We start from the raw sequence: 56183 nt of genomic DNA on the forward strand, positions 1-56183 counted from the left end.
CGAGGACCAGCACCGAGAAGTCCAGGCGGTGGACCGCGGCGACATCGCGCCACATCGATTCCCCTCCGCGCACCGGATCCCTCCGCCCGCGACGGCGCGTGTCCGCGCTGTGCCCGTCAGACCAACTGCTCCCCCGCGTCGCGGAGGGAGGTCCCGCAGCGTACCGGGCCATCGCTACCCGGCCCGAGGTGGTGCGGCTCGCTGACGGCTCGGCCCGGTCCGATCCGGAACGCCGGCGTCGGTCCACTGTGGGCGGCGCCCGCGTTGCGGGATCAGCGGAACCGCTTGCGGTGGCTCACGCAGCAGGTTCCGCTAACCACACCGGAATGCAGGGCACCCTTCGGCGCACGACCCAGCGGTGGGTCGGCGGCGGTCTCGCACGACATCAGCACCGGGTTATGGTGTGCTGGTCCCCTTCCACACAACGGGATTCTGGTACGGAAAGGTGGGCCCGGATGGACAAACCGTTCAAGGCGCCCCCGCCGTACGCTGTCGCCAGCGTCGACAACGCCCTGCGGATCGCGGCGATGTTGCAGCTCGAAGGACCGCTGACGGTCACCGAGGTCGCCGAACGGATCGGCGTCGCGGCCTCGACCGCGCACCGGCTGCTCGCGATGCTCGTGTACCGCGATTTCGCGGTACAGGACGCCAACCGGGCCTACCGGGTCGGCCCGGTGCTGGAGCTGGCCGCCCATTCGCAGTCCGCCGCGTCGCGGCTGCGCGCGGCCGCGCTGCCGCATCTGCGCCGGCTGGTCGACCTGCTCGACGAGTCCGCGAACCTGACCGTCCGCACCGGGGCCAAGGCGCGCTTCATCGCGAGCGTGGAGTGTGCGCAGGCGTTGCGCGTGGGCTCTCGCGAAGGGATGGTTTTCCCGGTCCACGAGACCACGGGTGGCCTGCTGCTGCTCGCCGAACTGCCACCCGAACAGGTGGAGGAACTGTACGCGGTGAACGAGCCCGCCGACCGGCCGGACCTGGCCGCGCTGCGGGCGGACCTGGCACGTGTCCGCCGCAGCGGCTTCGCGCTCAACCAGGGCCGGTCCGAACGGGGAGTGGTCGCCGTCGGAGTCCCGGTGCACGGGGCGGACGGCGCGGTCGTCGCGGGACTGTCGGTGTCGATGCCGAGTGTGCGGTACCGCAAGGACCAGCTGCCGTTGCTGGTGGCGACGCTGCGTGCCACTGCGGACGCGCTGGAGGCGGACCTGCGCGGCTAGCGCGCGGCGATGACGCGCTCGGCGATGGCGACCATGGCTTCGGTGAGCAATGCCATCTGGTCGCGCATGGAACGTCCGGGCTCCGCCTGCCAGGCGACGAAGGCGCCGTCGAACCCGGCGATGCCGAAGTAGTCCAGCGCCTCGCCCACCGCGTCGGCGACCTCCGGTCCCAGGCAGGCCCACGACTGGCGGATCATCCGCCGCATGTGCCGGCGGCCGTCGGTGCGGACGCGCTGGATGATGTCCTTCACCTCGATGTCCTCGACCGCTTCGGCGCTCATCAGCAGGATCAGGTGCAGCCGCAGGAAGTCGGGCTTCGCGACGAAGACCTCACCGGTGCGCTGGAGGAACCACCCGAGCAGTTCGGCCGGCGGCAGGTCGGCGGGCGGATCGGCCTGCGCCTCACGCAGGTGCCGGAAGAACTCGTACGCCCCGCGCTCCATGACGGCCGACAACAGGCCGCCCTTGGACCGGAAGTGGTGGTAGATCGCGCTCTTCGGCAGGCCGGTTTCGGTGCTCAGCACCGACATCGTCGTGGCGGAGTAACCGCGTTCGGCCATGATCCGCGACGCCGCGTCGAGGATCTCCTCCCGGGAACGCCGTCCCCGCCGGTTCCCGGCCCGCGCTGTGTCCACAGCGAGCAGCATAAGGCCACGCATTTTCTGCGCACCGGAATCTCCGGCTCGGCCCTTGACGGATCCCGGGGTGAATGTGATGGTAACCACTAATGAACCGAACGACCGGTACAAAAGTGTGCGGAGCCTGCGATGACTGAGCACTACGACGCCGACGTCGCTCTCGTCGGCTACGGCCCCACGGGCCTGACCGCGGCGCTGACCCTGGCCGGCAAGGGCGCGCGGGTCGTCGCGTTCGAGCGGGACCCGGACATCTATCCCCGGGCGCGGGCGGTGACGATCAACGACTGGACGATGCGGATCCTCCAGGACCTCGGCGTGGACGACCGCGTCGAGCGCGTGGTCGAGCCGCAGCGAGCACTGCGCTGGGTGACCTACGACGGCCACGAGGTGATGCGGGTCGAGCATCCACCGAGCACGCTCGGCACCCGCGGGAGCAAACCGCGGTTCTACAACATCTACCAGCCGGCTCTGGAGGCCGAGCTGCGCCGCTGCGCCGACGAGCGGGACAACCTCACCGTGCGCTTCGGGGCCGAGGTCGTCGCCGTCGAGCAGGACGCCGACGGCGTGACCGTCACCGCGCGCGATCGCGTCACCGGGGAGGAGACCACCGTCCGCACCCGGTACGCGATCGCGGCCGACGGCGGCTCGTCCCCGGTGCGCAAGCTGTGCGGGATCCCGATGCACGGCGACACGGGCGACACGCTGTGGATCGTCATCGACTGCCGGGTCAAGCGCTGGTGGCCGGATCGCGATTTCCTCACGTTCTGGACCGACCGCGAACGCCCGGTCGTCGACATCGCGTTGTCGGCGGGCAACCACCGCTGGGAAATCCCACTCAAACCCACCGAAACCGAGGCGGACTTCCCGACGGACGCCGAGGTGTGGCCGCTGCTGCGCGCGCTGGGCGTGACCGCGGACGACGTCGAGATCCATCAGTACGCGTTCTACCGGCACCACGTGCGGATGGCCGGAACCTACCGCCAGGGCCGGATCTTCCTCGCCGGCGACGCGGCCCACCTGATGCCGCCGTGGGCGGGCGCCGGCATGCAGACCGGGATGCGTGACGCGTACGACCTCGGCTGGAAGATCGCCGGGGTCGTCCGCGGCCAGCTCGGCGAGGACTGGCTCGACACCTACGAACCGGAGCGCCGTCCCTCGGCCGAGTTCTACACCCGGATCGCGGTCGCGCTGGGCCGGGTGATCAAGCAGGAGGCGACCCCGGCGGAGATCGAAGCGATGAACGCTGTGCCGCCGAACCTGGTCACGCCCTGGGAACCGCCGTTGAACGCCCCGCCGACGCTCGCCGACGGATGGCTGCGCGGCGAGCCCGGGGACGCCTCCGTCGTCGGCCGGTACCTCCCGCAGCCGCTCGCCTGCGACGCCGTCGGCCGGATGGAGCGGCTGGATGCGTTGCTGCCCGGCGGTTTCGTCCTCCTCGGCAACGACGTCGACCCGGCAACCCTGCTGACCCCCGGGGAAAAGGCGGGCTGGGACGCGCTCGGCGCGTCCTACATCGCGGTCCGGCCGCGGACCGCCTACACCCGCGCAGCCACCGACCTCGTCGACCTCGAGGACTCGTTGCTGCCGTGGCTCGACCGGTACGGCGTCCAGGCGATCGCCGTGCGTCCCGACAAGTTCGTCGCGGCGGCCGACAAGACCGGCCTCGCCGCGCCGGACCGCCCATCCGCCACCGCATCCGACCGAGCGGCCGCGCCGCACCGAAAGGAAGAAATCCGATGACCGGAGTGAAGGAACTCGCCTACGTCGTCTACGAGGTCCGCGACCTCGCCGAATGGGAACGCTTCGCGGTGTCCCTGCTCGGCATGCAGCTGGGCGGGAAGACCGCCGACGGCTTCACCTTGCGCACCGACGACAAGGCGCACCGCTGGATCCTCACCGAAGGGCCCGCCGACGACCTGGTCCGCAGCGGCTACGAGGTGGCGTCGGCCGCGGAGCTCGACGCCCTGGTCGCGCGGCTGCGTGACGCCGGGGTCGAGACCGTGGAAGGCGACGCCGAGCTGGCCGCGGCGCGGAAGGTCGAGCGGATCGTGCTCGTGACCGACCCGCTGGGCAACGAACTCGAACTGGTCACCGGCCTGGCCGACGCCGCGACACCGTTCCACAGCGAGGTGCTGCTCGGCGGTTTCGTCACCGGAGCCGGCGGCGCGGGACACCAGGTGCTGCTGTCCAAAGGTGTCCCGCGCGAAACTTACCTGGCCTTCTACGAGGGGTTGCTCGGCTTCAAGCTCAGCGACATCATCGTCGAGGAGCTCGCGCCCGGCATCGTCGCCGATCTGGCGTTCCTGCACTGCAATCCGCGCCACCACACGGTCGCGTTCGGGGACATGCCGCACCCGAAGCGGACACACCACTTCATGATCGAGGTCACCGACATCCGCGACGTCGGCCTGGCCTACGACCGGTGCCTCGACGCGAAGCAGCCGTTCGAGATGACCCTCGGGATGCACCCGAACGACCACATGTTCAGCTTCTACGTCCGCACGCCGTCCGGCTTCTCCGTCGAGTACGGCTGGGGCGGTCTGCTGATCGACGACGAGACCTGGGAGGTGCGCACGCTCGACCAGCTGCACTGGTGGGGCCACCGCGCCCCGGAGGTGGTTTCGGAGCTGCTCGGCGCGGCCGTCGTCGCCGGAGGTGAGCGCTGATGGCTTCCCGGTACGTGCGGACGCGGGACTGGAAGATCCACTACCACGAAGCCGGCGAGGGGCACCCGCTCGTCCTGCTGCACGGCGGCGGCCCCGGCGCGACCGGCTGGAGCAACTACGCGCCGAACATCGGCGAGCTGTCGCGGCGGTTCCGGGTGATCGCCCCGGACATGCCGGGCTGGGGCGACTCCGACGCAGCGGACTTCAGCACGCTCGATCACGTCGAAGCCGCGTGCCAGTTCCTGGACGCACTCGGCATCGAGCAGGCCGCGTTCGTCGGCAACTCGATGGGCGGGCACACCTCGTTGCGGCTTGCCGTCGAGCGTCCCGAGCGCGTCTCGCACCTCATCACGATGGGGCCGCCGATCCAGATGAAGCCGTTCCTGTTCGGCGCGGGCGGCGGGCCGACCGAGGGCCTGAAGATCATGTTGGAGACGTACTCCGACGCGTCGCCGGAGGGCATGCGCCGACTGGTCGAAATCATGGTCTACGACAAGGCCCGGTTCGCGACGCCCGAGCTGTGCCAGGAGCGTTCGGACGCGGCACTCGCGCGGCCCGAGCACCTGCGCGCCGTCGCCGCCGCCGCGCCGAAGGCGCCGATCCCGATCTGGCTCGATCTCGCGGCGGTTTCCCGGATCACCGCGCCGTCGCTGCTGATCCACGGCCGCGACGACCGCGTGGTGTCGTTCGAATCGACGCTGTTCCTGGCGGCGAACATCCCGGACTCGCGGGCGGTCCTGATCAACCGGTGCGGGCACTGGGCCCAGCTGGAACACGCGGACGAGTTCAACCGCCTGGTGGCGGATTTCGTCCTGCACCACTGAAACCACCGCGCCCGGCTGGGCCGGCCGCTTTCGATCGTGGAGGATCACATGTGCATGTCGGGTCACGCCGGCGAGGACGCGGGTGAACGCGGCACACTCGGCCGGCGCGGGCTGCTGACGGCGCTGGGCGGCGCGGGCCTCGCCCTGGGGCTGGCGGCCGCGAGCGGCGGACCGCTCGCGGCCGCCGCGCCGTCGGGTCCGGCCCCGCGAAAAGGGCACCTCGAGGTGGTGCTGCTCGGAACCCAGGCCGGACCCCCGCCGAAACCGGACCGCGCCGGCATTTCCACCGCCTTGCTGGTGGACGGCAGCATCTACCTGATCGACTGCGGGCGCTCCTCGCTGACCCAGTTCATGCGGGCCGGTCTCGACCTCACCGCGATCCGGTCGATCTTCCTGACCCACCTGCACATCGACCACATCGCCGACTACTACAACTACGTCGCGCTGGGCGGCGCGCCGGTCAGTGGCGGACTCGGCAGCACCGGTCCGGTCGGCGTGTACGGGCCCGGTTCCGCGGGCGGGCTGCCGCCCAAGTTCGGCGGCGGTACCGCGCCGGTGGTGTCGCCGCCGGATCCGGTCCCCGGCACCCGCGCGCTGACCCAGCAGTGGACGAACGCCGTCGCCTACTCCAGCAACCTGTTCATCCGTGACTCCGGTATCACCGATCCGACCACCCTGCTCGACGTCCACGAGATCGCGCTGCCCGACGTGGGCGCGAGCTTCACCAACACCGCCCCGGCGATGCGGCCGTTCCCGGTGATGAGCGACGACAAGGTGACAGTCACCGCCGTCCTGGTGCCACACGGGCCGGTGTTCCCCTCGTTCGCGTTCCGCTTCGACACCGCCTACGGATCGGTCACGTTCTCCGGCGACACCACCCGCAGCCCCAACCTCCTCGCCCTCGCCGGGAACACCGACCTGCTCGTGCACGAAGCGATCAACCTGGAAGGCGCCCAGCTCCCGCCCGCGCTGCGCAACCACATGCTGGAGTCGCACGTCGAGGTCCAGTCGGTGGGCTCGATCGCCGAGGCGGCGCACGCCAACCGGCTCGTCCTCAGCCACCTGGTCGACTTCGCGCACGATTCGATCGACGTGCCCCGGTGGCGGCGCTGGGCGCAGAACGGCTACACCGGCCCGGTCGTGGTCGGCACCGACCTGCAGCGGATCGGCGTCGCGTGACCCGGCGCCGCCGGCGGGTTCCTGCCGGCAGGGCTCGGTGACACCGTCCACCTGGGACAGGGTCCCGGGCCGGGCTGCTGACGGGTCCAGCCCGGGGCCTCACCTCTCGTCGCGGTACACCGGCAGCAGGCCGCGTTCGCCGAACACCTTCTTCGCCACGAAGGTCGCGTTCACCGCCTTCGGGAAACCGCAGTACACCGATGAGTGCAGCAGCGCCTCCACGATCTCCACCGGCGTCAACCCCACGTTCAGCGAAGCGTTGATGTGCACGTCCAACTGCGCCTCACAGCCGCCCAGCGCGGTCAGCATGCCCAGCGTGACCAGCTGGCGGTCCCGCGGCGACAGGTTCTGTCGCGAATAGACTTCCCCGAATCCCCACGCCACCACCTGGTGACCCAGCTCCGGCGAGATCTCGGCGAGCGAGTCGATAACCCGCCGGCCTGCCTGGCCATCCACCTCGTTCAGCACCTTCATGCCGCGCTCGAATCGGTCCTGCCGGGTCTCTGCATTCGTCATGCCGCGGACGCTAGGAGCTGGAGCGCGCTCCAGCGCAACACCGGGAGTCGTGTCCGTTCCCCCACAGGCCGACCTCGTCCGAGGCCGGTGCGGCGAAGGTTCACCCGTGGCCGTCTTCGGTGAGCTCGTGCCGCAGCACCGTGCAGCGGCATTGCCGCCCGCTACCGGTAAGCCCGCACCCGCATGCGGATCCGGGGTGAGGGGGCCATGGTGTGCGCGCGCAGTTGCTCGACGGGCCCGCGGTGTTCGACCAGCTGGAGGTCGAGACGGCGGAGGACCCGGGCGAGGATCTCCCGGACCTCGAGCTGGCCGAGTTGCGCGCCCGGGCAGTGGCGGGTTCCGCCGCCGAACGGGAAGAACTGGGTGATGGGCCTGCGGTACGCCGTGCCGTCGCGGTCGAGGAAGCGGTCCGGGTTGAAGCGGCGTGGGTTTTCGAACGTGGCCGGTGAGCGGTGTGCGATGTAGATCTGCGGCATGACGACCGTGCCCGCGCGGAACCGGCGGTCACCCAGGTCGCAGTCCGTGGCGAGTTTACGGGTGCCGGCGGCCGGAACGGGCGGTGTCAAGCGCAGGGTCTCGGACACGACGGCGTCCAGCAGCGGACTGCCGTCGTGGCCGGGCTCGTCAGCGCGGGTACGGTCGAGTTCGGCTCGTACCCTGTCGCCGATCTCGGGATGGCGGTGCAGCCAGTAAAGGGCCCACGCGGCGGTCGAGGCGGTGGTTTCGTGGCCCGCGAACAACAGGGTCACCACCTGGTCGCGCAACTCGTCATCGTCCATGCCCGCGACCGGGCTGTCGTGTGCGAGCAGGTGCGCGGACAGGGTGCGGGGGTCGCGCCGTGCGGCGCGGGCCTGTTCCACGAGCAAGCGGTCGAGCTCAGGTCCTGCGGTGGGGAGACCGCCCCGGAGGTGTCGGTAGGCGAGGGTGCGCGGGCGTGAGCCAATGGCGCGGGTCATCCAGCGGGCGAACGGCCGGAGGAAACTGGTGTCGTCCATGCCGAAGACGAACGCCCCCATCACGCGGAGCGCCAGCGCCCGGGTCCAGTCCGCGAGGGAGAACTTGGTGCCGGGGGTCAGGTCGTCGATGAAGGAGTCGACGATGCCGGCGATCATGCCCCGGTAAGTGTGCAACTGCCGGACCAGCGGGACACTGAGCGCCGCGCGGTAGTCGCGGTGCCGCTGCCCGTCCGCCCAGATCAGCGAGTGCTCGCCCAGGACGGGGCGGAACGTGCGACTGCCCGGGTGGGCCAGTGTCCGATCGGCATGCCAGATCCCGCCGATCACCTCCGGATTCCAGACCAGAACCCGAGGTTCCGACGTGTTGCCGAGCTCGAGCAGTCCGTCGCGGGTGCCGGCAGCGTGGCTGTTGAAGAACTGCAGGGGCCGCAGCAACAGGGCGAGTTCCGCTGGCGTCATCACATCTCCCTCACACCGCTACGGATTGGCTCGCGGACACGCGGTTGCGGCGTGCCCATTCGCGCAGTTCGGCGACCTCGGGACGCCGGAAGGCCCTGGCGAGCCGGATGAGCGGCCGGTCCTCGGCGATCTGGGCCTTCAGGGAAAGCGGCTCCGCCGCGATGTCCGGCATGTCGTCGTACATCTCGATACCCCCAGGGGTGATCTTCACCAAGATCGTTGCTTTGTGTGGTGTGACCTCGGTGGCGTGCGCAAGCAGCTGACGTACTCGTTTGGCGCGTTGCGCGGGCGAGTCCGCCCGGCAGACGTCGTCGAAGGCGTCGAGTGCCGACGCGAGCTCCGCCGCTTTGACCAGTGCCTCGGTCTTCGCGCGGGACCGCCCGCCGGCCGCGGCCCGTGCCCGTTCCGCGATGCCGGGGTGCACGTAGGGCGCCAAGCCGATCCGGACGTCCTGGATCTCCCCGGTGATCCAGGTGCGCTGGACAGCGCGATCGTCGTCGTCGCAGTGGAGGAGGAGCTCGGCGGGCAGTGCGTCGTGCAGGGGGGCCATCGCTCGGACGGACCACCATGCCCATCCGAGCAGGAGCCGCTCCATCACCGCGGGCGTCCACATCAGCCAGGTCGCCCCGAGGACCATGGGCGCGAAGGTGGCCGCCGAGAGGATCTCGCTGATCGTGTTGTCCAGCACGGTCCCGCCGTGCCGATCGCCCCACGCCCGCGCGATCTGCCACGCGGACAGGACGAGGGCGAACACGCCTCCGGTGATCTCCAGCCAGATGCTGGTCGCGACTCGCCGCGGCGGATTCTCCCGGCGGAGGTACCTGCTGCAGATGACGAGGAACTCGGCGGCGCCGACGGCGATGTAGAGGGTGTAGATGGTCTGGATCCACACAACGCGCGGCTCTCCGCCGTAGTCCGGGAAGACGGGGACGCCGGGCGGGGTGTGCAGGCCGATCGCCAACACGATCATGGCGATCGTGCCGCCCAGAAGCGTCAGCGCACGTCGGACCGTGGGCCGGCGCCCGCTGGTGGCTTTCTCGTCCAGTGTGCTGGACAGCATCGACAGCACGGAGAAGGTAGCGATGGTGGGCAGGAGGCAGCCCAGGAGGTACGCGACCTTCGGCGGCAGCCCGGCTTGCACGATCGCATGGTTGGTGACCGGGTCGTAGAAGAGCGCGCCAAGGCCGCCGGTGATGAAGACCGCGCACAAGAAGCTGAACCCGGGATCGCCGGATCGCAATCCGCGTGCCAGCAGGGCGACAACTGCCAGCACCGCTGCCACGGCGGCGCCCGTGCCGTACCAACTGCCGATCCGCACGCCCAGTACCAGCACCGCGGCGACCGCCAGCGCGGATACGACGGCTACCCCGCTACGACACCAGCTCCGCACGTCATCCTCGCCGACCGCGCCGGCTGGTGCTCCCGAACAGCGACTCCGCCGCGGTGCGGGGTTTCCACCGCCTCATCGCGTGAGCCACGTCGGTCGTGTAGTGCTCCAGCAGCCGCGCCGACGCTTCGACCTGCTGTTCGGTTGCCGTGTCGTAGACGTCCCGGCCCAGGATGGCGAACGGTTCTCTGCCACGCACGATGCCGAGGAGTTCCTCGTCGTCGTCCACCAGGCCAGGCGCCACCCGATGCCAGAACTCGCGCCGCTCCGCGTCGGCCTCCTCCTCGATGCGCGCGGCCCGGTCATCCCGGTCCCCCTCATCCGGGTTCGGGGTTGCGACTGGGCCGGCGGCACCACCGGCGCCGAGTTCCCGGTAGTGGAAGTACTCGTGCCACCAGACCCGTCGGCCGACGGCACGACCTCCGCGTTCGGGGACCCGGTCGCAGACCACCACCAAGTCGCACTCGTCGTACTGCACGGTGAGGCCGCAGGTCACGCTGCCGATCGGGCCTCGAGCGAAGTAGATGGTGCGGGCCCGGCGCTGCGACTCGAGCCAGAACAGGTCCTGGGGCCGCAGGGGGCCGTCAAAGCGCTGCTCATGCAGCTCGATGACAGACATGGCCGCCGCCTTGGCGGCCTCGAGCACCGCGGGTTTCACCCGGCGGAGGAAAGGGTCCGAGGACACCAACCGATCGCTGCCCGCGGGTTCGACGGTAGCGGACACGTTTCAGTCACCCCCCTGGTAACGCGGCGCGAGGAACTGCGGTCCGGCCGGCGACGAGGGCGATGACGCACCTCGCGCCCGCTCCAGCTCCACGACCACTTGAATGAGACCCGCGAGGTCCAGGTGCTCGGCTTGCCTGGCTGCCACCGGCAGACCGTCGAGGCGCCAGCGCAGCTCCAGGAAGTGGCCAACCTCGGCCTCGTCGAACTCGGTCTCGCGACGGAACAACTTGAGCGTCGCGTGGAAGAACTGCGCGATGGCGTCGAACGCCTCCGCGCTGATCAGGCGGAGCGGGTGCCGTCTTCCGCCAAGGAAGTTCTCCACGTCGGAGACGGTCCACTGTTCGCCGGTCTTGTGGCTGAGGTGGGCGGCCAGCTCCGGCACGGTGTAACCACCGCCGCCGGGCCGGGACCGGCCGGCGAACATCCGGACGACGAAGTTGAGGCGGCTGACCAGCTCGTCGAAGCCCGCGGGATCATTGATCTCCAGCGTGAGCTCGACGATCCGCGTGACCACCTCGTCTCCAGGCCATGGACGCAGCTGGTTGAGCAGGTGATCACCGATGCCGAAGTACAGGGCCATGGCGCCGATGCCCCTGCTCCCGGGGTTGTCGATCTCCCCTTTGAGCAGCTTGCTGACCTGGGCCTCGGTCCACTGGCCGGCGTGCTGCTGAACGAACTCCGCGCAGTTGCGCTGGTTGAACGCCTTCCCGTCGATCGGCCGCGTCCGTCCGCGGTACCGGGCGAAGAAGAACTTCGCCCGTTCCGCGGTCGAGAGAGTTGGGTGATCCTCTGACAATCGACACCCCACTCCGCGGCCCTACCCCGCGACACGATCATCCCGAGGTTGCAGCCTGGTTGAGTTCGCTGACCGGAACCAGTGTTGAGCTTAACCCTAACACAATTCAAGAGGAAGTAGGCCAGTACGCGCGTCCCGTGCTCGTGAGGACGAACCGGCCAGAGGGAGTCGAGCTGGGGCCACGATATGGACACGCGCCGTCGCGGACAGGGGATCCGGTGCGCCGAGGGGAACCGATGTGGCGCGATGTCGCCGCGGTCCGCGCCCTGGGCACGGATGCGCGGCATGCCGACCAGGGTGGTCTGACGGCAGCGACGCGGCGGTCCGGACATGCCGCGTGGTGGAGCGTGGGAGAGATCGGCGCGGGGCTCGCCGTGGCGGTCGCGGTGACGCACCGCCGTGGCCTGCGTTCCTCATACTGGCCGGACTCGCCGCAGCCCCGGTCCTCGGACCTTAACTGAACAACAAGTAGTGACGTCAACTCGAGGTTGACGTCACGATCGACGTCGATCTCCGACCGGTGAATACTTGCGTTTCGGTTGACTTTGCCGGGAGTCACTGTATAGAACTTAACTACAGCACAAGTTGGAGCCCACGATCTGCGCTCCGGCACGACAACACCGGAGGGGCCCCGCGGATAAGCAACCGCGGCCTTCGTCGCCCAATTCGCGCACATCAGCGCAGTGACGAAGCACGGCATACCGGGAAAACCGACATGTGACCCCCGAACGGGTAAAGCGATGGCGAGAACGAGCATGGTGCGGAAGGTGTTTCCCAACGCGCCAGCGGTCGCGGCCGCGATGACCGGTGGCGCTGCGTCGGTGCCTCACTTATCGGATGGCCAGAGGTCGCCGGAACGATGGCCGGTACAGGCACCGGCGAGGGAGCCGTGCCCGGAGGTCGTGTCTGATTCCGGCCAGGCGAAGGTGATGCTGATCGAGCTGAACCGTGAGTTCAACATGATCGAGAAGGTCCTCCAAGCCAGGTGGCCGGAATCTTGCGCACGCGCTTGACCAATGCACCCCGGCCTTGATGGCAGCGCTCGCAGACCGGGCCGGCAGCGGCAGACACCTTGGTTGTAACTGGCATGACACCACGTGAAGGGCGACAGTCGTGGTCCTTGATCTCCCGGCGAACCCGCTCTCGATTGAGCTGACATTGAGCCACCGACGGTTCTGGTGGCAGATTGACGACGAAGACGAGCAACCGGAGCAGTGGGATGCCTCCGCCGACGTCTCCTACCTCGAGCTCTGCCCCGATGACCTCCAGCATGTCGGAGACATCTCATTCGTGATCGCGGACCTCGCCCGGAAACGGAATCTACTGGACGCCGTCGTGCTGGGCGAGTGGGCGTTGGATTTCATCGCCGAAGCTGTCGTCGACCCGGACCAGGGCAAGCTGCACGCCGAGCTGGACGACATCATCAGCAAAGGCGCCCCGCGCATGCTCATCGTCCGCTCGATCGGTGTCGAGAAGCCCTGGCGCGGCCACGGGCTCGGCGCGGCGCTGACCGCGAGCGCGTTACGCATCATGGCTCCGAACGCCCGGCTGGCGGTGTGCCGGGTGTCCCCACTGGACTTTCGCGGTGCCGGCACGGATGCCGCCGAAACCGCCGCCTTTCGTGCCGGCGCGATGCTGGAGCGAATCGGGTTCCACCGCTGGCGCGGCGTGCACATCATCGACCTTCGCAACCCCAGCCTTGTGGAGGTGCGTATGGACATGCTCGACCAGTGGTGGCCCGAGCACTGCGCCGACGAAGGAGAGGATTCGCCGTGCAATCACACGGCGACCTGAGGGAGAGGAACGGCGGACCAGAGCCGGCGCAGGCGAACGACCCAATTTCCCGCACCGTGAATCTCGTTGGTGGCGAAGCCGGCCTCCGCGGACAGGGGTCGCACTGACGTGGGATCGCGCCGCCCGACCTGGCCCTCCTCGACCGGTGACCATGAACGGGTCAGCCCGCCTCAAGCTTCCCGGAGAAGCGCCTGGGACCACTTCGGACGAGGGCGACTCATTCAAATGGCTGGTCCGGTACGCAAACGGCAAACTGCGTATGGAGTGGGCGCCCACGCCACTGACCACGGAAACCTATACCGGCGTCGAGACCATCTGAACGAATTTCGTCGCGACATGTCTCCTCGATCTGCCTCACGGACCTGGCCGAAGGGCATCACCAGAGAGGCGATCATCTCCGCCGCCATGGAGCTCACGAGCGACAAGGGCCTGGAAGCGTGGACAGTACGAGACCTCGCGAAAGCCCTCGGCGTCTACCCCGCAGTCATCCACCACCACATGGGCAACCGCGAAACGGTTGTCACCGCCGTCCTCGACCGCGTCCTCGCGAAGTACCAGCTCCCCGGCGAAAACCTGCCGTGGCAGGACTGGTGGCGGAGACTTCTCACCAACATGCGCGAAGTCTTCATCCAGTTCCCCGGATCAGCCCGGCGCATCGCAATCAACGGCCCTTCTCGGGGGCCCGATGACCTGATGGTGGACCGTGCGATGAGAACGCTTTGGGACGCAGGATTCGAACGGGACGAGGCGGCGGTCGTGTGCCGAATACTCGTCATCCAAGCCTGTCTGTTCATCTCGCTCGAAGACGACCGGCGCTGCACGGGCAAGACCAAGGACCACGTCTCGGACGCCGAAGGCGGGTGGTCGCCGACGCCGGTTCCCCCGGCCGGAGTGAATCCGGCCGAGACCGCGAAGGACCATGTCGAAGATCCAGAGAAGAATCCCGACCACTCCGGCGACCTGTTCGACTACGCCATTGGCCGCATGCTCGACGGCGTCGAGATGCGCCTCAAGGAGATCCGCCGGGGGTCCTGACCGCCGCCCACGTCGTGGTCTCGGTGGGCTGTGGCGAGTCCTGCCCGATCCTGCCCGGACGCCGCTTCGACGACTGGCCATCGACGACCCCGCCGGCCGGCCCGGCGAACGAGTCCGCGCGATCCGCGACAAGATCGGCAGGCGGGCGCGCAAGCTGATCGCGGAACTCCTCCCCCGAGTGCCCGACTAGATCGCGGGTGACCGGCGCTCGAGGAGTACGGTGTCGTGCCACACGCCGTCGCGCTGGGCGATGCGCTCGCGGATGCCGACCGTGCGGTAACCCGCCTGGTGATGCAGGGCGAGGCCGGCCCGGTTCTCGGTGAAGATGGCCGTTTGCAACATCCACAACCCGGCCGCGTCGGCGGCCGTCACCTGCTGGCGCAGCAACGCCTTGCCCACCCCCCGACCGCGGTGTCCGTCGCCGACGTAGACGGACGTTTCCGCGACCCCGGCGTAACAGTCCCGAGTGGACACCGGCGTGGCAGCCGTCCACCCGACCACTTGCCCGTCCAGTTCGGCCACCCAGCGATGCCCGGGCAGCCATTTCGCGTCCAGCGCCGCCTTGCTGGGCACCGTGGTCTCGAACGTGGCGATCCCGGTCGCGATGCCCTCGCCGTAGACGCGCCGCACCGCCGGCCAATCCGCGGCTTCCAGCTCGCGAACCGTCACCTCGGCCGGCACGTCATCCGGGCAGCAGGGGCGCGGCGCGAGCAGGCCCATCACCGCATCGGCAGCGTGCGGCAGCCCGACACAACACGCCTGGTTGACCGTGACGATCGTGGCCGTACCTTCCTTGCGCAGCAGCACGAACCCGACGTCGGCCAGCTTGCGCACGTGGTGCGAGCAGGTCGACTGGCTGACTCCCACGATCTCGGCGAGCGACCCGATCGTGATCCCGGGCGGGCTGGTCGCGACCGCGTGCAGCAGCCGTACCCGCACCGGCTCGGCCAGACACGCGAACCACTCCGCGTAGGTCGCCGCCTCGCTCGCGGGCAACACCTGGGCTTGGGCCAATGGGATCACCATGCCCCCACTATATCGACGCGCATCGATGGTTGCGTTCATCGACTCCGATCGATACAGTGCCCTTTCATCGAAAACCATCGATGAAAGGGCATCTATGACCGACACCGACCTGCGCGAAACCGTCCGCGCTCGCTACGCCGCCGCCGCGACCGCGGTCACCAGTGGAGGCACCGGCTGTTGCGGCCCCGCCGCACCCGACGTCGACGACTCGTTCGGCGCTGCGTCGTACTCGACCGCCGACCGCGACCAGTTGCCCGCCGAGGCCATCGCTGCCTCCCTGGGCTGCGGCAATCCCACCGCCGTCGCCGAACTCCGAACCGGCGAGCGCGTGCTGGACCTCGGCTCGGGCGGCGGTATCGACGTGCTGCTCTCGGCACGCAGGGTCGGTCCCACCGGCAAGGCGTACGGCCTGGACATGACCGACGAGATGCTCTCCCTTGCCCTGGCGAACACCGCCAAGGCCGGCGTCACCAACGTCGAGTTCCTCAAGGGCACCATCGAGGCCATCCCGCTGCCTGCCGGCACGATCGACGTGGTGATCTCCAACTGCGTGATCAACCTGTCGGTCGACAAGCCCGCCGTGTTCGCCGAGACCTACCGCGTCCTCGTGCCGGGCGGCCGGATCGGCGTGACCGACGTCGTCGCCGACGATCACCTCACGCCTGAGCAGCGCGCCGAACGCGGCGACCACGTCGGCTGCATCGCCGGGGCACTCACCTTCGCCGAATACCGCGCGGGACTGGAGGCCGCTGGGTTCACCGGCATCCGCGTCACCCCGACCCACGCGGTCGCCGACGGGATGCACTCCGCGATCATCCACGCCACCAAACCCATCAGCCCCGAGCAGACCGGAACCGCCAGCAGTGACAAGGGCGGCGCCTGCTGCGGCGTCAGCGCCTGCTGCACCTCCGGTGAGAACACAGTCGACCCGACCACCTCCGTCGCGGAGGCCAAGACGGCGGCCGGCTGCGGCTGCCAGTCCTGATCCGGCGGAAGGATCACGACGCCGCGAGGATTTCCGCGGCTGCCCGCACTCCCGAGGAGATCGCTCCGTCGATGTAGCCGTTCCAGCCGTCGGCGGTTTCGGTCCCGGCCCAGTGGATCCGGCCCCACGGGCGCCGCCAGCCGGAGCTGCCGTGGGCCACCCACGCACCGGGCGTGGGGTTGGCCGCGTACCCGCCCTGGACCCAGGGATCCTCCGGCCAGATCTTCTCCAGGTACTCCACCGGTTCACCGGCGCGCGGTCCGAACAACCGCGTCAGCGTGGCCAGCACCGCCGCCCGCCTGGCCGGTCCGTCCAAGGTGGACCACGCGCGCAGGCGGTCGCCGTAGACGAATCCCACCAGCACTCCGGGCCCGGGGTCCGGCGGCGAGTTGTCGAACACCACTCCCACCGCGTCCTCCCCGTACAGCGACGCGATTCCGGACAGGCCCTCGTTCCGCCAGAACGGCTCCGCGTACACGACGTGCACTTTCGCCACATCGCCCATGACGCTGCGCTGCACCCAGCGCGCCCTGGCCGCCGGCAGTCCGGGCCGGAACCGGATCCCGGCGGTCGCGGGTGGTGGTGTCGCCACGACCACCCGTCCTGCGCGAACGGATCCGCGCGCGGTGTGCACCAGCACCCCGTCACCGCCCTGGTCGACCGACTCGACCGGTGTTCCCAGGACGACCGCGTCCCCCAGCCGCCGGGCCGCGGCCAGCGCGGGCGCCTGCGCCCCCGCGACGAACCGCGCGTCCTGCGCCGCGTTCCGGGTCTGCATCAGCTGGTCGAACCCGCCCGCGCTGGCCGTGTAGAACAGCAGGTGCAACAGGGAGATCTCGCGTGGCTCCGCGGCCCACACGCCCTGCACCGCCAGCGCCAGCCTGCGCCGCGCGTCCGGGCACGCGACCTCCCGCGACAGGTACGACTCCACGGTCTCGGCGTCCCACGCCGCGGCGTCGGGACAGCTACCGGGGTCGCTGGTGTCCACCCGGCGGGCCAGTTCGTCCAGCCTCGCCGTCGCGGCAACGTACTCAGCGAGGCCGGGCGCACCGTCCGGTCCGTCCCCGGTGTAGCGGCGCAGCGCACCGTCGTGCCACAGCTCGAGGTGTGCGCCGGTGTCCCACGTCGGGAAGGTGGCACAGCCGAACCGTTCCGCCCAGCCGAGCAGGTGCCGTTGGGTCGGCCCGACCCATTGGCCGCCGTGGTCCACGACCGCGCCGGAGGACGTGGACTGCGAGAGGATCCGGCCGCCGACGCGGTCGGCGGCTTCCAGGACCAGAGCGGGTACCCCGGCGTCGTGCAGGGTCAGTGCGGCGGACAAGCCCGCGTACCCGGCACCCACGACGACGACGGGGACCTGGGAGGGCAGAGCGGCAACGGTCATGTCTCCCATCGTGAGGATTCCTGGTCCGCCAGTCAACTATCTTCGCGTCGTCTCGGGCCGAACCCAGTCCGATCTTTGCCGCACAATGACTCTTGACAGATGTGTGCACCAGATCACAGACTCCTATAACTAATCCGCCAATCAATTATGAGGAGTCCCCGCTGTGCCCGAGTCCTCCTTCGAGGCCGAGCTGGAACACCGGCTCGCCCTGCTCGAAAATCCCGACAGCGACGAGACCTTCCTGCCCGACCTCCCGTGGCGCGACGTCGTGCTGGCGGCCGTCGTGCTCGCCGTGGTGAGCGTGCTGCTGATCTGGTGGGGGTACCCGGCATGAGCACACCCGCCAGGACCGGCGGCACGGAGTCAGCCGGCACCGACGCCACCCTCAACGAACTGCCCCTGTTGCGGCGCGAGCGACTCTGGGGCTTCTGGGGCTATTCCTCGGTGAACGTGGGTCTGTCGATCGCCACGTGGGCGTTCCTGCAGGGCGGGGCGGTCGCCCTCTACGTCGGCGCCAAGGCCGGGATCGCCAGTATCGTCGTCGGCTACGGGATCAGCGTGCTGCTCGTCGCGCTCGCGCCGTGCCTGCCCTGCGCGAAGTACGGTGTCGAGCAGTTCACGACGCTGCGCAGCGTGTTCGGCTCCGGCGGCGCGCGACTGCTGATGATCACGATGTCGACACTGCTCGCGGCGGCCTGGTCGGCGGTGCTCGCGATCATGTGCGGGCACGCGCTGGGCAACGTCGCCGAGCAGGTCTTCTCGACCGACATCGACAACTCGGGCATCGTGATCAGCCTGATCGCGCTCGTGGCCGTGCTGCTGTCGTGGCTCGTGCTCGCCCGTGGCCCGGTGTCGGTGGAGTGGGTCAACCGGATCGTCGCCCCCGGGCTGGTGATCGTCACGGCGGGCATGCTCGTGCTGATCTTCACGCAGACCTCGTGGTCGGAGCTGGCCGCGATCCCACCGCTGGCCTCCTCGGGCGACGCGCAGCTGGACTTCGTGCTCGCCGTCGAACTCAACATCGCGGGCGGGTTCGCGTGGTGGCCCAACGTCGGCAACCTCGCGCGCCTCACGCGCTCCTCCCGCGCGGCGTTCTGGCCCAACATGGTGGGGTTGTTCTTCACCTCGGTCCTCGCTGCCGTCGTCGGCGCCTTCGCCGCACTGGCGTTGGCCTCCGAGGACCCGACCATGTGGATGGTGCCGCTCGGTGGCGCCGCGCTCGGCGTGCTCGCCCTCGCGTTCGTCGGTTTCGCGAACATCACCAGCGTCGTGTCGCAGGGTTACTCCTCGCTGGTCGCGCTCAAGGGCGGCGGCGGCGGGCTGCTGCGCCGCGTGCCGTGGGCCCTGATGGCCGCCGGGATCCTCGCGCCGGCCGCGGTTCTCGTGTTCTTCCCCGCCGCGGTCTACGACAACTACTCGCGGTTCGTCTCCTGGGGAGCGATCCTGGTCGCTCCACTGTGTTCGGTCCAGGTCGTCGACTACTTCGTGCTGCGGCGCGGGCGGTTGCGCGTACGGGACCTGTACCTGCCCAACCAGGAGTCGTGCTACGGCTTCTGGCGCGGGTTCAACCCCGTCGCGTTCATCGCCGTGGGGGCGGGCGCGGTCACCTACGCGCTGCTGCTCAACCCGGTGACCTACGAGCCGGCCGGACCGTTCCGGTACCTGACGGCGTCGTTGCCCTCGGTCGTGGTCTCCGGGGTCCTGCACTACGCCCTGACCGTGCTGGTCGTGCGGCGCCGCGCCAAGGGCGGGTACCTTCCCGTGGAACAACTGACTGATGCGTGAATCAACTCCACTACACTGGGTCGCGCTGCCACCGGGGGAAGAAGGAGTACGCATGCCGCGGCCCAACGTCGAAGCGGAACGGCGTGAGCAGATCCTGCGAGCCGCGTGCCACGTCATCGCCGAGCAGGGGTTCCGCGCGCTGCGGCTCGCCGACGTGGCGAAGGCGGCGGGGTTGTCCTCGGGCATCCTGCACTACTACTTCACCAACAAGCAGGACCTGGTGCGCGCGGCGTTCGAGCAGAACGTGGCCCGGTCGTTCGCCCGCCGCACCGCCATCCTGGAGTCCGACACCGACGCCGTCAGCAAGCTGCGTGCCCTGGTCGACGCCTACCTGCCCGCCGACGACGAGACCGTCGAGTCCTGGCACGTCTGGGCCGAGCTGTGGGTCGAGGCCATCCACGACCCGGACCTGCAGGACCTCAACGAGCGCGCCTACGGCGAGTGGCGACGGCTCATCGCCGGCATCGTCCGGGACGGGCAGGCGGCGGGTCAGATCGGTGACGCCGACGCGGTCGAGCTCGCGAACCTGCTGGTCGCGGTGCTCGACGGGCTGGCGCTCCAGGTGCTGGCCGGGTCGCGGAACATGACCCTGGCGCGGATGCGCACCACCTGCCAGTCCTTCATCGACCGGGTCATCCTGCCCCGGTAACCCCGAGCCGCACGATCTGGACCGGGTGTCGACTGGTCCGCATCATTGACTGACGAGCCAGTTATTTATTACGCTGGGAGCCCGGGCGCGGTCCGTGCTCGACATTCCCTCCCCGTTTCCGAGGAGCCATCCGTTGCGTCTACCCACCGAGCTCGTCGCCCTGACCGACGAGCAGAACCACATCCTGGACCTGTGCCGCCGCTTCGCCGAACAGGAGATCCGGCCCATCGCGCGGGAGGTCGACGAGGCCGACACCGAAGTCCCGTGGGACATCTGGTATTCAGCCGCGAAGGTCGGCCTCACGTCGTTCATGCTCCCGGAGGCCTACGGGGGTGGCGGTTTCACCGACGTGTTCACGCAGTGCCTCGTGCAGGAGGAGCTGTGCACGGGTGACCTCGCCATCGGGAACCTGCTGACCGCCAACGGGTTCTTCGCCCACCCGATCCTGGAGCTGGGCACCGGCGAGCAGCGGGAGCGCTTCCTCACCCCGCTGGGGGCGCAGCGTCCGCCGATGACCTCCCTCGCGGTGACCGAGCCCGACACCGGCTCGGACGCGGCGAGCCTGACCACCCGCGCCGTCCGCAAGGGCGACCGGTACGTCCTTTCCGGACGGAAGGCGTGGATCTCCAACGCCGGTGCCTCCGAGCACTACATCGTGTTCGCCACCGTCGACCCGGCACTGCGTGCCCGTGGGGTGACGGCGTTCGTCCTGCACCGCGACACTCCCGGGTTCACCGTGTCCGAGCCGTGGAAGAAGATGGGCCAGCGGGCACTGATCAACGCCGAGCTCGTGCTCGACGAGGTGGAAGTGCCGGAACGCGATCGGATCGGTGCCGAGGGGGAGGGTTTCCGCGGCCTGATGCACACCTTCGACCGGTCGCGCACGATCCTCGCCGCGGCGGCGACCGGTGTCGCGCGCGCAGCCACCGAGTACGCCACCGAGTACGCGCGCCAGCGCCGTCAGTTCGGCAAGCCGATCATCGAACACCAGGCGGTCGCCTTCCGGCTCGCGGACATGGCGACCAGGGTCGAGTCCGCGCGGCTCATGACGTGGCGCGCGGCCAGGCGCATCGACGCCGGGCTGCCCGCCGGCCGGGAGTCGGCCATGGCGAAGCTCGTCGCGTCCGAGACAGCCATGTTCGCCACCTGGGCCGCGGTGCAGACGCTCGGCGGGTGGGGCTACTCGCGGGAGTTCCTGGTGGAGAAGTGGATGCGCGACGCCAAGCTCGAGGAGATCGAGGAAGGGACCTCCGACATCCAGCGGCTCATCATCTCCCGGAGCCTCGATGACCGCCGCTGACACCTTCACCGGCCGCGCGAAACCGGTGGGGGATGACCTGTCGCCCCTATGGGCCCCCCGTTCGGTCGCCGTCGTCGGTGCGAGCGACAACCCGGCGAAATGGGGTTACTGGCTCGCGTCCGGCGCGCTGAGCGGGCGGGGCCGCCGCGCGGTGCACCTGGTCAACCACCGGGGTGGCACCGTTTGCGGGGTTCCCGTCGCGCGCAGCCTGCGTGAGCTGGGCGGGCCGGTGGACCTGACGGCGGTGGTGGTGCCGGCCGCCGTTGTCGAGGAGACGGTGACCGGCGCGCTCGACCTCGGGTCGCGGGCGCTGCTCGTCATCAGCGACGGCGTGCAGCGGCTGCCCGGCGGGTCCGCGCTGCTCCGCGACCTCGCGCGGCGCGCCCGAGAGGCGGGAGCCCGGCTGCTCGGTCCCAGTTCACTGGGCATTGTGGACAGTGCACAGGAGCTGCGGCTGGCCTGGGGCCACTTCACACCGGGACCCGTCGCGATCGTCACCCAGAGCGGCCAGGTCGGCTCCGAGCTGGCGCACCTGTTGCACCGGCACGGGTCGGGCGTGTCCAGGTTCGCCTCGGTCGGAGCGCAGGCCGACATCACGTTCGAGGAACTGCTGGCCGGGCTCGCCACACACCCGGCCACCACGGCGGTGATCGGCTACCTGGAAGGAGTCCGGGACGCCGCCGGGTTCCTGTCCGCGGCGAGGGCGTTGCGTGCGGCGGGCAAACCGCTCGTGGTCCTGGCCGTCGGCGACAGCGCGGCAGGCAGCGCCGCGGCGCGGTCCCACACCGGGGCGCTCACCGGCAGCATGGACGTGCTCGACGCGGCCTGCCGCGCCGTGGGCGCCGTGCGGGCGCGGACCCCGGCGGAGGCGGCGGCGCTCGCGCACGCCCTCGCCGCGGGTGTGCGCCCGCGCAGCGACCGGATCGTCGTCGTCTCCGACTCGGGCGGGCAGGGAGCGCTTGCCGCGGACATCGCCACCGCGGCCGGTCTGCGGGTCACCCCGCTCGGGTCCGGTACGCGGGCGCGGCTGGCCGAAGCCCTGCCGGACGGCCCTGCGCCCGGCAACCCGGTCGACCTCGCCGGCGCGGGGGAACAGGACCTGTCGTCCTACGCGGCGGCCGCGGAGGCGGTCGCGTCCGATGCGGGCGCGGTCGTACTGACCGGCTACTTCGGACGGTTCGGAGTGGACAGTCCAGGGTTGGGCGAGGCCGAGTGCGCCGTCGCGCACCGGCTGACCCGCCTCGCCCGGACGGTTCCGGTGGTCGTGCACAGCATGGCCGAGGACGGGCCGACTGTCGACGTGCTGGTCCGCGGCGGGATCCCGGTGTTTCCCGACGTGGAGACGACCTTGCGCGCGGTCGCCGGGTGCCTGCGGTGGGAGCGCGCGGTAGCGCGGGACGTGCCTTCCCCGGCCCCGGTCGGGGAAGGCGACCGTTGTTCGTACCCGGCAGCGCGCGAAATGCTGCGCGACGCGGGGATACCGGTGCCGGAGGCCGGTACCGCGCGGTCGGCGGAGGAGGCCGTGACACTCGCGGAGAGCTGGCCGGGCGCCACGGTGCTCAAGGCGGACCTCGACCACAAGACCGAGGCGGGCGGTGTCGTGCTCGGGCTGCGCACCGCCGGGGAGGTGGCTGCCGCGCACCGGGACCTGACCGCCCGGCTCGGCCTGGACTCGGTGGTGGTCGAGCGGATGGACGAGCGCGCCGGGGTGGTCGAGGTGCTCGTGGGGATGCGTCACGACCCCGTGTTCGGGCGGGTCGTCGTCGTCTCCTCGGGTGGTGTCGAGGCCGAGTTGTGGCGCGACACCGTGCTGGAACTGGCCCCGGTCGACGAGGCCGGAGCGACGGCCATGCTCACCCGGCTGCGCAGCCATCCCCGGCTGCTCGGCTGGCGCGGCGCGCCCGGCGTGGACATCCCGGCGCTGGCGCGCGCGATCGCCGCCGTGTCCCGGATGCCGGTCGCGACGTGCGAGATCAACCCCCTGCGGGCCGGTGCCGACGGTGTGCTCGCCGTCGACGCGCTCGTGTTCCGCGGGCACAGCGAGGAGGAAACGGCATGAGCGAGTTCGCGGGACGCGTCGCGGTGGTCACCGGTGGCGGGTCCGGCATCGGCCGCGCCATCGCCCGCCGGTATGCCGCGGGCGGTGGCCGCGTCGCGGTGCTCGGCAGGCGGATCGAACCGCTGACCGAGACGGTGGACCTGATCGGCGCCGCGGGCGGCACCGCCACCGCGCTGACCGTGGACGTGCGTGACTTCGACCAGGTCAGCGCCGCGATGAACGCGGTGCGCGACCGGTTCGGCCGCATCGACGCGCTCGTCAACAACGCGGCGGGCAACTTCGTGTGCCCCGGGGAGCGGCTCAGCCCCGGCGGCTGGCGCGCGGTGATCGACATCGTGCTGAACGGCACGTTCCACTGCACGCGGGCGGCCGCCGACGTCATGCTCGAGCAGCAGTCCGGCAGCGTGCTGTCGGTGATCGCCAGCTACGCGTGGCACGGCCACCCGGGCACGGTGCACAGCGCCGCGGCCAAGGCCGGGGTCCTCGCGATGACCCGCACCCTGGCCGTCGAATGGGCCGGCCGCGGCGTGCGGTTGAACTGCCTGGCGCCGGGGCCCACGGAAACCGCGGGCGCGGGAGCGGCGCTGTGGGGCGATCGGGCCAGCCGCGACCGCGTCGTAGCCAGCGTGCCCCAGCGACGCATGGCCGCGACGGACGAGATCGCCGGGACGGCCGCGTTCCTGCTCGGTGACGGCGCCGCCTACGTCACCGGCGAGGTCCTGACCGTCGACGGTGGACAGTGGCTCGGCAAACAGGTCTACGGACCCGAGCTCGGTGCCGGGGAGGCCGCTGATGCCCGCTGACGCGGCTGCCGTGTTCGTCGACGGCGAGTGGCACCGGTCGGCGGCGGCCATCCCGGTGTCGAACCCGGCGACCGGGGAGGTCATCGGGCACGCCGCCGACGGCACCGAACAGGACGTGGCGCGGGCGGTGGCCGCGGCGGCGCGCGCGTTCCCGGGATGGGCCGAACGCGGGTACGCCGAGCGCGCGGCTCTGCTCGGCGCACTCGCCGACCGGCTGCGGGACCGGCGGGACGAGCTGGTCGACACGGTCGTTGCCGAGGTCGGCTGCCCGGTCACGGTGACGCGGGAGTCCCAGGTGGACGTGGCGATCGACGTGGTGCGGTACTACGCCGAGCTCGCCGCGCATCGGTCACCTGTCCGCGAGATGGGCACGTCGCTCGTGCACGAGGTGCCCGCCGGTGTGGTCGCCGCGATCACACCGTGGAACTACCCGCTGTACCAGCTGGCCGCGAAGGTCGCACCGGCGCTGGCCGCGGGGTGCACCGTGGTCGCCAAGCCGGCCGAGCTGACGCCGTTGAGCACGTGCCTGTTCACCGAAGCCGTCGCCGAAGCCGGCGTGCCGCCCGGGGTGGTCAACGTCGTGCCGGGTCGCGGCCAGGTCGTCGGCACGGCGCTGGCATCCCATCCCGACGTCGACGTGGTGTCGTTCACCGGGTCGACCACGGTCGGGCGGGCCGTCATGGCGAGGGCGGCCGAGTCGGTGAAACGCGTGTGTCTCGAGCTGGGCGGCAAGTCTGCGAGTGTCGTGCTGCCTGGCGCCGACCTCACCACGGCGGTGCGTGCCACGGTCGCTTCGGCGACCCTGAACTCCGGTCAGACGTGCAGCGCGTGGACCCGGCTGCTCGTCCCGGCCGCGCGGCACGACGCCGCGGTCGACTGCGCCGCCGAGGCGATGGCGGCGGTGATCGTCGGTGATCCCCGCGACCCGGCCACCGAGAACGGACCGCTTGTGTCCGCGGCACAGCGGCATCGCGTGGAGTCCTTCGTGCAACGTGCTCGCGTCCGCGGCGCGCGGGTGGCGGGGAGCGGGCGCGTTCTGCCCCCGCGCGGGCATTTCACGCCGCCGGTCGTCGTGGCCGGGGCGAGGGAGGACTGGGAGATCGCGCAGGAGGAGGTGTTCGGCCCGGTGCTCGTGGTGCTGCCGTACCGGGACGAGGGCGAGGCGCTGCGCATCGCGAACGGCACCCGCTACGGCTTGCACGGCGCGGTGTGGGGGGAGCCGGAGCGGGCCCTGGCGTTCGCCGCGCGAATGCGCACGGGTCAGGTCGACGTGAACGGACCTGCCTTCAGCCTCGACGCCCCGTTCGGCGGGTTCGGCCAGTCCGGGGTCGGCCGGGAGCTCGGCGAGGAGGGCCTGCGCGAGTACACCGAGACCGTGGCGGTGCAGGGAGTGCTCGGCTGACCCGTGCGCGGCCCCCCGGGTACGGCGCCGGCATCGAGCAACTCGGCGCAGCTGCGGTCGGAGGTGGCCGTAGACCGCTGAGGCCTCCCGGACCAAGGTCCCAGACCCTGATGTGGACGGCGTGAACATCTCGCCCGCCGGTGCGGGCGAGACCGCGGCGGGCAGTACCCGACTCGTTGCGCTCCCGTACCCGGCGGCTTGACCTGCGCGCCCTGACGATCTTCGTGTCACCACCCCGCCAGCGCCCGGGCCTAGATTGATCGCTGTTTGTAGTAGGTCGCAACAAAAACCCCGGAGGGTGTGGATGCGCAAGCATTGGAGACCGGCGATCACCGGCGCGGTACTGGCCCTGGGACTGGCTTTGCTGCCGACGCCGTCCGCGTCGGCGGCTTCGCCCGATGGTTCCTGGTCGGTCACGCCGGTGGACGGCGGTTACCGGATCACGCTGACGCTCGGCAAGCGGCTCCCGGCGCGTGACGCGTCGCCGGAACTCGCGGTCGACGGCCGGTCGCTCGGTGAGGCACAGGAGTCACGGGACGGCCGGACGCTCACCCTGGTGACGCCCGATCCCGCCGCGGCGCACCCGTCGTCGGTACGGGTGGCGTGGCAGGGCGTGGTGCCCGGCACGACCACCCGCAACGCCACCACCGCGACCGACGTGCCCGCCGGGACGCCGATCACGTCCGCACCCGAGGCCGCGGGACGCTACGGCGTCACCCGCGCCGACTACGACTTCGGTGACACCGCGCTCCAGCTGTCCGGGTTGACCGGCGTACCGGTCGAGGAGCGGGCAGCGGCGTGGGTGCCGGTCGGCGCGTCCGGCAAGCGGCCGGTGGTGGTGTTCCTGCACGGCCGCGAGGACGCCTGCTACGACCCGGGTTCCGGCGCGCTCGACAACGCGAACTGGCCCTGCGTCAACGGCCTCAAGCCGATGCCCAGCTACCTCGGCTACGCCCGGTCGGCCGAAACGCTGGCCAGCCAGGGTTACGTGGTCGTGTCGATCAGCGCGAACGCGATCGGGGCCTTCGACCAGAGCACGGCCTCGCCCGACCGCGGTGGCCTGGCCCGCGGCCAGCTGGTGATGGCACACCTCGACCTGCTCGCCAAGGCCGACGCCGGCACCGCTCCCGGAATGAGCCCCGTGTTCAAGGGCAAGCTGGATCTCGGCAACGTCGGCCTGATGGGCCACTCCCGCGGCGGCGACGGCGTGGTCCGCGCCGCACTGCTCAACGCCGCCCGCCCCACCCCGTACGGGATCAGGGGCGTGCTCCCGATCGCGCCGATCAACCGGACCCGCCCCGCACTGCCCGACGTGCCGATGGCCGTGCTCCTGCCCTACTGCGACGGCGACGTCTCGAACCAGGAAGGCCAGCACTTCTTCGAGGACTCGCGGTACACGAGCGGCACGGACTCCGCACTGAAGTCGTCGCTGCTCATGATGGGCGCCAACCACAACTACTTCAACGACGTGTGGTCACAGGTGTACGGCGACGACTGGGACGTCTACGTCGACCGGGCCGACCCGGCCTGCGGCAGCACCGCGGCGGGCAGCACCCGGCTCACCCTGGACCAGCAGCGGGCGGCCGGCGTCGCGTACACCGCAGGCTTCTTCCGCATGACCCTCGGTAGGGAAACCGCTTTCCTGCCGATGTTCCAGTCCGGCTTCGGCAGCGCGGTCCAGGTCGGCGCGGCGACGGTCCTGCAGGCGACGCAGTCGCCCGCAGCGCAACGGCTCGACGTCGCCCCGCTGCAGGCGGCAGCCGGGAACGTCACGTTCTCCGGCAAGGTGCTCGGCCAGTACTGCGCGAGCCTCGCCGGTGCCTCCCCGCAGAGCGGCCTGCCCTCGTGCAGCGACTCCACCGCCACCAGCCGCTTCCCGTCGTTCACCCCGGTGACGCACACCACGAACGTGCCCGCCACTCCGATGCTGCACCTGACCTGGGCCAACGGGGGCCAGATGACGGCCGCACTGCCGTCCGGCCGGTACGACGTCAGCGGCTACGGCGCACTGACCCTGCGGGCGGCGCCGGACGCGGGCAACACCGCCGCTGATCTGCGGCTCACCGTCGTGGACGGCTCCGGCAGGACGGAGTCCACCACCGTCTCGGCCCTGAGCGGCGCGCTCTCACCGCTGCCGGCGGGGAACCAGGACCTGCTGCCGAAGACGTGGCTGCGCACCGTCCGCTGGCCGGTCGCCGCGATGACCAGGGTGGACACGACCGACATCCGGCAGGTCGCGATCACGACGGCGACCGCCACCGGCGGGGTGCTCCTGTCCGACCTCGCGTTCACCACGCCGTCCGTCGGCATCGGTGCGCCGACCAAGCTGCCGCAACTGTCCGTCAGCGACACGACGGCCAATGAGAACGCCGGCAACGCGACGGTCGCCGTGCGGCTGTCCAAGCCGAGCTGGCTGGCGGTGACCGTGCACCTCCAGGCCAGGACCGGTGCCGGCACCCAGATCACCGCGGCGGCGCAGAAGGTCACGATTCCCGCCGGGCAGACCACCGCCACGGCGACCATCCCGATCCAGGACAACTCGGCGGTGGACGCCAGTGCCGACACCCCGTACGAGGTCGTACTCGGCTACCCCACCAACGCCGTAACCGGCAAGAACACCGCCTACGTCACCATCCACGACGACGAGGCATGATCCCGGCGCCGGGGGTTTCACTCGCTCGAGCGAAACCCCCGGCACTGCCGGCCCGCTGGGTTCTGTTTCCTTCGATGGCGGCGCCGCTTGCGTGGGCCGTCAACCGGCACCGCCGCGGGTTCGAACCGGCGCCGCCGCAAGAAACGCGACCGTTGCCGCCGGTGTCACGGCGTGGTGCCATGGCGGGGCTTCACGGCTCACGTTGATGTCTTCGCAGCTCATAGCTGCGCCACGACCTCAGTTATGGCACGGGTCGATGCCGCACGAATCCCCGTGGCACGCCGGAGAAACGAAAAAGCCGGGGCGCCTCACGCTTCACACGGTCGGCGACGCGCGCTCCAGGAATCGCAGCACGGCCAGGACTCGCCGGTGATCGCCCTCCGAGGTGGGCAGATCGAGCTTGGTGAAGATGCTGTTGATGTGCTTGGCCACGGCGCTCTCGCTGACCACGAGTTTCTCCGCGATCCCGGCGTTGGACCGCCCCTCGGCCATCAGCCCGAGCACCTCCCGCTCCCGCCCGGTGAGCCGGTCCAGCGGGGTGTTCTGCCGCCGCACCAGCAGCTGCGCCACCACCTCGGGGTCCAGCGCGGTGCCGCCCGCGGCCACCCGGCGCAGCGACTCCAGGAAGACGTTCACGTCCGCGACCCGGTCCTTGAGCAGGTAGCCGACGCCGGTGGTGCTCGTGGAGAGCAGGTCGGCGGCGTAGCGCTCCTCGACGTACTGGGACAGCACCATGATCGCCACCTCGGGCCACTGCCGCCGCACCACCAGGGCGGCGCGGATCCCCTCGTCGGTGAAGGTCGGCGGCATCCGCACGTCCGCGATCACCAGTTCCGGGCGGTGCCGCTCCACCGCGGCCAGCAACCCGGCGGCGTCGTCCACCGCGGCGGCCACCTCGAAACCGGTGGTCTCCAGCAGCTTGGTCAGCCCGGCGCGCAGCAGCACCGAGTCCTCGGCGATCACAGTTCGCACGGAAGCTCCACCATCACCGTGGTCGGCCCGCCGACCGGGCTGACTATCTCGAGCCTGCCATCCACCGAGGCCGCGCGCTGCGCCAGGCCGGTCAGCCCGGAGCCGCGGGCGGCGTCAGCGCCGCCGATCCCGTCGTCCGCGACGGACAGCCGCAGCAGGGCGCCGTCCAGCCACACGTCCACCCGGGCTGCGGACGCCTGGGCGTGCTTGGCCACGTTGGCCAGGGCCTCCGAGACCATGAAGTACGCCACCGCCTCGACCGTCGGCGGAACCCGCCGGGGCACGTCCACCGCCAACCGCACCGGCACCGGGGAGCGGGCCGCGATGCCGGAGAGCGCCGCGTCCAGGCCGCGGTCCTCAAGGACCACCGGGTGCAGGCCGCGGACGAGGTTGCGCAGCTCGCCCAGGGCCTCCTTGGCCTCCTCGTGTGCCTCGGCCAGCGCGGTCCGGGCGTCCTCGGGCAGGTCCTTCAGGGTCGCCCGGGCCAGGCCCAGGTTCATCGCCAGGGACACCAGCCGCTGCTGGGCGCCGTCGTGCAGGTCGCGCTCAATCCGGCGGCGCTCGGCGTCGGCGGCGTCCACCACCGCGGCCCGGCTCTCGGTCAGGTCGGTCAGCCGGCGGGCCAGCCGCTCCGCCCGGCTGGGGCCGAGCAGGTCGGTGGCGAACTTCAGATCCCAGCGCACCGAGGCCATGACCAGCCAGGGCGCGAGGTAGACCACTACCAGGCACGCGAGCGCCCTCCACAGCGCCAGGGACGTCGCCATGGACAACCACTTCCAGTCCGGCCCGAGGACGATCGCCATGCCCAGCCAGCCGAAGCAGATGAGCCCGGCGACCCACATGGTGCCCGCGATCACGCCGACCAGGTTGGCCGCCGGTCCCGCGATCAGGTGGTAGCAGGCCTGCCGCCAGGTGCGCGGGTGGCGCAGCCGCACGCGCATCCGCTGGAGGAACGGCGCGTCCGCGGACGCCGCGTCCCGGGTCGTGTGCGGGGCCCGGGGGATCTGGGCGCCCCGGATCTCGTAGTACACGTACCGCCGCAGCGTCGTGAGCTGCGGGCCCAGCAGCACCGCCGCCAGCACCGGGAGGAAGGCGCAGGCGAGGATCGACGGCAGGTGGGTGGGGGCGAAGACCGCCCACGGCAGCCCGATCAGACCCAGCGGGAGCAGGCTCAGCGCCGAGGAGAGGATCACGAACCACAGGTCGCGCCACGCTCGCCCGCGCCAGGGCGCCAGCAGGAAGCGGCCGATCGGCGCCAGGACGGTGTTCATGGCCCCGACGGTATTCGATCACGTGAGCGGCGCTCCATGGCGCTGGCGCCCGCTTCGGCCTGTACCTGGCACCACCCCCGGAACGGAACTCCACGCTACTGATCCGCCGGGCCGCGGCGGCCAGAGTGGTGATCATGCCCGGCGCACCACCAGACGCCGACGCCGGGCGGGGAGGGGACAACCGCCATGCTCGCCGCCACGGACCGCCTCGACCGCGACCCCGTCCTCAGCCGGATCGGGTCCGAGCCCCGGCCGGGGCGCGGGCGGCCGGGCGCCCGCGCCGACCGCCCCGGTGGACGCCGGCCGAGCGCGCTCGGTGCCGCCTTCGTGGTGGCCGGGCTCGCGATGATCCCGTGGGTGTTCTACCTCTCGGTCACCCTGCCGGCCAGCGCGCGGGACGCGCACTGGTCGCTCACCTGGGTCGGCCTGGACAGCTGCGAGGCGCTGGCGTTGTTCGCCACCGGCCGGTTCCTGCTGCGACGGGACAACCGGTGCGTGCTGACCGCGGTCGGCACCGCGGTGCTGCTGCTCGTGGACGCCTGGTTCGACGTCACCTCGGCGGCGCCCGCCGCGGACCTGGCCACTGCGATCGTCATGGCGGTCTTCGCCGAGATCCCGATCGCGCTGGTCTGCGCCGTGCTCGCCGCGCGCGTCCTGCGCACCCCGTTCCCGCGGGGCTGACCGGCCGCCGCGTATCCGTTCCGTCCGCGCCCTGTCGCGCGTCACCGAGAAGACAAGACCGATGCCGCTCCTCAGCCGTCCCTCGCGCAAGACCGTCCTCGCCGCCACCACCGGAGCCGCCGCCGTCACTGCGGGTGCGTGGTGGTCCAACGACCGCGCACCGTATCCGTATTCACAGCGTCGGCTGTTGGATCTGGAGCTGCCCTTCCTGGGGCTGTCCGATCTGGACGTGGTGCTCCGTCCGAGGACGGGTGAACTGATGCTGGAACTCGGGTGGCGGGTAGTTTCGGAACTCCGCCAGCGTCTGATCACCGAGGTTGTCGCGGTCTATTGAACCCGCCGAACTTCAGCAGCCGGTAGGACCCGGTGACCGCCGTGTAGGTCTTGCCGGCACCGGTGGCCATCTGCACCAGTGAGCGGTCGAACCGCCGCTCGACCAGCGACTTCTCGATCCCGCGGATCGCGGCGACCTGGGCGTTACACGTCGGGCGCTCGTCCAGCCGCAGTCAGCGAAGCCCAGTGTGCAGCGATGCCGGCTGTGTTCCGCACCTCCGCCGAGCACGAGCCGGCGTTCTTCCGCGCACCAACTGAAGCGAGCAGCTCGTGAACTACCGTGAGCGGCACAACGCGTCGTCCGGGAAATGGCCGATCACAATGGGTTGCGCGACGGGGCCGGTCGGCGATGCTGGCCGGGTGAGCGAAGCGATCTCCTACGCCTGGCGGGACCCCATCACCGACGACGAGATGGTCGATCTCGTCCGATCGCACGGCGGCAACGCCGTGGCCGGCTGGTGGAGCCGGATCCAGCAGCACAGCCTGGGCTGGGTGGGCGCCCGTGACGGCGAAGGGCTCCTGGTCGGCTTCGTGAACGTGGCCTGGGACGGTGGCGACCACGCGTTCCTGATCGACACGAAGACCCGCGGCTCGCACCAGCACCGCGGGATCGGAACGGCGGTCGTCCGGCTGGCGGCGGCGCGGGCACGTGCGGCGGGCTGTGAGTGGCTGCACGTCGACTTCGAGCCGGAGCTGCGACGCTTCTACTTCGACGCCTGCGGCTTCCGCACCACTGATGCCGGGCTGATCCACCTGGCCGCAGGGCGCTGACCGGGCGGTACCCACCCGGTAGTAGCGAGTTGAATGCCGTTGCTTCCCTGGCCGGCGGCGCCCGCGGCGGTCGCGGGGGTCGAAGTCGCGGGTGGCCTCGGCGTAGGCGGGCGGGGGCGCACAGCCTTCCTCATCGGGCCTGGAGCGCGCACAACGAAGCCGTTCCTCGACACCCGCCTCATGACGTTGCTCGATCGTTCGGGTCACGTGTGAATACGTTTCCCGTACCTTGTCGGGCAGGACGTGGCCCATGCGCATCGCCTGGGCAATCTCGGGCACGGCGTCGTCAATCATCGTGGCGCGCCAAAAAAGATCGCCTGACCTGCTGAGGTGAGCAGGTCAGGCGATCTGGAAAACTGTGGAGCTAAGGGGACTCGAACCCCTGACCCCCACACTGCCAGTGTGGTGCGCTACCAGCTGCGCCATAGCCCCGGAGCGAAGGTGAACTCCGCATCTCGTCTGCGACTACTGTACATGACCCCACTGTGGCCGTTGCGCGGGGGGTCGGTGTGACGGCCGGCCCCCCGCGGCGCGCGTCAGCCGGCCTGGTTGATCAGGTTCGTCAGCCAGTCGTTCTGGGTCCAGTTGACGACCGTGCCGTTGTGCATGACCGTCGGCGTGCCCTGGAAGGCCGGGTTCTTGGAGACCTCGGTGAGGGCGTCCTGGAGCTGCTGGTTGTACGTGCCGGCGTTCACGCACCCGGCGAACCCGGGCGCGGTGACGCCCAGGTCCTGGCCGAGTTTGATCAGCTGCGCGTTGTCGTAGCCGCGCTTGCCCTCGGCGGGCTGGGAAGCGAACAGGCTGTCGTGGTACGGGGTGAACTTGCCCTGGTCGGCGGCGCACAGGGCGGCGTTGGCGGACGCCAGCGAGTAGCCCGGCGGGTCCGACCGGTTGTTCAGCAGCGGGATCATGTGGTAGGTGACCTGCACGTTCCCCGCCTGGATCTGGTCCTCGATCTGCTTGCCGTACTGCTGCTGCAACTGCGCGCAGTAGGGGCACAGGAAGTCGGCCCAGATGTCGAGCTTCACCTTGGCCTCGGCCTTGCCCGAGACGACCGTGGCACCCTGACGTTCCGCCGGGGTGTCCAGCGCGGCCGACGCCGTCTGCGGCGCGATGGTCGTGCCCTCGGTCGCGTTCTTCGACTTGTTGGTCCAGATCACGCCGCCGATCACCACGGCGGCGAGCACCACCACGGCCACCACCGACACGATCGTCTTCCGGCTGGGGCCACCACCGCGGGCCTGGGTCACCGCCCTGGCCGCCGGGGACTGCTGCTGGCGGCGCTTGCGCGCGGACCGTTCCGCTCCACCCACGTTCTTCAGATCCTCTCTTTCTCCGTCTCGGCCCGCGGCGCCCCGCCGCGCAGCCAGCGATCCAGTGCGATCCGGGTGGCCGGGCGCACGATCAGCCAGCAGGCCAGGACCAGGAAGCCCACGTCACGCGCGATCTCCTCGGGGTACCGGGTGTGGCCCGCCTCGACCTGACCGCCACCGCCGAAGCAGCCGCAGTCGATGGTCAGCCCCCGCGCCCAGGACTGCGCGACCCCGGCGATGAACACCAGGAGCAGCAGGGCCGAGACGACGCTCACCCAGCGGGTGAGCAGCCCGAGCAGCAAGAAGGCGCCCAGGGCCAGCTCCAGCAGCGGCAACCCCGTCGCGACCGGGTGCAGCAACGCGTCGGGCAGCACCTCGTACGCCTTGACCGCCAGGTACGTCTGGCCGGAGTCGCTGATCTTGGCAACCCCGGAGACGAGCCACACGGCGGCCAGACCGAGTCGCACGAGCGTGCCGACGATGTCGAGCACGGAAGGGGACGGGCGGGACACGGGCCCAGGCTAGCGGCCCGCCCTGAGAAACCTGTGAGTTCCGGCCGTGCCCGGCCAATGCCATACGTCCGGGTGACCGGCGCCGCGGTCGTCTACCGTGACTCCCGCCATGAACCTGCCCGACCTCCCCGTGCGCGCCGTCCTCGACGACCTCGCCGGTGCCCTGGCCGCGCACGGCACCGCGGTGCTGGTCGCGCCACCCGGGACCGGCAAGACGACCCTCGTTCCGCTGGACCTGATGTCGCGCACCGCGGGCCGGGTCGTCGTGGCCGAGCCGCGGCGCCTCGCCGCGCGGGCCGCGGCCGCGCGCATGGCGGCGCTGCTCGGGGAACCGGTCGGCGAGACCGTCGGCTACTCCGTGCGGGGCGACCGGAAGGTGTCGCAGCGCACGCGCGTCGAAGTGGTCACCTCGGGCCTGCTGGTCCGCCGCGTGCAGAACGATCCGGAGCTGCCCGGGGTCGCGACCGTGCTGCTCGACGAGTGCCACGAACGGCACCTGGACGCCGATCTGGTGCTCGCGCTCCTGCTCGACGTGCGCGGCGGGCTCCGCGACGACCTGCGCTTGCTGGCCACCTCGGCCACGGTGGCGTCCGGCCGGCTCGCGGACCTGCTCGGCGGTGCTCCCGTAGTGACCGCGCAGGCCCGGACGTTCCCGGTCGACACGATCCACGTCCCGCCCGCCCGCGGCGAACGGACCGAGGCGTGCGTGGCGCGGGCGATCCACCGGGCTCTGGCCGACGGGGGCGGGGACGTCCTCGCCTTCCTGCCGGGTGCCGGCGAGATCGCCCGGGTCGGCGCCATGCTCGACCTCCCGGAGGTGGACGTCCTGCCGTTGCACGGCCGCCTCGCACCCGGCAAGCAGGACGCGGCGCTGCGCCCGGGGCAGCGCCGCCGGGTGGTGCTCGCGACCGCGGTGGCCGAGTCGAGCCTGACCGTCCCCGGCGTCCGGGCGGTCGTCGATTCGGGGCAGGCCCGGGTGCCGCGCGTGGACCACCGCCGCGGGTTGCCGGGCCTGGCGACCGTGCGGGTTTCGGCCGCCGTGGCCGAGCAGCGCGCCGGCCGGGCCGGCCGTGAGGCGCCGGGACGGGTGTACCGCTGCTGGTCCCACCACGAGCACGCGAGCCTGCCGGCCTATCCGGAGCCGGAGATCCGCACTGCCGAGCTGGCGCGGCTCGCGCTGGAGCTGGCGTGCTGGTCGACGCCGGACGGCGCGGGCCTGTCCTGGTGGGACCCGCCGCCGGAGGGACCGCTGGCCGCGGGCCAGGCGCTGCTCCGCACGCTGGGCGGGCTGGACGGCGACACCGTGACCGCCCGTGGGCGGCGCATGGCCGAACTCGGCCTGCACCCTCGCCTCTCGCGCGCGTTGCTCGACGGGGCCGCCGAGGTCGGTGCCCGGCACGCGGCCGAAGTGGTGGCACTGATGGATGCCGGTGGGACGGCGACGGATGTGGAGACCGAGCTGCGCCGCCTCCGCGACGACAGCGACGACCGCGGCGCGCGCTGGCACGCCGAGGTCCGCCGGTTGGCGCGTCTGGTGCCGGGCGGGCCGGACGCGCCCGATCCGGCGCTGGTGGTCGCGCTGGCTCATCCCGAGCGGCTGGCCCGGCGACGGGGACCGGACTCGCCGGTCTACTTGATGGCCGGTGGCACCGCCGCGGAGTTGCCGGCCGGCAGCGGTCTCGGCGACGCGGAGTGGCTGGCCGTGGCCGAAGCCACCCGGGACCCCGGCCGCGCGCACGGCGTCATCCGGCTCGCCGCGCGGGCGGACGAGGAGCTGGCCGTGCGGGCGGCACCGAACCTGGTCTCCGAGCACGACGACGTGTCCTGGGACGGGGACGTGGTCGCCCGGCGGGTGCGGCGGTTGGGCGCGATCGTCCTGCGTGACCGTCCGTTGCGGGACCCGGACCCGGCGCGGGTTCGCGAGGCGCTGCTGACCGGGCTCCGGACCGGAGGGGTGCTCACCTGGACCGCGGAGGCGGACCGGTTGCGCGCGCGGCTGGTCTTCCTGCACGAAGTCCTGGGCACCCCCTGGCCCGCGGTCGACGACGAGGCGCTGTGGTCGAGAGTGGACGAATGGCTGGACCCTGAGCTGTCCCGCTCCCGCCGCCGCGCCGACCTTGCTCGCGTGGACACGGCAGCCGCATTGCGTCGGCTGCTGCCGTGGCCGGAGGCGGGGCGGCTGGACGAGCTGGCACCGGACCGGATCGAGGTCCCCTCGGGCGGCCGGTTCCGGGTCGACTACTCAACCGGGCGCCCGGTGCTCGCGGTGAAGCTACAGCTCGCCTTCGGCTGGCGGGAGACCCCGAAGGTCGCCGACGGTCGTGTCCCGGTTCTGCTGCACCTCCTCTCCCCCGCCGGCCGGCCAGCGGCGGTCACCAGTGACCTGGAATCCTTCTGGGTGAACGGTTATCCCGCGGTGCGGGCCGAACTTCGCGGCCGGTATCCCAAGCACGCGTGGCCCGCGGATCCGCGGGTGCGGTGAGGTCGTCGGCTCTGCACGGCCTGGCGCGTGGCGGCGACCACGCCGCCGATGTAGCAAAGTCTTGCGGTCGTGGTGTCCCCGTGGGCTGTGCCTCGGCCTCCGTCCACCAGGCGGGAATGAGGTTGCCGGCCGCCAAGACAACCGGACATACTCCGGGTATGAACGCCCGAGCCCACGCCGACGCTTGGCTGGACGCGTGGAAGGCGCGCGACCTCGATGCCATCATGGCTTGCTACGCCGATGATGTGGACTTCGCCGCCCCCACGGTGATACGTCGGTGGGGCAGGCCCGATGGTCGGCTGCATGGCAAGTCCGAACTTCGCCGGCATTTCGAACTCGGGTTGGAACTGGCCCCGAGCCTGACCTTCACCGAGGAAGCACTGCTGACCAGCCCGGGCGGCTACGCACTGCTCTACCGGCGCGAGAACGGCAATCGCGCACTCGACGTCGTCGAGCTCGACCAGGATGGCCACGCGGCCCGGGTGCGCGCCTTCTACGAGCATCTCCAGCAGTAACTCCGCCGCTGATCCCTGCCTGGGCGGGCACGTCCTCAGGTGCTGTAGGAGCGCTGGGGACGAGCCGGCAGGTCGTGCTCGAGTTCTTCGTCCTCCTCCTCGTGCAGGCCGAGCACGACCGCCTGCCGGATCTGCTCGCGGTTCTCCCGGACGACGTGCGCGAAGAACGCTTCGGTGCGCGGGTCGGTCAGCACCTCGAGGATGACCCGCATCGTCGTGTCCACAAGGGACTGGAGGACCTCGTCGTGGAACGGCAGGCGGGACAGCCGCCCCGCCTGCGGGTCCGTCTTGATCTTTTCCGTGATGATCGCTCGCAACGTCTCGCGGTTTTCGCCCAGCGAACGAGCTAGGTTCTCCGGGTAGTTGCCCGTCTCGATGACCTTGACCACCTCGTCGAGCACCGCGACGGTGATCGGTTTCTTGATCGCCAGCACGATGGGCCGGGACATCCGCTCGACCAGCCGCTGGGTGAACAGTTCGCCGAACGCCCGGTCCGCGGTGCGCGCCAGCCGCACGATCACCATGACGATCCGCAACAGCCGGAAGCTGCGCAGAGCGGGGTGTGCGATCGGGATCATGCCGAGGATCTCGTACCAGTTGCGCAGCGGAAACCGCTTGTCCCAGCCAACGCGCGACCACCGCCACAGGAACTCCGCCAGGAACACCCCACAGATCGAGGTGTCGATGACGAAGATGTGGTGCGCCGTTTCGGGTGTGTGCGGGAAGAACGTCACGTAGACGACCAGGCCGACGGAAACGACGGCCAGCGTCAGCATGGTCACATCGAGGGCGCTCACCCTGCGCCGAGCAATCATGCGCCGCATTCTGCCCTGCCGAAGGTGCAGGAAGGTGGATGCCCTTCGGCCGATGCGCCCGGGCGCGCCCGGTTCCTAGGGTCGGCAGCATGATCACGGTACGAGCGCTGACGAAGCGCTTCGGCGAGAAGATCGCCGTGGACCAGCTCACCTTCACCGTGCCACCGGGCACGGTGACCGGCTTCCTCGGTCCGAACGGCGCCGGCAAGTCGACCACCATGCGGATGCTGCTCGGGCTCGACCGTCCCACGTCGGGCACGGCGCTCGTCGACGGCAAGCGGTACGCCGAGCTGCGGTGGCCGCTGCGCACCGTGGGCGCGCTGCTGGACGCCAAGGCGGTGCACCCGGGACGTTCGGCGGGCAAGCACCTGCTGGCGATGGCCCGCAGCAACGACATCCCGGACCGCCGCGTCGAGGAGGTGCTGGCGACGGTCGGCCTGTCCGACGTGGCGGGCAAGCGGGCCGGGCAGTTCTCGCTGGGCATGGGACAGCGGCTCGGTATCGCCGGTGCCCTGCTCGGCGACCCTGCCGTGCTCCTGTTCGACGAACCGGTGAACGGGCTCGATCCGGACGGCGTGCGATGGGTGCGGCAGCTGATCCGGTCGCTGGCCGCGGAGGGCCGGACCATCCTGGTCTCCAGCCACCTGATGAGTGAGATGCAGCTGACCGCGGACCACCTCCTCGTGATCGGGAAGGGCCGCCTGCTGGCGGACGCGCCGCTGACCGAGCTGCTCGCAAGCGGAGCGGTGGTGCGGGTGCGCTGCGCGGATCGCGGCGACTGCGCGCGGCTGGCGGCCCACCTGCCCGGCGCCCGCGTCGAGGGCGATTCGGTGCTGGTGGTCGACGCACCGGTCGAGTCCATCGGCGACCTGGCGTTCGAGCTGGGCATCCGGCTGCACGGCTTGAGCGAGGAACAGGCCTCGCTGGAACAGGCGTATATGGAGCTGACCGCGGACGCGGTCGAGTACGGCGCGGGCTCCGCGCGGAATGCTGGTGTGCGATGACGACCACGGCGGCGATCCGGTCCGAGTGGACGAAGTTCTGGTCGGTCCGGTCCACGTTCTGGGGACTGGCCGGCGCCATCGTGCTGATGCTGGTGTTCGTCCTGCCGTCGGCGATGTCGCTCGCCGCCAACCGCAGCCGGGCGGGTTCGGCACCCGACCTGGTGGCCGGCGGCACCTTCTACCTGGCGGAATTCGCGGTGATCGCGCTGGCGAGCCTGTTCGTGGCCGGGGAGTACGCGACCGGCAGCATCCGTTCCACGTTGCAGTGGGTGCCCGTCCGCGCCCGCGTGCTGACCGCCAAGGCCGCGGTGCTGGCACCGGTGTTGTTCGTGCTGGGAGTGGTGGCCGCGGCAGGGGCGATCGCGGTGGCGACGCCGTTGATGGACGGCTTCGGCCGCGCGGCGTCCGCCGGCGAAATCATCCAGGCGTGTGTCGCGAACGGCACCTACTTCGCCCTCACCGGACTGCTGAGCCTCGGGATCGGCACGGCGTTGCGCAGTGTCGCCGGGAGCGCCACGGTGTCGTTCCTGGTCATGGTGATGAGCGCGATGGTGGCCGGTTCGCTCGGACTGGGCGTCGCGGATTACATGCCGGGCATCGCGGGGGTCACCGCCTTCGTGCCGTCGGGACAGCCCAACCCCGTCTCCGGCGCCATGGCGCCGTATCCGTCGTGGGCCGGGCTGGTGATCCTCGCCGTGTGGACGGCGGCCGCGCTGGCGGTGGGGCACGAGGTGCTGCGCCGCCGGGATGCGTGACCTCATGTCACCAGCCCGGCCTCGTGGGCGATGATCGCGGCCTGGACCCGGTTGCGGACGTCGAGCCGACCGAAGATCGTGCTGACGTAGGCCTTGACGGTCCCTTCCACCACGAACAGCCGCTCGGCGATGTCCGCATTCGACAGTCCGGCGCCGACGAGGGTGAGCACCTCGCGTTCGCGGTCGGTGAGGACGGTGATGCGCTCCCGCGCCGCAGCGGCCCGGGAGACCCGGTCACCGGACAACTGGGCGATCACCCGTTGCGCAACTCGCGGGGACAGGAACGCCGCCCCGTCGGCGACCGCGCGCACTCCGGCAAGCAGCTCGCGGGGGTCGCCGGACTTCAGCAGGAACCCGCTGGCGCCACCGGCGAGCGCGCGCTCGATGTAGGCGTCCTCACCGAAGGTGGTCAGCATGACGACACCGGTGCCGGGCACCAGCGTGCGGATCTCCTCGGCCGCGGCGAGGCCGTCGAGGCGAGGCATGCGGATGTCGAGTAGCGCGACGTCCGGACGGGTGCGCCGGGCCTGCTCGACCGCCTCGCGGCCGTCTCCCGCCTCGGCGACGACCTCGATGCCGTCGTCGGCGGACAGGATCGCCGCCACGCCGGCCCGGATCATGGCCTCGTCGTCGGCCAGCAGTACACGGATCACTTCGGTTTCCTCCCGGATCACGTGCCCTCGCGCACGTCGGTCAGCAGTTCCTTGCTCGCGAGCCGCTCGCCGTCGAAGCAGAGGCGGTAGGCGTCCAGCCGGAGCTCGACGATGCTGCGCCCGGTGCCGTAGTACTCGCACCTCAGCCCGGGCGGCTCGGGCGCCACGACGTGCGGCCCGCGTTGCCGGTGCGGCAAGACGGCGGCGACCTCGGCGCGGCTCTGGCCGGGCCGCAGCTGCTCGTAGCCGGCGGGGTCCAGCACGGACGTCTGCCACTGGTACTGGTAGGTGGCCCCCACGACCCCGAGCAGACCGGCCAGGATCGACGGCGGCACGACAAAGGCGGCGACCAGCCTGCGCCGCACTGTCCGCCGCACCTGACCGAGCTGCCGCGCCGACTCGGACTGCACCGGCTCGGCGGGCGCGGGTGCCGAGGCGTGCGGCAGCCGCGCCACCACTTCGAAGCCACCGTCGCGGGGGCCGGCACTGAGTGTGCCGCCGAGTAGCCGCACCCGCTCCCCCAGGCCCACCAGGCCCCGCCGTCCGGAAACGGTGCTGGGCAGCGGCCCGGCCGGCGGCGGACTGTTGCACACCCGGACGACCGTCTCCGCCGGTGCTCGCGACACGGACACGATCACGCCCGCGCCCGGGGCGTGTTTGGTGACATTGGTGAGGGCTTCCTGGACCACGCGATAGGCCGCGCGTTCGACCATCGGCGGAGCCGATCGGCCGCCGGCTTCGTCGTCCGCTCCGGACACCTCGTCCTCACGCAGGACGATGTCCATCCCGGATTCCCGCGCCCGCTCCACCAGTGACGCGACACCGTCGTCCACGGGCTCGACCGGCGCGGCGTCCTCACGGAGCACCCCGATGATCTCGCGCAGCCGTTCCGTGGCCGCGCCCGCGCTTTCCCGCAGCGCCTTGGCTTCCGCGCTACCGGACATCTCCAGCGCGGCGGCCCGCAGGGCCATCAGGCTCAGCTCGTGGCCCAGGGAATCGTGCATGTCGCTGGCGATCCGGGCCCGCTCACGAAGCCGGGCCTCCTCCGCGACGATCCGCTGCCGCAGCTCCAGCTCCTCCGCGCGCTGCCACCCGGACCGCACCAGTTCGTCCCTCGTGCGCATGTACCGCCCGAGCTGCCACGGCAGCACGGCGAACAACAGGACCCCGAACATCGGGCCCCAGTCGCCCAACTCGGCCCGGCCGGCCGCCAGCGACAACGGAATGCTGATGACGCTGACCGCGAAGAACGTCGCCAGCGCGGGCCGCGCCGACTCCATCCGGCGCCCGGCCAGGTACCCGAACGGCACCATCAGCAGCACCGGCCATGCCGGGACGCGGCCGGCGAAGTTGAACAGCATCGCGGCGCTGGAGGCCACCGCGACGGTCAGCGACAGCCAGGGGCCGCGCCGGGCGGCGGCGATCGCGAGGACGATCGCGACCAGCCCGGCGACCAGCTCCCACGGCTCGGCGTTGTGCCGGCTCTCGTAGAGCAGCACGGCGGCGGCCGGCACCCCGGCCAGCACCTCGGCTGCGCGACCCCAGAATCTCCCCACGTCCGGGACGCTACCGACCGAAGTGGAGCCGCGGTATCTGTCGAAAGTCAGATTTTCGTGGTCACCCGGATGAAATCCAGCACCTGCGGCCAGGACAACGCGAACGCCCCGGCGTTGACCGGCTCACCGTGCCGCGCCCGGCTGGCGAAGCCGTGCTCGGCGCCCGGGTAGACGTGGATCAGGCTCGCTCCGGTGACCCGCCCCTGCAACGCGGCCTGCAGCTCGTCGAACCGCGAGCGCGGCACGAGCTCGTCCGCCGTCGGGTACAGCATCATCACCGGCGCCTTGATCAGACCGGCGTGCGCGACCGCGTCCACCGTGTGGTTGAGCGGCGTCTCGCCGGGGACCGTCGGGTGGTAGGCGACCACGTTGGCCACCCGGTGGTCCCGGCCACCGAGGATCAGCGCGAACCGGCCGCCGAGGCACCACCCGATCACACCGGCGGAAGCGCAGCCGAGCTCGCCGAGCAGGTGGTCCAGCAGCTGCGCCTGCTCGTCCGCCGCCACCGCGTCGTCGAGCTCGGCCATCTTCGCCAGCAGGTCCGGCATCGACGTGTCGTCGCTGCTCGGGCCGTGGAACGGATCCCACACCAGCGCGGTGACGCCGGTGGCCGCGAGCTCGTGCGCCCAGTCCCGGACCTGCTCACCGATGCCGGTCACCATCGGCAGCAGGAGCATCCCCGACCGGCTGCCCCCGGCGGGCCGCGCGAGGTAGGCGCCGAGGCCGTTGACGACGAGTCGTGACCTTTCGATGTCCTGTTTCATGCCGTGACATTAGGCATGATGATCGCCATGGCCGAACGCACCCTGACCGAACAGCTCGGCGCCGAACCGCCCCCGGGCGTCGCCGCGCTGGACCCGGCGCACCAGCGGGACCTGGCGGACGCGCTGCGCAGCGCCCGGCGGCGGCAGGCGGCGGCGCTGGCCGAGGCGGGCAACGACGCGCTGAGGTTCGTGCCCGCCCTGCTCCGGCCCGCCGTGCGGAAGGCGGTCGGCCTGTGACTCCTCAGGAAGCGGAGATCCGCAAGCTCGCGCGGGTGCTCGGCGTCGGCGCCGAACGGCTCGGCTACCTCGCCGAGGTGCCCGTGGCGGACCTGCGCGAGCTGCGGGAACGTGCCACGACCGTGTTGTTCGACGCGCACCTGGGAGTGCTGGAGCGGATGGCCGGTGCGAGCAAGCTGCTGCCCACGCCGGTGCTGGCGAAGATGGCGGAGCGGGTGTTCGGGCCGCTGCTCGCGGCACGTATCGCCGGCCTGGTCGAAGCGTCCCGCGGGGCGGAGATCGCCGGGCGCCTGTCGCCGTCGTTCCTGGCGGACGTGGCCGCCGAGCTGGACCCGCGGCGGGCGCGGGGCATCATCGCGAAGTTGCCGGCCGGAGTGGTCGTGGCAGTGGCGCGCGAGCTGACCCGGCGGCAGGACTGGATCACCATCGCGTCGTTCGTGGACCACCTCCCCGACGCGACGATCGCGGCGAGCCTGCGGTTCATCCCCGACGCGGCGCTGCCCGAGGTCGCCGCCATGCTGGACGACCCGTCGAAGATCGCGAAGGTGCGGGAGCTCCTGCCGCCGGAACGGGTCGCGGCGCTGCCGGAACACCTCCGCTGAGCCGCCCGGTTCCCATTTCGCCAAGCCGGCACGGGCGGGCGCGCGGCACGATGGACGGGTGATCAACCGCATCATCGCCTACGCGGGCGCGACCGAACCGGCCGCGGCCAGGGATTTCTACGTCCGCATCCTCGGGCTCGAAGTCGCCATGACCGACCCGGTGCTGACCCTGCGTTCCCCGGACAACCCGGCCGCGCAGGTCATCGTCCTGCCGGACGGGGACACTCCCGCGCCGACGTTCGGCGTCGACGTCGGCGACCCCGCGGCCGTCGACGCCATCCACGACGAGGCGCGGCGCGCCGGGTGGCGGATCGTCTACCCCCTCACCGACGAGCCATGGGGTGTACGGCGCTTCTTCGTCGAGGACCCGGGCGGCACGGTGGTCAACGTGCTGGCCCACCTGCCGGTCAGGCCGCCACGATGAGGTAGATCCCGTACAGTACGACGGCCGCGCACGCGGCGAAGCACACGCCCGCCGTCAGCGTGCCCGCGGCACCGGTTCCGCCGCTCTCCCGGTCGTCGGTGCGGGCGGCGACCCCCCGCACGCCCGCCGCGAACAACCCGGTGACCACGGCCACCGCCGCCAGGGCGGTCACGAATACGCTGCCCAGCGCAGCCCAGTCGATGTGCACGAGCGCCTCCTCAGACCGCCACGGGAACCGGCTGCTCGGACGCCATCGACTCCGGCGTCACCGGGTTGCGCCGCGACCACAGCCAGATGCCGCCCGCCGCGGCCACCAGCACGAGGCCGACCACGACGGTGCCCACGGTGCCCATCGTCGCGACCTCGGCGGACACCGCGCCGACGGCGGCCGCGGCCGGCAGCGTCAGCAGCCAGGCCAGCGCCATCCGGCCGGCGACGCTCCAGCGCACCTCGGCCAGCCGGCGCCCGACACCCGAGCCGATGATGCCCCCGGAGCAGACGTGCGTGGTGGACAGCGCGAACCCGAGGTGCGAGGAGGCCAGGATCGTGGCGGCCGCGCTGGTCTCCGCGGCGAACCCCTGCGGCGTCTGCACGTCGGTGATCTTGCGGCCCATCGTGTGGATGATCCGCCAGCCACCCACGTAGGTGCCGAGCGCGATCGCGAGCCCGGCGCTGAGCACCACCCACAGCGGCGGACCCGACCCGGCGGCCAGCGCACCCGAGGAGATCAGCGTCAGGGTGATGACACCCATGGTCTTCTGCGCGTCGTTCGTGCCGTGGGCGAGCGAGACCAGCGACGCCGACAGCACCTGCGCGCGCTTGAACGACCTGCTCACCACGTCCTGCCGCACCTTCGCGGTGATCCGGTAGACGAGGTAGGTGCCGACGACCGCGATCAGACCCGCCACCAGCGGCGAGGCCACGGCCGGGATCAGGACCTTCTGCACGACCTTGGCGAAGTGCACCGCGTCGGCGCCCGAAGCGACCCAGACCGCGCCGATCAGCCCGCCGAACAACGCGTGGGAGGAGCTGGAGGGCAGCCCGACCAGCCAGGTCACCAGGTTCCACAGGATCGCGCCGACCAGTCCGGCGAAGACGACCACGGGGGTGACCTTGGTGTCGTCGACGATGCCGCCCGAGATGGTCTTGGCGACCTCGACCGACAGGAACGCGCCGACGAGGTTGAGCACCGCGGAGATGGTGACCGCGACCTTGGGTCTCAAGGCGCCGGTCGCGATGGAGGTCGCCATGGCGTTGGCGGTGTCGTGGAAACCGTTGGTGAAGTCGAACGCCAGTGCGGCGACGATGACCACGAGGACGATCAGCGAGAGGTCCACACCCTCCACGGTACCGTTCGGGTGACGGCCCTCCGCCGGTGGTCGATGAACTTCCGGTGAACTGGCCGCCGGAGTGATTTGCCTTACGCCACAGCGGAACCCTTCCGCCAGACGCGCCAGGTGAGCGGCACCCCGGGGCGGTAGGCGAGGTGCGTGCGGGAGGGCGCGTCGAGCACGTGCAGGTCGGCCCGGGCGCCCGGCCGGAGCACGCCGACGTCGGTCCGGCGCAGCGCACGCGCCCCGCCGAGGGTGGCGGCGCGCACGGCCTCGTCGACGGACAGGCCCATCTGCAGCACGGCCGTCGCCACACAGAAGGCCATCGACGTGGTGTACGAGCTGCCCGGGTTGGCGTTCGTGGCGAGCGCCACGGTCGCTCCGGCGTCGAGCAGCCGCCGGGCCGGTGCGAGCGGCTGGCGGGTGGACAGGTCGCACGCGGGCAGCAGGGTCGCCACCGTCTCCGACGACGCGAGCGCCGCCACGTCCTGATCGGACAAGTGGGAGCAGTGGTCCACACTGGCGGCGCCGAGCCGGACCGCGAGCCGCACCCCCGGCCCCGCGCCGAGCTGGTTCCCGTGCACCCGCAGGCCGAGCCCGTGCCGCGCGGCGGCACGCAGGACCCGTTCCGACTGGGCCTCGTCGAACGCCCCGGTCTCGCAGAACACGTCGGCCCACCGCACCGATCCGGCCACCGCGTCGAGCATCTCACCGCACACGAGATCCACATAGGATTCCGCGTCCGAACCGGGCGGCACGAGGTGGGCGCCGAGGAAGGTCACCTCGTCGGCGACCGCGGCGGCGATCCGGGCGGACCGGGCCTCGTCGTCGACCGTCAGGCCGTATCCGGTCTTGGTCTCCAGGCAGGTGGTGCCCTGCCGCGCCGCCTCGGCCACGTGGCGGCGCAGGTTCGCGGTCAGCTCGGCGTCGGTGGCCTTCCGCGTCGCCGCCGTGGTGACCGCGATGCCGCCCGCCGCGTACGGCTGCCCGGCCATCCGCGCCTCGAACTCGGCGGTCCGGTCGCCGGCGAAGACCAGGTGCGTGTGGCTGTCGACCCACCCGGGCAGCGCGGCGCGGCCCTCGACGTCCACCCGTTCGTCCGCGTCCGGTGCCGCCGCGGCCGGGCCCACCCAGGCGACCGCGGGGCCGTCGAACACGATCGCGCCGTGGTGGAGCGTGCCCAGTTCGTCGTCGTTCGTGGTGAGCTCGCCGATACCGGTGATCAGGACCGCCACAACGCCTCCACCTCGTCCGCCAGCACCGCCGAGGGCCGGTCGACGAGCCGGTGCACCCGGTCGCGCACGACCCAGCGGCCGCCCACCAGGACATCGGTCACGTCCGCGGCCGAGGCGGCGAACGGCACGCCCGCGGGCTCGGTCCCCGCGGTGCGCACCGAGTCCAGCGCCACCACGACCAGATCGGCCGGCGCCCCGGCGGCCACCCGGCCCGCGTCCCACCCGATCGCTGCGTGCCGCGTCGCCGCGTCGACCAGCTCCGCGACGCCGAACCGCCCGCGCTCCCCGGCGGCGAGCCGTTCGTGCAGCTCGAGCGACCGCAGTTCGTCGAACGGGTCGATCACGGCCTGGCTGTCGCTGCCCAGGCACAGTGGCACGCCCGCATCCGCCAGTGCCCGCGCCGCACCGATCCCGTCGCCGAGGTCGCGTTCGGTGGTCGGGCAGAAGCACACGCCGGTCCCCGACCGGGACAGCAGGCCGACGTCGGAGTCCGTCAGGTGCGTCGCGTGCACGGCGACGGTGGCCGGCCCGAGGACGCCCGCGCGGTCCAGCAGCTCCGCGGGGGTGCACCCGTGGTGCGCGCGGCAGTCGTCGTTCTCGGCCCGCTGCTCGGACAGGTGGACGTGCAGCGGGCCGAATCCGGTGCGGGCGAAGGACGGCAACTGGTCCGCGGGCACGGCGCGGACGGAGTGCACGGCCGCGCCCACCCGCGCCGCACCGGGCTTGATCGCGCCCACGCGCGCTGCCCAGCCGTCCACGTCCCCGTCACCGAAGCGGAGCTGCACACCGGCCAGCTCGCGCCCGAACCCGCCGGTCAGGTAGCAGGTGTCGAGCAGGGTGAGCCGGATGCCGGCGTCCTCGGCGGCCTGGATCAGCGCGTGACCCATCGCGTTCGGGTCGGCGTAGCGCCGCCCGCCGGGCGCGTGGTGCAGGTAGTGGAACTCCCCGACCGCCGTGTACCCGGCGAGCACCATCTCGGCGAAGACGCCACGGGCGAGCCGGTGGTAGGAGTCCGGGTCGAGCCGTCCGGCCAGCGCGTACATCCGCTCGCGCCAGGTCCAGAACGTGCCGCGGTCGTGGTGCGTGCGGCCGCGCAGCGCGCGGTGGAAGGCGTGCGAGTGCCCGTTGGCGAAACCGGGCATCACCAGGCCGGCGAGCACCGTCCCCGACCGCGGCGCATCCGGGGTGACCGTGGTGAGCCGGCCGCCGGCGATCTCGATCCGGACCCCGGACGCGACGCCGTCCGGCAGCCACGCGTACTCGGCCCACAAGATCGTCATGTCGACAAGTCCTCCAGGACCCGGGTGAGCGCGACCGCACCCGCTTCCACGTCGGCGTCCTCGGCGAACTCCTCCGGCGCGTGGCTGATGCCGGTCGGGTTGCGCACGTACAGCATCGCGGTGGCCGTGTGCGCGGCGAGGACCGCGGCGTCGTGCCCGGCGCCGGTCGGCAGTTCGGGCGCGTCCAGCAGACCGGTGAGCCGGTCGCGCAGCGCGGGGTCGAAGGTGACGGTGCCGCCGTAGGACTCCTCGGCGACGGTGACCGTGCAGCCTTCGGCCGCCGCGGCCGCCCGGGCCGCTTCGGTCAGCTCCGCCACGATCTCACGGCCGTGTCCGCGGGCGTCCACCCACAGGTCCACAGTGGAGGGGATGACGTTCGTCCCGCCCGGGCGCGCCACGAGCCGCCCCACGGTCGCACGTCCATCCACTGTGGATGCGATACGGCGGGCGGCGAGCACCACTTCGGCCGCGGGCAGCATCGGATCGCGCCGGTCGGCCAGAATTGTCGTACCCGCGTGGTTGCCTTGACCGGTGAACGAAAACCGCCACCGCCCGTGCTCCAGCACCGTGCTCCCGACGCCCACCGGCACGTCCAGCGCCCGCCCCTGCTCGACGTGCAGCTCGACGAACGTTCCGATGCGGCCGAGAGCCTCGTCGTCGCGGCCGAACCGCGCCGGATCCACCCCGGCGCGCGCCGCGGCCTCGGCGAGCGTCACGCCGTCCGGATCGCGCAGCGCCCGCGCGCGGTCCGGATCGAGCGCGCCGGTCAGCAGCCGCGACCCCAGGCACGGCACGCCGAACCGGCCACCCTCCTCCTCGGCGAACAATACGACGGCGAAGGGCCGCGCCGGGCGCGCCGGCAGCCGCGACACCGCCTCCAGCGCACTGGTCACGCCGAGCGGGCCGTCGAACGCGCCCCCGCCGGGCACCGAATCGAGGTGGCTGCCGGTGACCAGCGCATCCGGTCCCGGCTCGCCCCACCACGCCCAGAGGTTGCCGTTGCGGTCGGTCTCGACATCCAGACCGCGGCGCCCGGCCTGCTCCCGGAACCACTCCCGCAGATCGCTGTCCGCGCGGTCGAACGCGTGCCGGGCGTACCCACCACCGGGAGCGCGGCCCACATCGGCGAGGTCGTCGAGCAGGCTCACGCCTCCTCCCGCATCGGCACGCGCACCCCGCGCTCCGCCGCCACCTCGGCGGCGCGCTCGTATCCGGCGTCCACATGCCGGATCACGCCCATACCCGGGTCGTTGGTCAGCACCCGCTCGATCTTCCGCGCCGCGAGCGGCGTGCCGTCCGCCACGCACACCTGACCGGCGTGGATGGAGCGTCCGATACCGACACCGCCGCCGTGGTGCAGCGACACCCAGCTGGCACCGGACGCGGTGTTGACCAGGGCGTTCAACAGTGGCCAGTCGGCGATGGCGTCCGAGCCGTCGGCCATCGCCTCGGTCTCCCGGTAGGGCGATGCCACGCTGCCCGCGTCCAGGTGGTCACGGCCGATCACGACCGGTGCGCTCAGCTCGCCGCTCGCGACCATCTCGTTGAACCGCAGGCCGGCCAGGTGCCGTTCGCCGTAACCCAGCCAGCAGATGCGCGCCGGGAGGCCCTGGTACGCCACGCGCTCGCCGGCCATCCGGATCCAGCGGGCGAGGGAGTGGTCGTCCCCGAACAGGTCGAGGATGGCGCGGTCGGTCGCGGCGATGTCCGCCGGGTCACCGGAGAGGGCGGCCCAGCGGAACGGGCCCTTGCCCTCGCAGAACAACGGCCGGATGTAGGCGGGCACGAAACCGGGGTAGTCGAACGCCCGCGCACAACCACCGAGCTTCGCCTCACCACGTAAGGAGTTGCCGTAGTCGAACACTTCCGCACCGGCGTCCAGGAACCCGACCATGGCGCCGGCGTGCTCGGCCATCGACTCGCGCGAGCGGTCGGTGAACTCGTCCGGTTTCGCGGTGGCGTAGTCGTGCCAGTCGGCGACATCCACACCGATCGGCAGATAGGCGAGCGGGTCGTGCGCCGAGGTCTGGTCGGTGACGACGTCCGCCTCGAGCCCGCGCCGCAACAGGTCCGGCAGCAGTTCGGCGGCGTTGCCGATCACGCCGACGGACACCGCCTCACCGGCCCGCTTGGCAGCGGTCACCCTGCGCACGGCGGAGTCCACATCGGACGCCAGCTCGTCGAGGTACCGGGTGTCCAGGCGACGACGGGCCCGCCCCGGATCGCATTCCACGACGAGCGCGGTACCGCCGTTCATGGTGATCGCGAGGGGTTGCGCACCACCCATGCCGCCCAGCCCGGCGGTCACCGTCAGCGTCCCCTTGAGCGTGCCGCCGAACCGTTTCGCCGCCACGGCGGCGAACGTCTCGTAGGTGCCCTGCAGGATGCCCTGGGTGCCGATGTAGATCCACGAGCCTGCGGTCATCTGCCCGTACATCGTCAAGCCGAGCTGCTCCAGCCGGCGGAACTCGGGCCAGGTCGCCCAGTCGCCGACGAGGTTGGAGTTCGCGATCAGCACGCGGGGCGCCCACTCGTGCGTGCGGAACACGCCCACCGGTTTTCCGGACTGCACCAGCAGGGTTTCGTCCTCCGCCAGCTCGGTGAGGCAGCGGGTGATGGCGTCGAAGCTGGCCCAGTCGCGGGCGGCCTTGCCGGTGCCGCCGTAGACGACCAGGTCCTGCGGGCGCTCGGCGACCTCGGGGTCGAGGTTGTTGTGCAGCATCCGCAGCGCGGCTTCGGTCTGCCAGTTCCTCGCCGTCAGCGTGGTTCCGCGGGCGGCCCGGACGGTGCGGCTCATGCTTCCTCCAGTGCGGTCAGGACGGCTCCCGAGCGGACGAGTTCTTCGGCGGCGGCGATCTCCGGCCCGAGGTGGCGGTCCGGCCCCGGCCCGGCGACGCGTTCCCGGAGCAGGTCGCGAACGGCGGCGGTGACCGGTGCGGGCCGCAGCGGAGCCCGGAAGTCCAGCGCGCGTGCGGCGGTGAGCAGCTCGATGGCCAGCACCGAGGTGAGCCCGTCGACGGCGCGGCGCAGCTTGCGGGCCGCGGACCAGCCCATCGACACGTGGTCCTCCTGCATGGCGCTGCTCGGGATGGAGTCGACCGACGCCGGCACGGCCAGCCGTTTCAGCTCGCTGACGATCGCGGCCTGCGTGTACTGGGCGATCATGTGCCCGGAGTCGACACCGGGGTCGTCGGCGAGGAACGCGGGCAGACCGTGCGAGCGGGACACGTCGAGCATGCGGTCCGTGCGGCGCTCGGCGATGCTCGCGACGTCGGCGAGCGGGATCGCCAGGAAGTCCAGCACGTAGGCGATCGGCGCACCGTGGAAGTTGCCGTTCGATTCGACCCGGCCGTCGGCGAGGACGACGGGGTTGTCGATCGCGGCGGCGAGTTCCCGGTCGGCGACCAGTTCGGCGTGCGCGACGGTGTCCCGCGCCGCGCCGTGCACCTGCGGCGCGCACCGCAGCGAGTAGGCGTCCTGTACGCGGGTGCAGTCCGGACCGCGGTGACTCGCGACGATCTCGGAGTCCGCGAGGGCGGCGAACATCCGGCGCGCGGACACGGCCTGCCCGGGGTGCGGGCGCAGGGCCTGCAGGTCCGCGGCGAACGCCCGGTCGGTACCGAGCAGCGCCTCCACGCTCATCGCCGCGGTCAGGTCGGCGGTGTCGAGCAGGCGGCGCAGGTCGTCGAGGGCGAGGACGAGCATGCCGAGCATCCCGTCGGTGCCGTTGGTGAGCGCCAGGCCCTCCTTCTCGGCGAGCGTCACCGGCTCGATCCCGGCCTCGGCGAGGGCGTCGGCCGCCGGGCGGCCGTCGAGCACCTCACCCTCACCCATCAGCGCGAGGGCCACGGCCGCGAGCGGCGCGAGGTCGCCGGAGCAACCGAGCGAGCCGTACTCGTGGACAACCGGGACGATGCCGGCGTTGAGCATGGCGGCCAGCGCTTCCGCGGTCTCCGGGCGGACACCGGTGTGGCCGGACGCGAGGGTGCGCAGCCGCAACAGCATCAGTGCGCGGACCACCTCCGGCTCGACCGCGGGACCGGTGCCGGCCGCGTGGGAGCGGATCAGCGAGCGCTGCAGGGCGGTGCGCCGCTCGGCGGGGATGTGCCGGATCGCGAGTGCACCGAATCCGGTGGAGATGCCGTAGGTCGGCTGGTCGGCGCCGGCGAGCGCGTCGATGTGGCGGCGGGTCTCGCCGAGCGTTTTGCGGACCTCGTCGGTCAGCTCCACCCGGGCACCGCCGCGTGCCACCGCGACGACCTGCTGCCGGTCGAGGGGCCCGGAGTCCAACCGCACTGTGCTCATCGGCCCATTGCACCTCCAACCGAGGGCGGGTGGAGTACGCCACCGGGTGGTTGTGTCTGGTATCCCAGACAGATGACGGATGTCCCCGCGCTCCGCCGCGGCCTGGCGGTGCTGCGCGTTCTGGCGACCCGGCCGGGGCCGATCTCGGCGGGCGCGATCGCCCGCGAGCTGGAGCTGCCGCGCTCCACGACCTATCACCTGCTGGCGGAGCTGGCGGCGGCCGGTTTCGTCGTGCACTTGCCGGCCGAACGCCGGTACGGGCTGGGTATCGCGGCCTTCGAGCTGGGCTCGGCCTACCTGCGGCACGATCCGCTGGAACGGCTGGCCGCGCCGTTGCTGCACAGGCTCGCCGGTCGGGTGGGGCACCCGGCACAGCTGGGCGTGCTGCACGGCAACGAGCTGCTGTACCTGGTGAAGGAACGGCCGCCCGCGCCGGAGACGCTGGTGACCGACGTCGGGGTGCGGTTACCGGCACACCTGCCGGCCAGCGGTCAGGCGCTGCTGGCACACCTGCCGCACACGCACGTCCGGGCGCTCTACCCGCGCGCCGCCGCGTTCGTGAGCCGCACCGGCCGCGGCCCGGCGACCCTGGCCGCGCTCCGGCGTTCGCTGGCGGCGGTCCGGTCCCGCGGCTGGGCGGTGGAGGACGGCCACGTGACACCCGATTTCGCGTCGGTGGCGCACGCGGTGTTCGACCACAACGGCAGCCCCCTCGCCTCGGTCGCCGTCACGTTCCGCCACGTCTGCCCGGCCGGGTGCGCCGAGACGTGGCCCGAGCTGGCGCACGAGGTGCGGACGACAGCGGACACGCTGACGCGCCGCGTGGGCGGCCGGAAACCGGACCAACTCCAGTGACAGGCGTTGGCAGGGGAGGTCGCCTGGCGGGCCGCCATGACCAATCTGAGCGCTCTGACCAGGTGTTACACGGCCGTGTGGAGGGACGCCGTCGAATTCACCGACTCCGGGCGGTACGCGGGGCTGGACGAGATCGAGGCACGGATGACCGCCGCCCACGAGGAGTTCGTGGCCTTCCCACCCTCCCCCACGCAACCACCGGATGGGGGTCCAGGGGGCGAAGCCCTCCTGGCGGGGGCCCGGGGGTCCGACCCCCGGCCAACACAACGAAGACCGAGACCCCGCGAGCGTTCCCGGCCAGCGTTCCCGGCGAGCAGGTCTCGGCCTCCCCACCCACGCAACCACCGGACGGGGGTCCAGGGGGCGAAGCCCTCCTGGCGGGGGCCCGGGGGTCCGACCCCCGGCCAACACAACGAAGACCGAGACCCCGCGAGCGTTCCCCGCGAGCAGGTCTCGGCCTTCGGTCGAGTGGAGGTGCCGGGAATTGAACCCGGGTCCTCTGGCGCCTTGCCTAGGCTTCTCCGTGCGCAGTTCGCTCTGCCTCTACTCGGCCCCACCGGTCACGCGAACAAGCCGGTGTGACGGGCCCAGCCGCTGTGGTTTTCCCATCCGGTCCCCGCGGCCGGGTCCGGATGGTGAGCCTCCTAGCTGATGCCGGCTACCGGGACGGAGGCGCTCCCGGGCCGACAGACTCGCACTCGCTCAGGCAGCGAGGGCGAAGTCGCGCTGACTATTAGTCTTGGCGCTTATTTGGTTACGACGACGCTTAACGGTGGTCTCTCGCCTGCACCGGCACGCTTCCCTTGACTCAACGTCCAGAGTCGAAACCGTTCACCCCCTTGATGGTGTTTCGCAACCAGCATAACGCCCGGGGCAACCCGGTTTGTTCCGGCGGGGTGGGGTTGTCCCTACTCCGGGCACGCCCGCGCACCCCATGGTCCACCAGCGGAAACCTCGCGATGCTGGTCACGTGCTCCACAGAGAGGAACGGACCATGACGGTGACCACTTCCGACGGCACCCGGCCGCGTCCCCCGCTGCTGGGTTCGCTCGGGTACCTGCTGAGCAACCTGCCGCTCGGCGTCGCGGGGTTCAGCGTGATGGTGGTGCTGTTCACCGCGGGCCTGGGCACCGCCGTCGTGTGGGTTGGCCTGCCGATCCTCGCGGCCGCGGTGCTGGTCGCCCGGGGTGCCGGGCGGCTCGAGCGCGTCCGGGTGCACCGGATGCTGCGCGCCTACATCGCGACGCCGTACAAGCCGTTGCCGGAGTCCGGTGTCAGGGCCCGGTGGCTGGCGCGGCTCAGCGACGGCGCCACCTGGCGGGAAGTGCTTTACCTGGTGGTGTTGCTGCCGCTGGGGATCGCCGAGTTCGTCCTCGTGGTGGCCTTCTGGTCGACCGGGCTCGCGCTCGCCACGTTGCCGTTCTACTGCACGCTCCTGCCCGGCGGGGCGTATTCCTTCCCGTCTTTCGACCAGCGCTGGTTCGTGGTCGATTCGCCGGTGGCGGCGTTGCCGTGGGCCGCGCTGGGTCTGGTCGTCCTGGCGCTTGCGGTCGCGGTCACCCGCGGTCTCGGCACGGCCCATGCCTACTTCGCCCGCGGTGTGCTCGGCCCGGGGCCGCGGGCCCGTCGCCTCGCCGGATCGGACATCGGCTCGCCGGCCCCGGTGGCATGATGAGCGACGTGGGGAGTCAGCCGGTCGAGCAATCCCGCCCGGGAGCGGCGAGGTCGATCGGCTACATGATCGCCTCCTTCCCGCTGCGGCTGGTGCAGTTCGTGCTGATCGTGACGCTCGCGCTGGTCGGGATAGCGACGACGGTCGTGTGGGTGGGCATCCCGATCCTGCTCCTGACCACCAGCATGGTGCGTGGCTTCGGCGACCTTGAGCGCCGCTGGGCCCGGAAGGTGCTGGGCACTCCCCTGCCGCCGGCGGACCGGGCGCCGGCCGAGGGCAATCTGCTGGGCCGCTGGCGGGGCCGTCTGGTGGACGGCACCACGTGGCGCGACCTGGCGTACCTGATGGTGGCCTTCCCGCTGGGCGTCGTCGAATTCGCGGTCGGCCTCGTGTCGATCCTGCTGGTGCCGATGGCGATCTGGGTCGCGCCGTGGATCGGCTGGATGCACGGCTCCCTGGCCATCGCGCTGCTCGGCCCGAACCGCGCGGAACGGCTGGAGGTCAAGGCGCAGCAGTTGCAGGCGTCGCGGGCTCGCGGGGTGGACGCGGCGGAGGCCGAACGCCGCCGCATCGAGCGGGACCTGCACGACGGCGCGCAGCAGCGGCTGGTCGCGGTGGCACTGAACCTGGGCCGGGTGAAGAACAAGCTGGACCGCGATCCGGAAGCGGCGCGCGCGCTGATCGACGAGGCCCACACCGATGCCAAGCTCGCGGTGTCGGAGCTGCGGGACCTCGCGCGCGGCATCTACCCGGCGGTGCTCGGTGACCGCGGCCTGGACGCGGCCCTGTCCGCACTGGCGGCGAGGACACCGATCCCGGTGGAGGTGACGGTGGACATCGAACCGCGCCCACCGGCGGCCGTGGAAACCACCGCCTACTTCATCGCGGGCGAGACGCTGACCAACGTCGCCAAGCACTCCGGCGCCACGGAAGCGCAGGTCAGGGCGTGGCGGACGGACGACAAGGTGGTCGTCGAGATCACCGACAACGGGCACGGCGGGGCGGAGGTCCGGCCCGGTGGCGGGCTGGCCGGCCTGGCCGACCGGGCGGCGACGATCGACGGTGTGATGACGGTGGTCAGTCCCCAGGGCGGGCCGACCGTGGTGCGAGCCGACCTGCCGTGCACCTGGTGACCCGGTCCGTGAGTGAATAGGGCGGATTCACTCACGGACTGGGGGTTGCGGCATGCGGGTCGTGATCGCGGAGGACGCGGTCCTGTTGCGGGCCGGGGTCGAGCGGCTGCTCGCCGACGAGGGCATCGAGACGGTCGCTGCGGTGGACAACGGGGACGCGCTGGTCGGTGTGGTCACCGAGCACAAGCCGGATCTGGCGATCGTGGACGTCCGGATGCCGCCGACGTTCACCGACGAGGGTCTGCGGGCCGCGCTGGCGGCGCGCGAGGCGGTGCCGGGCCTGCCGGTGCTGGTGCTGTCGCAGTACGTCGAGGAGAGCTATGCGGTCGAACTGCTCTCCGGCGGGGCCGGCGGGGTCGGCTACCTGCTGAAGGAACGCGTGGCCGACGTGGCCGACTTCCTCGACGCGGTTCGCCGGGTCGCGCGGGGCGGCACGGCCATCGATCCCGAGGTGATCGCGCAGGTCATGGCCAGAG

The 56183-nt window shown here is 71.5% G+C and carries 55 protein-coding genes, 1 tRNA gene and 1 other RNA gene (2 of these 57 running past the window's edge); 30 read left to right on the forward strand and 27 right to left on the reverse strand.

Annotation, left to right across the window (positions count from 1 at the left end; all coding sequences use genetic code 11):
• Positions 1-73 carry the 5' portion of a UbiA family prenyltransferase gene (locus FHX45_RS10295; RefSeq protein WP_167099301.1) on the reverse strand. Its footprint begins 848 nt before the window's first position, so 73 of the gene's 921 nt are visible here — the first part of the coding sequence; it begins with the start codon at positions 71-73; the stop codon falls past the left edge of the window.
• A gap of 382 nt (positions 74-455) precedes the next feature.
• Between FHX45_RS10295 and FHX45_RS10300 the strand changes: the two genes are divergently transcribed.
• A complete protein-coding gene (locus FHX45_RS10300; protein ID WP_167099304.1) occupies positions 456-1214 on the forward strand; it encodes an IclR family transcriptional regulator in 759 nt (252 codons plus the stop codon).
• Here the strand turns inward: FHX45_RS10300 and FHX45_RS10305 are convergent.
• Positions 1211-1849, reverse strand: a complete 639-nt coding sequence (locus tag FHX45_RS10305) for a TetR family transcriptional regulator (RefSeq protein WP_208405871.1) — start codon at positions 1847-1849, stop codon at positions 1211-1213. The genes FHX45_RS10300 and FHX45_RS10305 overlap by 4 nt on opposite strands.
• A 132-nt stretch (positions 1850-1981) precedes the next feature.
• On the opposite strand from FHX45_RS10305, the gene FHX45_RS10310 reads away from it, so the two are divergent.
• Genes FHX45_RS10310 through FHX45_RS10325 form a run of 4 tightly spaced genes read left to right on the forward strand, consistent with a single transcriptional unit; the run spans position 1982 to position 6521 of the window.
• On the forward strand, positions 1982-3592 hold the full coding sequence (locus FHX45_RS10310) for an FAD-dependent monooxygenase (protein ID WP_167099309.1): 1611 nt from the start codon (positions 1982-1984) through the stop codon (positions 3590-3592).
• Positions 3589-4518, forward strand: coding sequence for a VOC family protein (locus FHX45_RS10315; protein ID WP_167099312.1), 930 nt, complete (start codon positions 3589-3591; stop codon positions 4516-4518). The genes FHX45_RS10310 and FHX45_RS10315 overlap by 4 nt, the downstream gene beginning before the upstream one ends.
• Entirely contained in the window at positions 4518-5342 is an 825-nt protein-coding gene (locus FHX45_RS10320; RefSeq protein WP_167099315.1) for an alpha/beta fold hydrolase, read from the forward strand. Before FHX45_RS10315 ends, FHX45_RS10320 begins: the two co-directional genes overlap by 1 nt.
• Before the next feature lie 54 nt (positions 5343-5396).
• A complete protein-coding gene (locus tag FHX45_RS10325; protein WP_167099318.1) occupies positions 5397-6521 on the forward strand; it encodes an MBL fold metallo-hydrolase in 1125 nt (374 codons plus the stop codon).
• Positions 6522-6620: 99 nt separating this feature from the next.
• Here FHX45_RS10325 and FHX45_RS10330 read toward each other — a convergent pair whose 3' ends face one another.
• The 5 genes from FHX45_RS10330 to FHX45_RS10350 form a co-directional block, all read right to left on the reverse strand.
• The gene (locus FHX45_RS10330) at positions 6621-7037 is read right to left on the reverse strand and encodes a carboxymuconolactone decarboxylase family protein (protein ID WP_167099321.1); all 417 of its coding nucleotides are present in this window, start codon (positions 7035-7037) and stop codon (positions 6621-6623) included.
• Positions 7038-7198: 161 nt separating this feature from the next.
• Complete coding sequence (locus FHX45_RS10335) at positions 7199-8452, reverse strand: cytochrome P450 (RefSeq protein WP_167099323.1); 1254 nt, start codon at positions 8450-8452, stop codon at positions 7199-7201.
• 10 nt (positions 8453-8462) lie between these two features.
• Positions 8463-9770: a DUF6545 domain-containing protein gene (locus FHX45_RS10340; RefSeq protein ID WP_167099326.1), complete on the reverse strand. Its 1308-nt coding sequence runs from the start codon at positions 9768-9770 to the stop codon at positions 8463-8465.
• A gap of 73 nt (positions 9771-9843) precedes the next feature.
• On the reverse strand, positions 9844-10497 hold the full coding sequence (locus FHX45_RS10345) for a hypothetical protein (RefSeq protein WP_167099329.1): 654 nt from the start codon (positions 10495-10497) through the stop codon (positions 9844-9846).
• Between the two features lie 69 nt (positions 10498-10566).
• Entirely contained in the window at positions 10567-11361 is a 795-nt protein-coding gene (locus FHX45_RS10350; protein WP_167099332.1) for a hypothetical protein, read from the reverse strand.
• Between the two features lie 1113 nt (positions 11362-12474).
• On the opposite strand from FHX45_RS10350, the gene FHX45_RS10355 reads away from it, so the two are divergent.
• Positions 12475-13155 carry a hypothetical protein gene (locus FHX45_RS10355; protein WP_167099335.1) on the forward strand — a complete coding sequence of 227 codons (681 nt, stop codon included), beginning with the start codon at positions 12475-12477 and terminating at the stop codon, positions 13153-13155.
• A 336-nt stretch (positions 13156-13491) separates the two neighbouring features.
• Positions 13492-14190, forward strand: a complete 699-nt coding sequence (locus tag FHX45_RS10360; RefSeq protein ID WP_167099338.1) for a TetR/AcrR family transcriptional regulator — start codon at positions 13492-13494, stop codon at positions 14188-14190.
• Between the two features lie 186 nt (positions 14191-14376).
• Here the strand turns inward: FHX45_RS10360 and FHX45_RS10365 are convergent, their stop codons facing one another.
• Positions 14377-15216, reverse strand: coding sequence for a helix-turn-helix domain-containing GNAT family N-acetyltransferase (locus FHX45_RS10365; protein ID WP_243868976.1), 840 nt, complete (start codon positions 15214-15216; stop codon positions 14377-14379).
• A gap of 25 nt (positions 15217-15241) precedes the next feature.
• Here FHX45_RS10365 and arsM point away from each other — a divergent pair, with 25 nt between their 5' ends.
• A complete protein-coding gene (gene arsM / locus FHX45_RS10370; RefSeq protein WP_243868979.1) occupies positions 15242-16201 on the forward strand; it encodes an arsenite methyltransferase in 960 nt (319 codons plus the stop codon).
• A 13-nt stretch (positions 16202-16214) separates the two neighbouring features.
• On the opposite strand, the gene FHX45_RS10375 is transcribed toward arsM, so the two are convergent.
• Positions 16215-17585, reverse strand: coding sequence for a flavin monoamine oxidase family protein (locus tag FHX45_RS10375; RefSeq protein WP_208405872.1), 1371 nt, complete (start codon positions 17583-17585; stop codon positions 16215-16217).
• 163 nt (positions 17586-17748) lie between these two features.
• Here FHX45_RS10375 and FHX45_RS10380 point away from each other — a divergent pair, with 163 nt between their 5' ends.
• The 8 genes from FHX45_RS10380 (at position 17749) to FHX45_RS10415 (ending at position 28236) form a co-directional block, all read left to right on the forward strand.
• Complete coding sequence (locus FHX45_RS10380; protein ID WP_167099347.1) at positions 17749-17919, forward strand: hypothetical protein; 171 nt, start codon at positions 17749-17751, stop codon at positions 17917-17919.
• Positions 17916-19370 carry a purine-cytosine permease family protein gene (locus FHX45_RS10385; RefSeq protein ID WP_167099350.1) on the forward strand — a complete coding sequence of 485 codons (1455 nt, stop codon included), beginning with the start codon at positions 17916-17918 and terminating at the stop codon, positions 19368-19370. Before FHX45_RS10380 ends, FHX45_RS10385 begins: the two co-directional genes overlap by 4 nt.
• A gap of 52 nt (positions 19371-19422) precedes the next feature.
• Positions 19423-20019: a TetR/AcrR family transcriptional regulator gene (locus tag FHX45_RS10390; RefSeq protein WP_167099353.1), complete on the forward strand. Its 597-nt coding sequence runs from the start codon at positions 19423-19425 to the stop codon at positions 20017-20019.
• A gap of 133 nt (positions 20020-20152) precedes the next feature.
• The gene (locus FHX45_RS10395) at positions 20153-21319 is read left to right on the forward strand and encodes an acyl-CoA dehydrogenase family protein (protein WP_167099356.1); all 1167 of its coding nucleotides are present in this window, start codon (positions 20153-20155) and stop codon (positions 21317-21319) included.
• Complete coding sequence (locus tag FHX45_RS10400) at positions 21306-23378, forward strand: acetate--CoA ligase family protein (RefSeq protein ID WP_167099358.1); 2073 nt, start codon at positions 21306-21308, stop codon at positions 23376-23378. The genes FHX45_RS10395 and FHX45_RS10400 overlap by 14 nt, the downstream gene beginning before the upstream one ends.
• Positions 23375-24181: an SDR family oxidoreductase gene (locus FHX45_RS10405; protein ID WP_167099361.1), complete on the forward strand. Its 807-nt coding sequence runs from the start codon at positions 23375-23377 to the stop codon at positions 24179-24181. The genes FHX45_RS10400 and FHX45_RS10405 overlap by 4 nt, the downstream gene beginning before the upstream one ends.
• Entirely contained in the window at positions 24171-25583 is a 1413-nt protein-coding gene (locus FHX45_RS10410) for an aldehyde dehydrogenase family protein (RefSeq protein WP_167099364.1), read from the forward strand. Before FHX45_RS10405 ends, FHX45_RS10410 begins: the two co-directional genes overlap by 11 nt.
• A 304-nt stretch (positions 25584-25887) precedes the next feature.
• The gene (locus tag FHX45_RS10415; RefSeq protein ID WP_167099367.1) at positions 25888-28236 is read left to right on the forward strand and encodes a poly(ethylene terephthalate) hydrolase family protein; all 2349 of its coding nucleotides are present in this window, start codon (positions 25888-25890) and stop codon (positions 28234-28236) included.
• Between the two features lie 315 nt (positions 28237-28551).
• Here FHX45_RS10415 and FHX45_RS10420 read toward each other — a convergent pair whose 3' ends face one another.
• Both FHX45_RS10420 and FHX45_RS10425 read right to left on the reverse strand, forming a co-directional pair.
• Positions 28552-29208 (reverse strand): response regulator, encoded by a 657-nt coding sequence (locus tag FHX45_RS10420; RefSeq protein ID WP_167099370.1) that lies wholly within the window; start codon positions 29206-29208, stop codon positions 28552-28554.
• Positions 29196-30479 carry a sensor histidine kinase gene (locus tag FHX45_RS10425; RefSeq protein WP_167099374.1) on the reverse strand — a complete coding sequence of 428 codons (1284 nt, stop codon included), beginning with the start codon at positions 30477-30479 and terminating at the stop codon, positions 29196-29198. The genes FHX45_RS10420 and FHX45_RS10425 overlap by 13 nt, the downstream gene beginning before the upstream one ends.
• 186 nt (positions 30480-30665) lie before the next feature.
• Between FHX45_RS10425 and FHX45_RS10430 the strand changes: the two genes are divergently transcribed.
• Positions 30666-31160 carry a hypothetical protein gene (locus tag FHX45_RS10430; protein WP_243868981.1) on the forward strand — a complete coding sequence of 165 codons (495 nt, stop codon included), beginning with the start codon at positions 30666-30668 and terminating at the stop codon, positions 31158-31160.
• Between the two features lie 61 nt (positions 31161-31221).
• Positions 31222-31494, forward strand: a complete 273-nt coding sequence (locus FHX45_RS27770; RefSeq protein ID WP_208405873.1) for a hypothetical protein — start codon at positions 31222-31224, stop codon at positions 31492-31494.
• Here the strand turns inward: FHX45_RS27770 and FHX45_RS28730 are convergent.
• A complete protein-coding gene (locus FHX45_RS28730) occupies positions 31469-31666 on the reverse strand; it encodes a DEAD/DEAH box helicase family protein (RefSeq protein ID WP_208406871.1) in 198 nt (65 codons plus the stop codon). The genes FHX45_RS27770 and FHX45_RS28730 overlap by 26 nt on opposite strands.
• A 187-nt stretch (positions 31667-31853) precedes the next feature.
• On the opposite strand from FHX45_RS28730, the gene FHX45_RS10440 reads away from it, so the two are divergent.
• A complete protein-coding gene (locus tag FHX45_RS10440; RefSeq protein WP_341771421.1) occupies positions 31854-32264 on the forward strand; it encodes a GNAT family N-acetyltransferase in 411 nt (136 codons plus the stop codon).
• Positions 32265-32623: 359 nt separating this feature from the next.
• On the opposite strand, the gene FHX45_RS10445 is transcribed toward FHX45_RS10440, so the two are convergent.
• The 3 genes from FHX45_RS10445 to FHX45_RS10455 form a co-directional block, all read right to left on the reverse strand.
• Positions 32624-32696: transfer RNA gene (locus FHX45_RS10445), tRNA-Ala, on the reverse strand.
• Positions 32697-32800: 104 nt separating this feature from the next.
• Positions 32801-33577 (reverse strand): thioredoxin domain-containing protein, encoded by a 777-nt coding sequence (locus tag FHX45_RS10450; RefSeq protein WP_167099377.1) that lies wholly within the window; start codon positions 33575-33577, stop codon positions 32801-32803.
• 5 nt (positions 33578-33582) lie between these two features.
• Positions 33583-34089 (reverse strand): MauE/DoxX family redox-associated membrane protein, encoded by a 507-nt coding sequence (locus tag FHX45_RS10455; protein ID WP_167099380.1) that lies wholly within the window; start codon positions 34087-34089, stop codon positions 33583-33585.
• 109 nt (positions 34090-34198) lie between these two features.
• On the opposite strand from FHX45_RS10455, the gene hrpB reads away from it, so the two are divergent.
• Complete coding sequence (hrpB, locus tag FHX45_RS10460) at positions 34199-36571, forward strand: ATP-dependent helicase HrpB (protein WP_167099383.1); 2373 nt, start codon at positions 34199-34201, stop codon at positions 36569-36571.
• Positions 36572-36729: 158 nt separating this feature from the next.
• Complete coding sequence (locus tag FHX45_RS10465; RefSeq protein WP_167099386.1) at positions 36730-37086, forward strand: nuclear transport factor 2 family protein; 357 nt, start codon at positions 36730-36732, stop codon at positions 37084-37086.
• A 35-nt stretch (positions 37087-37121) separates the two neighbouring features.
• Here the strand turns inward: FHX45_RS10465 and FHX45_RS10470 are convergent, their stop codons facing one another.
• Positions 37122-37901, reverse strand: coding sequence for an ion transporter (locus tag FHX45_RS10470; protein WP_167099389.1), 780 nt, complete (start codon positions 37899-37901; stop codon positions 37122-37124).
• 89 nt (positions 37902-37990) lie between these two features.
• On the opposite strand from FHX45_RS10470, the gene FHX45_RS10475 reads away from it, so the two are divergent.
• Both FHX45_RS10475 and FHX45_RS10480 read left to right on the forward strand, forming a co-directional pair.
• On the forward strand, positions 37991-38905 hold the full coding sequence (locus FHX45_RS10475; RefSeq protein WP_167099392.1) for an ABC transporter ATP-binding protein: 915 nt from the start codon (positions 37991-37993) through the stop codon (positions 38903-38905).
• Positions 38902-39660 carry an ABC transporter permease gene (locus FHX45_RS10480; RefSeq protein ID WP_167099395.1) on the forward strand — a complete coding sequence of 253 codons (759 nt, stop codon included), beginning with the start codon at positions 38902-38904 and terminating at the stop codon, positions 39658-39660. Before FHX45_RS10475 ends, FHX45_RS10480 begins: the two co-directional genes overlap by 4 nt.
• 2 nt (positions 39661-39662) lie before the next feature.
• On the opposite strand, the gene FHX45_RS10485 is transcribed toward FHX45_RS10480, so the two are convergent.
• From FHX45_RS10485 to FHX45_RS10495, 3 genes are read right to left on the reverse strand one after another with little or no spacing between them, the layout of a single operon-like run.
• On the reverse strand, positions 39663-40313 hold the full coding sequence (locus FHX45_RS10485; RefSeq protein WP_167099398.1) for a response regulator: 651 nt from the start codon (positions 40311-40313) through the stop codon (positions 39663-39665).
• Between the two features lie 17 nt (positions 40314-40330).
• A complete protein-coding gene (locus tag FHX45_RS10490) occupies positions 40331-41869 on the reverse strand; it encodes a histidine kinase (protein WP_167099401.1) in 1539 nt (512 codons plus the stop codon).
• Between the two features lie 47 nt (positions 41870-41916).
• Positions 41917-42633, reverse strand: coding sequence for a dienelactone hydrolase family protein (locus tag FHX45_RS10495; RefSeq protein ID WP_167099404.1), 717 nt, complete (start codon positions 42631-42633; stop codon positions 41917-41919).
• Positions 42634-42660: 27 nt separating this feature from the next.
• Here FHX45_RS10495 and FHX45_RS10500 point away from each other — a divergent pair, with 27 nt between their 5' ends.
• Genes FHX45_RS10500 through FHX45_RS10510 form a run of 3 tightly spaced genes read left to right on the forward strand, consistent with a single transcriptional unit; the run spans position 42661 to position 43896 of the window.
• The gene (locus FHX45_RS10500; RefSeq protein ID WP_167099407.1) at positions 42661-42870 is read left to right on the forward strand and encodes a hypothetical protein; all 210 of its coding nucleotides are present in this window, start codon (positions 42661-42663) and stop codon (positions 42868-42870) included.
• A complete protein-coding gene (locus tag FHX45_RS10505) occupies positions 42867-43472 on the forward strand; it encodes a hypothetical protein (protein ID WP_167099410.1) in 606 nt (201 codons plus the stop codon). The genes FHX45_RS10500 and FHX45_RS10505 overlap by 4 nt, the downstream gene beginning before the upstream one ends.
• Before the next feature lie 58 nt (positions 43473-43530).
• A complete protein-coding gene (locus FHX45_RS10510; RefSeq protein WP_167099413.1) occupies positions 43531-43896 on the forward strand; it encodes a VOC family protein in 366 nt (121 codons plus the stop codon).
• Here the strand turns inward: FHX45_RS10510 and FHX45_RS10515 are convergent.
• The 7 genes from FHX45_RS10515 to hutH form a co-directional block, all read right to left on the reverse strand.
• Positions 43880-44104, reverse strand: a complete 225-nt coding sequence (locus FHX45_RS10515) for a hypothetical protein (RefSeq protein ID WP_167099416.1) — start codon at positions 44102-44104, stop codon at positions 43880-43882. The genes FHX45_RS10510 and FHX45_RS10515 overlap by 17 nt on opposite strands.
• A gap of 10 nt (positions 44105-44114) precedes the next feature.
• Positions 44115-45233, reverse strand: coding sequence for an inorganic phosphate transporter (locus FHX45_RS10520; RefSeq protein ID WP_167099419.1), 1119 nt, complete (start codon positions 45231-45233; stop codon positions 44115-44117).
• A gap of 83 nt (positions 45234-45316) precedes the next feature.
• Complete coding sequence (hutI, locus tag FHX45_RS10525) at positions 45317-46462, reverse strand: imidazolonepropionase (protein ID WP_167099422.1); 1146 nt, start codon at positions 46460-46462, stop codon at positions 45317-45319.
• Complete coding sequence (locus tag FHX45_RS10530) at positions 46450-47742, reverse strand: formimidoylglutamate deiminase (RefSeq protein WP_167099425.1); 1293 nt, start codon at positions 47740-47742, stop codon at positions 46450-46452. Before FHX45_RS10530 ends, hutI begins: the two co-directional genes overlap by 13 nt.
• Positions 47739-48890, reverse strand: a complete 1152-nt coding sequence (locus tag FHX45_RS10535; RefSeq protein ID WP_167099428.1) for an allantoate amidohydrolase — start codon at positions 48888-48890, stop codon at positions 47739-47741. The genes FHX45_RS10530 and FHX45_RS10535 overlap by 4 nt, the downstream gene beginning before the upstream one ends.
• Positions 48887-50539, reverse strand: a complete 1653-nt coding sequence (hutU, locus tag FHX45_RS10540) for a urocanate hydratase (protein ID WP_167099431.1) — start codon at positions 50537-50539, stop codon at positions 48887-48889. The genes FHX45_RS10535 and hutU overlap by 4 nt, the downstream gene beginning before the upstream one ends.
• Complete coding sequence (gene hutH / locus FHX45_RS10545) at positions 50536-52047, reverse strand: histidine ammonia-lyase (protein WP_167099434.1); 1512 nt, start codon at positions 52045-52047, stop codon at positions 50536-50538. Before hutH ends, hutU begins: the two co-directional genes overlap by 4 nt.
• A 72-nt stretch (positions 52048-52119) precedes the next feature.
• Between hutH and FHX45_RS10550 the strand changes: the two genes are divergently transcribed.
• Positions 52120-52902 carry an IclR family transcriptional regulator gene (locus FHX45_RS10550; RefSeq protein ID WP_167099436.1) on the forward strand — a complete coding sequence of 261 codons (783 nt, stop codon included), beginning with the start codon at positions 52120-52122 and terminating at the stop codon, positions 52900-52902.
• 466 nt (positions 52903-53368) lie between these two features.
• Here the strand turns inward: FHX45_RS10550 and ssrA are convergent.
• Positions 53369-53741: a transfer-messenger RNA gene (gene ssrA, locus FHX45_RS10555) on the reverse strand.
• 155 nt (positions 53742-53896) lie between these two features.
• Between ssrA and FHX45_RS10560 the strand changes: the two genes are divergently transcribed.
• The 3 genes in view from FHX45_RS10560 to FHX45_RS10570 are tightly spaced (at most 52 nt apart) and all read left to right on the forward strand, a layout consistent with a single transcriptional unit that may run on beyond the window.
• Complete coding sequence (locus tag FHX45_RS10560; RefSeq protein WP_167099439.1) at positions 53897-54574, forward strand: sensor domain-containing protein; 678 nt, start codon at positions 53897-53899, stop codon at positions 54572-54574.
• On the forward strand, positions 54571-55707 hold the full coding sequence (locus FHX45_RS10565; protein WP_424923800.1) for a sensor histidine kinase: 1137 nt from the start codon (positions 54571-54573) through the stop codon (positions 55705-55707). Before FHX45_RS10560 ends, FHX45_RS10565 begins: the two co-directional genes overlap by 4 nt.
• 52 nt (positions 55708-55759) lie before the next feature.
• A protein-coding gene (locus FHX45_RS10570; RefSeq protein ID WP_167099445.1) for a response regulator transcription factor crosses the window boundary here: on the forward strand, positions 55760-56183 show its 5' portion. Its footprint extends 221 nt past the window's final position; 424 of the gene's 645 nt are visible here — the first part of the coding sequence; the start codon lies at positions 55760-55762; its stop codon lies beyond the right edge, outside the window.

Origin of the sequence: Amycolatopsis granulosa, assembly GCF_011758745.1 — a bacterium.
In the GTDB taxonomy this organism is placed as follows: domain Bacteria; phylum Actinomycetota; class Actinomycetes; order Mycobacteriales; family Pseudonocardiaceae; genus Amycolatopsis_E; species Amycolatopsis_E granulosa.

Bases quoted from the DNA above. Each gene is read 5' to 3' on its own strand.
- hutH (WP_167099434.1), bottom strand. From the start codon at position 52,047: ATGAGCACAGTGCGGTTGGACTCCGGGCCCCTCGACCGGCAGCAGGTC.
- FHX45_RS10530 (WP_167099425.1), bottom strand. From the start codon at position 47,742: ATGACGATCTTGTGGGCCGAGTACGCGTGGCTGCCGGACGGCGTCGCG.
- FHX45_RS10375 (WP_208405872.1), bottom strand. From the start codon at position 17,585: ATGACCGTTGCCGCTCTGCCCTCCCAGGTCCCCGTCGTCGTCGTGGGT.
- FHX45_RS10310 (WP_167099309.1), top strand. From the start codon at position 1,982: ATGACTGAGCACTACGACGCCGACGTCGCTCTCGTCGGCTACGGCCCC.
- FHX45_RS10400 (WP_167099358.1), top strand. From the start codon at position 21,306: ATGACCGCCGCTGACACCTTCACCGGCCGCGCGAAACCGGTGGGGGAT.
- arsM (WP_243868979.1), top strand. From the start codon at position 15,242: ATGGTTGCGTTCATCGACTCCGATCGATACAGTGCCCTTTCATCGAAA.
- FHX45_RS10470 (WP_167099389.1), bottom strand. From the start codon at position 37,901: ATGATTGCTCGGCGCAGGGTGAGCGCCCTCGATGTGACCATGCTGACG.
- FHX45_RS10385 (WP_167099350.1), top strand. From the start codon at position 17,916: ATGAGCACACCCGCCAGGACCGGCGGCACGGAGTCAGCCGGCACCGAC.
- hutU (WP_167099431.1), bottom strand. From the start codon at position 50,539: ATGAGCCGCACCGTCCGGGCCGCCCGCGGAACCACGCTGACGGCGAGG.
- FHX45_RS10335 (WP_167099323.1), bottom strand. From the start codon at position 8,452: ATGACGCCAGCGGAACTCGCCCTGTTGCTGCGGCCCCTGCAGTTCTTC.
- FHX45_RS27770 (WP_208405873.1), top strand. From the start codon at position 31,222: ATGCCGCTCCTCAGCCGTCCCTCGCGCAAGACCGTCCTCGCCGCCACC.
- hrpB (WP_167099383.1), top strand. From the start codon at position 34,199: ATGAACCTGCCCGACCTCCCCGTGCGCGCCGTCCTCGACGACCTCGCC.
- FHX45_RS10405 (WP_167099361.1), top strand. From the start codon at position 23,375: ATGAGCGAGTTCGCGGGACGCGTCGCGGTGGTCACCGGTGGCGGGTCC.
- FHX45_RS10425 (WP_167099374.1), bottom strand. From the start codon at position 30,479: ATGAACACCGTCCTGGCGCCGATCGGCCGCTTCCTGCTGGCGCCCTGG.
- FHX45_RS10330 (WP_167099321.1), bottom strand. From the start codon at position 7,037: ATGACGAATGCAGAGACCCGGCAGGACCGATTCGAGCGCGGCATGAAG.
- FHX45_RS10475 (WP_167099392.1), top strand. From the start codon at position 37,991: ATGATCACGGTACGAGCGCTGACGAAGCGCTTCGGCGAGAAGATCGCC.
- FHX45_RS10360 (WP_167099338.1), top strand. From the start codon at position 13,492: ATGTCTCCTCGATCTGCCTCACGGACCTGGCCGAAGGGCATCACCAGA.
- FHX45_RS10565 (WP_424923800.1), top strand. From the start codon at position 54,571: ATGATGAGCGACGTGGGGAGTCAGCCGGTCGAGCAATCCCGCCCGGGA.
- FHX45_RS10320 (WP_167099315.1), top strand. From the start codon at position 4,518: ATGGCTTCCCGGTACGTGCGGACGCGGGACTGGAAGATCCACTACCAC.
- FHX45_RS10560 (WP_167099439.1), top strand. From the start codon at position 53,897: ATGACGGTGACCACTTCCGACGGCACCCGGCCGCGTCCCCCGCTGCTG.
- FHX45_RS10480 (WP_167099395.1), top strand. From the start codon at position 38,902: ATGACGACCACGGCGGCGATCCGGTCCGAGTGGACGAAGTTCTGGTCG.
- FHX45_RS10325 (WP_167099318.1), top strand. From the start codon at position 5,397: ATGTCGGGTCACGCCGGCGAGGACGCGGGTGAACGCGGCACACTCGGC.
- FHX45_RS10465 (WP_167099386.1), top strand. From the start codon at position 36,730: ATGAACGCCCGAGCCCACGCCGACGCTTGGCTGGACGCGTGGAAGGCG.
- FHX45_RS10410 (WP_167099364.1), top strand. From the start codon at position 24,171: ATGCCCGCTGACGCGGCTGCCGTGTTCGTCGACGGCGAGTGGCACCGG.
- FHX45_RS10500 (WP_167099407.1), top strand. From the start codon at position 42,661: ATGGCCGAACGCACCCTGACCGAACAGCTCGGCGCCGAACCGCCCCCG.
- FHX45_RS10300 (WP_167099304.1), top strand. From the start codon at position 456: ATGGACAAACCGTTCAAGGCGCCCCCGCCGTACGCTGTCGCCAGCGTC.
- FHX45_RS10365 (WP_243868976.1), bottom strand. From the start codon at position 15,216: ATGGTGATCCCATTGGCCCAAGCCCAGGTGTTGCCCGCGAGCGAGGCG.
- FHX45_RS10415 (WP_167099367.1), top strand. From the start codon at position 25,888: ATGCGCAAGCATTGGAGACCGGCGATCACCGGCGCGGTACTGGCCCTG.
- FHX45_RS10550 (WP_167099436.1), top strand. From the start codon at position 52,120: ATGACGGATGTCCCCGCGCTCCGCCGCGGCCTGGCGGTGCTGCGCGTT.
- FHX45_RS10430 (WP_243868981.1), top strand. From the start codon at position 30,666: ATGCTCGCCGCCACGGACCGCCTCGACCGCGACCCCGTCCTCAGCCGG.
- FHX45_RS10495 (WP_167099404.1), bottom strand. From the start codon at position 42,633: ATGAAACAGGACATCGAAAGGTCACGACTCGTCGTCAACGGCCTCGGC.
- FHX45_RS10315 (WP_167099312.1), top strand. From the start codon at position 3,589: ATGACCGGAGTGAAGGAACTCGCCTACGTCGTCTACGAGGTCCGCGAC.
- FHX45_RS10390 (WP_167099353.1), top strand. From the start codon at position 19,423: ATGCCGCGGCCCAACGTCGAAGCGGAACGGCGTGAGCAGATCCTGCGA.